Below are 57,671 nucleotides of genomic sequence, written 5' to 3'. Positions count from 1 at the left end.
TGTGCTTGGCAATTTTTCGGAACAAGATCTTCAGAACACTCGCTCTATTGCAGGACAAGTCCTTCCTTTTTTAAGCCCGGCTTACGGTGACCAAAAAACCGCAGTTGAGGAACTTCTTTCTCTGATCCATTTTGAAGAAGAGGAGAAGGAGAAAAAGGAAAAAGAAGAAAAGAAGGCCAAACTTTCCGAGTTACTGGACTATATTAAATCCGCGAATCGATTGGTGGATCTGAATTATCTTCGTTTCCGCGGAGAGCCTATTGAAGAAGAAGTCAAAAATCTGATCATCAATCATGATATGATCTTGAACTCTGATTTTGCGGATAAGAAGGGTCTTTATGTTTTTGTTCTTCATAAAGATTGTATCTCCGGAGCAGTCGAGACTGCCAAAAGGGTTTTTACCGCTACGGGGAACGATAGCGAGATCCGTGTTTTAGCAAAAATGAATATTCGGGACATGATGGAGTCCAAAGAGGCGAGTTCTCAATTTGAGAAATTGGAATATTCTTCTCTGTTTAAATATCTTCCTTTTATCACCAGATTTTTCAGATCTCTTTTCGGGAATAATGTAGTTCATAGATTCGAAGCAGAAGAGATCCGAGCAAGACTTGCTGCAGAGCAGAACAAAAAGATCTTAGAAGCGAGGACCAAAGTTGCTCAGGAAGAAAAGGTAAGACTTGCCGAGAGACGAGTAAAAGACAGAGAAGCAGCCGAATCGACCGCAAAGGCGAGAGCTGTGGCAGCGGTTGCAAATTCGGAATCGAGCGCTCCTGCAAAAAGTTCCGGATTAAGCTCCGAGCAAGAGGCAGAGGTCAAACGAAATCTTTCGGCGGTTCTGGACATTCTGGACCATGCTTGGAGTCATGATGAGCTCCCTGACAGGGAATATCTCTTACAAGGTTTAGGTGGGGATATGGACGAAAATACTCTGATCAACTTTCTGAAAAAGAATGCAAAAAAGGAAATCCATTCCTTTATGGTTAGAAATCAGGAAGAGCAGTATTCTTTTCCGATCCTTATCTCGAGAAGGTTCCTAAAAAAGAACGGAAAAGCCCTGCTGGATAAGGCGAAGAGGATCGTAGACGAGCAGAAAAATGCGGGCATGCCGGAACAGGACAAGTTCGATTTTTATATTTCTTTCGAAGATTTTCTGAATAGAACCCTTCCTAAAATCTGAGCTCGGATCATTAGGGCAATTTTAATAAAACCGAATATACATGAAAAATGAATTAGTTAATTTCAGAAAAACTAAAATTATCTGCACGATCGGCCCTGCGACCTCCGACAAAAAAATGATCCAATCTCTTGCCGAAGCAGGGATGAATATCGCCAGATTGAACATGTCCCACGGAAATCACGACTTTCATAGATCCGTGATCCGTGCTATTAAGTCTTTGAACAAAGACGTACTAAAACATCCGATCGCTATTTTATTGGATACACAAGGTCCAGAGATCCGCACAGGGGATCTGCAAGTGGATCATTTGGATCTCAAAGTGGGAGAATCTTTTACCTTCCATATCATTCCGGGAGAAGAATCCGAGGAACAATCCGTTTTCGTAAATTATCGGGATATCGTAAAAGACCTAAAGATCGGAGATAGGGTTACCGTAGATAACGGATTGATCAATCTTGTTGTTGAAGAGATCCAAGAAACCGCTCTGAAATGTAAAGTAGTAGACGGTGGTAAATTAGGTTCTCGTAAACATATCAATCTTCCAGGGATCCGCGTAAACTTACCTTCTATAACTCAAAAAGACCAAAAGGATATTCTTTTCGGTTTGGAAGAGGATGTAGATTTTATTGCACTTTCATTCGTTCGTTCTGCGGAAGATATCCATCAACTTCGTAAGATCATAGAAGAAAATAATGGCCATACTGATATCATTGCTAAGATAGAAGACCAAGAAGCAGTGAAAAATATGGTCGAGATCGTGGATGCTGCTGACGGCGTAATGGTTGCAAGGGGAGACCTTGGAGTAGAGCTTCCGATTGAGGAACTTCCTTTGATACAACGCGCTATTATTCGAGAATGTGCGATTAAGGGCAAAAGAGTGATTGTCGCAACCCACCTTTTGGAATCTATGATCAATAATCCTTCGCCTACTCGTGCGGAAGTTACAGACGTTGCGAACGCAGTTTTTGAAGAAGCAGACGCAATTATGTTATCCGGTGAAACTGCTGCAGGAAAATTTCCGGTTCGTTGTGTGGACATGCTTCACAAGATCTCGGAAAGAGTGGAGAAGGCGCCGGGACTTGGCTATGTTTTGGAAAGAGTTCCTTCCAACAAGAAGGAAGAAATGGCGAGATCGGCGGCTATGCTTTCCGATTCCATCAAATCACCGGCAATTATCGTGATTACCAGGAGAGGAACAACTGCTCTGAATGTGGCTTCCTTCCATCCTAGGTTTCCACTCATCTATGCTTTTACCAATATGACTACTGTCAGACGCAAACTTTGGTTAACCCGAAGTGTGATTCCGTACCGAATCGATTTTTCCAGTGACCCTGAGAAGACGATAAAATTGGCGATTGAGACCTTGAAGTCGAGTGGTCGAGTGAAGGACGGGGACCAGGTAGTGATTTTGTCGGATATTATTGCTGGTGCAGACCGGGTGGAGACGATCCAGATCCGAGAGGTGAAGTAAAGGGTGGTAGGAACTCCAGCTACTCTGAAGTATCCTCGACCTCTTGGTTTAGCAATTTTAGAACCCAATCTTGAAGTCCCAGGCTTTGGAAGGCCTCAATGATCATTCCAGTGTAACTAATGGAGGATTGTAGTCTTTCAAAACTCAGTCGAACCTGCAATTTTTTGATCTGCAGGTAGAGTTGGAGTTCTTCTTTACTCATTTTGGAAGGGTCTTTCCAGGGAGTGTAGTCTTCTCCCGCGAGAGGATTCAGGGAGAAGATGCGGGCTTCCTTGGTCTTTGTCTTATTCATGGGCGGGAGTTCCTTCCACTCTTATGCTTTAAGTTTCCGAATAAGAGCAAAAACACCAATTAAAGAAATAAAAAGGCAGAGCCCTCCAGTTCCTAACGCTGCAGGTAAGGGATCTCCTTCAAATTGCCTCTGCAAAAAAAGGAAAAAAGCGGCTAGAAAAAATAATACGCTTAAACTTATAAAGAAAAGAGCAATTCGGAAGAATATATAGGCCTGGATGCCTAATACAATCTTTTCAGTTGCGATTTTTTTTGCGTAGAGAAGAAGAGTTTCGAAATATTCTGCGATGGAATTAATGAAAGCGAGCAGGTGTTCCTTCAATTCGAAACTTGAAAATGAAGTCCCCTCCTGCTTTTCGCCATTTTCGTAAGGAATTTCTTCTGAATCCGTTGTTTTAGCGGCCAATTGATACTTTCCGACTTATTTTCTTCGACCGATAAGCATTCCAATAATTACGCCTATCCCGACTCCAACTCCTAAGCCGATCAAAGTTGCTTTTTGCGGGTTTTCTTTGATATAAGTTCCCGTTTGATCGATGATTTGTTTGGCCTTTTCGCTAGTCTCACCAGTAACTTGTTTTAATTTTTCCTTTAGATCGGATACGTGTTCCAAGTATTCCTCCCGGGCCTTACCTGTAATTTGTTTGGCCTTATCTTTTAAAATTTGGAGTTCTTCGCTTAGATTATCACCTTTAGACATAAGAACGCCCTCCAGATACTTTTATGTTAGTATAGCTCATCAATTTCAAGAATTTTACATCTTGAAATCATTCAATCGTAAAAATTAAGGACTTTAAATTTGACCGTAGGGATAAATAAGTCGATATATTAGGTCTAACCGGCAAACGGATAGAAATTGAAGCGAAAACCATTCCAGTCTATGCAAGGTAAAAAGGGGATGGCATATGAATTTAATATTTAAAATAGCAAAGATAAGAAGAACTCAAAGACAAAGAATATACAATAGAGCTTATCGCCAAGCTCTGAAACATTTGAAGCGAGAATTCAAGGCAGAAGCGGACCGTCACGCGCAAGCTGAGAAAGAATTAGAGAAATATTATCGTAAAGATGTAGACAGCGAAGCCAAAAAGACGCGCAAGAAAATCCAAGAGTTAGAGAACTATAAACTTCTTCTTGAAAGAAAGGAAATGGAAATCGAATCTAAGCTTGCTTTTCTAAATGATCAATTGCACAAAATCGAAGAGTTGAAGGCCAGAATGGATGGGGCTGTTAATTTAATGGCACGTGCAGGATCTCTTTCAAACGGAGCGATCGACGATGCTGAGAAGATCAAACAGGCTTTGAAAAAAGTGCTTTAATTCAGAGATTTTATGGGTAACTCTCCAGTTCCGCATTCAGTAGAGCAAATTAGGAAGGAACTCCCGCCTACTTGGAAAATAACTACGGTAGATGCAGTTTCGAAAATTGTTAGAGTATATAAGCTATCTCAATATTTAGACGGAATTAAAGTAATAACAGTCCTAGCGAACTTGGCAAATGATATGGATCACCATCCAGAAATTCTTCTTTCGTATAGTTCTGTTAGAGTAGAAGTTTATACCCATAGTTTGAAAGGCTTGTCCAGCTTTGATTTGCAATTCGCTCTCTCAGCCGAAAATCTTTTAAGCGATCTCTAATTTAAAACTGAATTGGTAATTAATAATTTATATCGTTACGCAATTTTTGGTCGGTGACCATCTTTTCTTTTTACTCTAAAATTTGATTTCGCTATTTTATATTCTAAGATCCATAGCTCTCGGAAGAATATCTTTGAATCGAAGTTCGCATGTATCGCAGCCTTTACTTGCCAAATTACTTTTTCTGTGTCCGAGAATCCTTTGGATTTATACTCTTCCAAAAGTAGCACAAATAAATAGCACATTGAAACTCCGTGACTAACGGCGAGACTTCTAAGTTGAGTCCAATCTTCTGGCTTTGGCCTAAAGTTGAATTTTATATATCTATTTTCTTTTGATCTTCCCAGAATGCTTTGGTATTTTGTATAAGTGGATTCAGCATTAAAACGTTTATTCGAATAAAAATTTCTTTGTTGGCTTGTGAGAGCTTTTCTTAGCAAACAGTTGATTCCATGTTTACGAACGTATTTTGCCAAGTGCGGGGGAATTAGAAGAGTAGAGACTTTGCGTTTTTTTCTAATTATATTTCCTAAAGATATGTTTTGGGAAAAGGAGCGGTGAAAAGTGGGTTTTAATTTTTCCATAAAAGAGACGGGTCTTGAAATGGAAAAAGAGAATGAATTTTTTGCAGGGATTACGATTTATATGCAAGATGGCATCTATTTTGAGAAGGAACTCCTCAAAGGAATCCGTTCTTAAAATGTTAAAGAACGGATTCTCAATAATGGGAAGATGAAAGATCTAATCTAAAATTACGATTCCTTCATAGTTGTCGGTAAACCTATAGCCGATCCCCCAGATTGTTTCGATCCATTCCGGTTGAGCTGAATTCTTCTCTAACTTGGAGCGAATTCTTTTAATATGGGAGTCGATCATTCTTTCAAATCCATCCCATTCCATACCCCAGACTGCTTCTAAGATCATTTCTCTTGAGAAAACTTTACCGGGAGAAGTCGCCATTAGCTGTAAAATATCAAATTCTTTTCTGGAAATGTTGATCACCTGGTCTTTCAAGGTTACCCTACGACGAACTGGATCGATTTTCAGAGACCCTCTGATGATTTCGCCGCCGCTTCCGATATTCGGTTTGATTCCGGCTTTTTTGTCCCATCTGCGGAAGAATACATCTACTCTGGTCTTTAATTCTCTTACGGAGAAAGGCTTTGTGATATAGTCATCTGCGCCTAACTCGAGTCCCATTATTCTATCTATTTCTTCATTTCGAGCAGTAACAATAAAAATAGGCGTATTCTCGTCAGATCTTCGGACTGTTCGACACACATCCATTCCGTCAATATCCGGCAAGGAAAGATCTAAAATTAAGAGGTCAGGGTGATTTGCCTTATAGTATTTAAGGCCCTCTTCGCCAGAAGTTTGAATTGTGGTCCGGTAATGAGCTGAATCCAATGACTTTCGTATTAAATTCCCGATGTCCGGATCATCTTCAATTACCAGAATGTTCTTCATAAGCGCCTCAGATGTATTGGATGTTAAATTTAACCTCATTACAACATATTATTCCCACCAAAATTGTAACATAGCAAAAAATGGGATTTTAAATGTATTGATTGGAAAACAAAAATTCGGAAAATGCTAAATGTTTGGCGTTTTTGAAGGTTTTGCTGTTTATCTTTAATGGCATTTTTAAAGAATTCTTATTTCTTAATGTGAAAAGTCTGGTTTTGGGCAGTTTATGAAATATAGTAACCCTTCTTTTCCTCGGAGTTGGGCCCTTATTGCGGTTTCGGAACCCGGATTGGATGTTCACGAAGTAACTAGAACCCTTGGGGTCCGACCGGACTTGTCGGTAAATAAAGGAGTTCCTGCCATCTCAGGAAAATCGGTTACTTCTTCCTTATGGCAAATCCATTCGAAAAGAGACGCGAGTTCCCCGTTAGAAGATCATATTCAAGAGTTATTGGAACGAATCGCTCCTCGTCGCAAAGAATTTCAAAGTTTTTGCGAAAAACATAATGTCGTACTATATTGTTCCGTTGAATTTAATAACGGTAGTTTAGAAGAAACCGTGCTGAGCGCTCGGACTCTTTTGTTGCTCGGAAATCTTGGGTTGAAATTGATCTTTCATGCGTGGAATGTTCCGGAAAGAAGGAGAAGGTCAGAGGATCAGAATTAATTCTTCTAACGAAAATGTTTTAATGTATTTTCGAATCGGAGGTCTCGGTTTGGAGAGAATTAATACTCGGTTTTTTTCTCGCAAATCCAAGGCGTATTTGATCAATTTTTCTATTACTGGAAATGGCAAAGTATCGAATTTTGATATTTCTAATTTTACATGCCGATTTGTTTCATAAAAAGCCATCGCTAAGACTGAGTTCAACTCGTTCAATACTTGGTCGTTCACTTCAGGAAGGAGAGGTTCAATCTCTACAGCTTTGGCCTTTTTTCTTATTTCGAAGTAACTGTATTTTCGGATATACTCCACAATCGGTTCCCTTTCTAAAGGATTTGTTTACTATTTTGAACAATCAAATTCAAAGATGAAGCTGAATAACTTAGAAATATTGTCATTTCGATCCAGATTTTTACATGCTACGAGAACTTTTTTTCATGAAAAAGGATTCCTCGAGGTTGATACACCATCCTTGAAGAAAATTCCTGGAATGGAGCCGTATTTAGATCCATTTGTGGTAGGATCTCCTTCCGGAGAAGAGAAGGGGTATCTGATTACTTCCCCGGAATATTCTCTCAAACAAGCTCTATCTTTAGGTGCAGAGAAAGCGTACGAGATTGCCCATACTTTTCGTTCAGGGGAGAAGGGGAGTTCCTACCATACCGCGGAATTTCTGATGCTGGAATTTTATCAAGTAGGCACTGATTTGCACCAAGCAATGGACCTTCTTGAGGAATTAATTCGATGGGTCACTAATAAGCTGAGTCTTCCCTTTCCGGAAAAACCATTTCAAAGAAAATCAGTGAAGGAACTCCTCTCCAAGTTGGCAGGTATAGATTGGGATAGAGATTCATTAGAACGAAAAATAACCGAATTGTCTCTCACGAATCTCTCTTTCAATTCCATGGAATATGAAGACTGCTTTTTTTTAATATTTTTAAACTTATTGGAGCCGAATTTCGCTTCGGAATTCCAATTCATCTATGACTATCCTCCAGAGATGGCTGCCCTTTCTAGAATTGAACTTGGGGCAGCGAAAAGGTTCGAATTGTATTTCGGAAAAATAGAATTAGCTAATGCATTTTACGAGCTTTTGGACCCGATAGAACAGAGAGCTCGTTTTGAAAAAGAACAAGAGTTGAGAAGAAAGTTAGGGAAGGAAGTTTTTCCAGTTCATGAGGAGTTCCTTCAGGCTTTGGAGAGAGGCATCCCCGAATGTTCAGGAATTTCGATCGGATTGGATCGTCTTCTAATGGTACTTTTGGGAAGGAACTCCCTCTCGGATATTAGCCCATATTGGCGAGAAATTTGAAAACGGTGGATTTTATTCTTCTCTGACTTCATTTAGAATTAAGAAAGCATCATGGATGGTTCGATAATGAATATAGGCCTCGCAAAACTTTTGTTGCACGGATTGTCGATCAAATTAACTTAAGATTCGATTTGCCCTAAAAAGGGTTCTTCGAATGAAAAGACCCCTGGCCTTTAGTGCGGACGGAGAATATGACTAAGAAGCAGAATTATTACGTCACTATAAAAGGCAAAAAATATGATCGAGGCTTGATTGAGTTGGCGGAAAAGGCCACCTCGGGTAAAAAAGACGGCCGTATTTCAATCGCAGATGCAAAGAAACTTCTCAACGCAGTGAAGGATAACAATACTTATACGGACGTTGAAAAGAAAACCATGGAATATGTCCGTGAGAATTTTCAATTTACTGCAAAAGCAGACGAGTGGTTTCGTACTGAAATCCGCAAATGGGCTGCTGAAAAATCTTCTCATCCTAAATCTTCCCCACAAGAGGAATATACTTCCCACGATGAAGCGATTAGTCTCATGAGTTCTCAACACTCAGACGCACCTTATAGAGGATATATCCCGACCCCTTCTGCAGGCCAGGCGAAAAAGCAGAATCGTATTCCCGTTCTGGTCCTTTCTCTCATTATTCTCGCGGGCTTTGGAATAGGGATCTACTATGCATTCCGAAACGGCGGAAAGAAGGCCGTTAGTCATACTGAAGAAATTAAAGAAAGCAAACCTAAACAAGTAGAGGAGAAGAAGGAAACTTCTTCCTCATCGGAAAAAGAAAGTATTTTCGGCTTCTTCTCTCAGAAACACGAACCCGCAAATCTTTCCGGGAAAGACGGGGAGCTTGCTTCTAAAATCCAATCTTCTCCGATCCTTTTCGATAAAAATGATATAAAAGTTCCTAAGTCCCAAAGAAGGATCCTGGATTCTCTTACCTTTCTTCTCAAAAAACATTCGGATATTAAGGTAGTTCTGATCGGTCATGCTTCATCCGAAGGAACCGAAGAGGTAAATCTGAAAGTTTCCCAACTCAGGGCCGAGATGGTCAGGGATTATTTATTGGGGAATGGTTTAGAAACTTCTCGTTTCATTTTAGAAGCGAAAGGTTCTCAGATAGTTTCCTCTCCCGAGGGGAAGGGACAAAGTCAGGAAAAAAACAGGCGAGTAGATATCCAAATCGTCAAGTGAAAGGGGAGTGATTTCCCTTTTCTTCTCTCTTCCAATTTCTGGTAGGAACTCCAGACACTTCTCCACATTCTCAGTCTAATCAAATAGTAAACGGATATTCCGTATTCTTAAAATTGTCCATTTGGCGGAAAAATCCTATACAAGCACCCCGACCCTAAGAGACGATGAAACCATCATCGGAGATGACAATGGCATTTGATATAGATATGATTCGTGCCCGGTATGAAAAACTCGGGACCCTGGTTAAAAAAGCCAGAGAAGTGGTCGGCAGACCTCTCACTCTGACCGAAAAAATTCTTTATTCTCACCTTTGGGAAGGAACTCCTTCCTCTAATTTCGAAAGAGGAAAATCTTACGTTGATTTTGCTCCGGACCGAGTTGCAATGCAGGACGCAACCGCGCAGATGGCCTTATTACAATTCATGTCCGCAGGTAGAAGTAAGGTTGCAGTTCCTTCCACCGTACACTGCGACCACTTGATCACTGCGAAAATCGGTTCCTCTGAGGACTTAGCGACCGCCTCAACCGAAAACAAAGAGGTTTACGACTTTCTTTCTTCTGTTTCCAATAAATACGGGATCGGATTCTGGAAGCCCGGAGCAGGAATTATCCACCAAGTAGTTTTAGAAAATTATGCATTCCCTGGAGGAATGATGATCGGGACCGACTCTCACACGGTGAACGCCGGAGGTTTGGGAATGGTTGCGATCGGAGTTGGAGGAGCAGATGCTTGCGACGTAATGGCTGGCCTTCCTTGGGAGCTCAAATGGCCTAAATTGATCGGGGTGAAACTGACTGGGAAACTGAACGGTTGGACTTCTTCAAAAGATGTTATCTTAAAAGTGGCAGGAATTCTTACCGTAAAAGGTGGAACAGGAGCAATCGTAGAATACTTCGGTGAAGGAGCTTCTTCTCTCTCTTGTACCGGAAAAGGAACCATCTGTAATATGGGAGCGGAAATCGGAGCAACTACTTCCACTTTTGCTTACGATGAATCCATGGAAAGATACCTTCGTTCTACTAGCAGAGGGGATATCGCCGATTTAGCGAACGGGGTGAAGGAACACCTCACCGCTGATCCGGAAGTATACGCAAACCCTGATAAATTCTTCGACCAAGTGATCGAGATCAACCTTTCCGATTTGGAACCTCACTTGAACGGACCCTTCACTCCGGACTTGGCTACCCCTATTTCTAAAATGAAAGAAGAAGCTAAGAAGAACGGATGGCCTACAAAAGTAGAAGTAGGGCTAATCGGTTCCTGCACAAACTCTTCCTATGAGGACATTTCTCGTGCAGCTTCTCTTGCAAACCAAGCCGCGGAAAAATTCTTAAAACCTAAGGCAGAGTTTACGATCACTCCTGGTTCGGAGTTGGTTCGGTTTACGATAGAAAGAGACGGGTATATTAAAGTTTTCGAAAAGATCGGAGCGAAAGTTTTTGCGAACGCTTGCGGTCCTTGTATCGGAATGTGGTCCAGAGTAGGAGCGGATAAAAAGGAGAAGAACACGATCGTTCACTCTTTCAACCGGAACTTCCAATCTAGGAACGATGGGAACCCGAACACATACGCATTTGTAGCTTCTCCTGAACTTGTAACTGCTTTGGCAATCGCGGGAGATCTTACTTTCGATCCGAATAATGACACTCTTACGAATGAAAAAGGGGAGAAGGTTAAATTAGATCCTCCGAACGGAGATGAACTTCCTAAAAGAGGATTCGATGTAAACGATCCTGGTTACCAAGCCCCTGCTGCAGACGGTTCTAATATTCAAGTGGTAGTGGATCCTAAATCCACCCGACTCCAATTGCTTGCTCCTTTCATTAAGTGGGAAGGCACGGATCTAAAAGGATTAAACCTTCTGATCAAAGTAAAAGGAAAATGTACGACCGACCATATCTCTATGGCGGGCCCTTGGTTGAAGTTCAGAGGGCATTTGGATAATATTTCCAATAACCTTTTGATCGGAGCTACGAATATCTTCAACGAGAAGATCAATAGCGTGAAGAACCAATTAGACGGATCTTACGACGAAGTTCCTAAAGTACAACGCCAATACAAAGCAAAAGGGATCGGTTCTATAGTGATCGGAGACGAGAACTACGGAGAAGGTTCTTCCAGAGAACACGCTGCTATGGAGCCAAGATTCTTAGGAGTAAGAGCGGTTCTTGTAAAATCATTTGCTCGTATCCACGAGACAAACTTGAAAAAACAAGGGATGCTTGCTTTGACATTTGCAGATAAGGCGGATTACGATAAGATCCAAGAAGACGATAAGATAGATATTATCGGACTCACCGATTTTAAAGAAGGAACTCCTCTTACTTTAGCTTTACATCATAAAGATGGAAGTAAGGACGAATTTAAAGTAAACCACACTTATAATGCTCAGCAGATTGAATGGTTTAAAGCGGGAAGCGCTTTGAATTTGATTGGCGGCAAAAAGTAAAACTTTTCCGAAGAGAGCCGGGGCTAGCTTTTAGCAGTCTCGGCTTTTTTATTTGGATTCCGGTTTTAGACCTTTCTGCAAGATCCTCACCATTTCTTTAATAGTAGCTTTGATTTCCGATTCTGGAATTTTATAAACCACCTGGGCCATAAATCCTAACGCGAAAGTTAAAGAAGAAATCCCGAATGCAACCGATTTCAGATCTGCTTTTGGATCGATCTCTCCTCGCTTCTTAAATTTTTCCAACTCTTGGATCATTTCCGGCAGAGCCTTGGTATAAATTTTGGTTTGGATAATTCTACTAACATCGGGATCTAAGATAATCCTACTGACTGCAACTTTCATGAAGTCGGAGTAATGTTTGAAATCGGAACATCTTTCCGTAATGGACTCAACCAATGCCTCGTCCAAATGAAGTTCCGGCTTGGTCTCTATTTCTTTTTTTCCTGTAGCTGAATCGCCTAGATCGTCTGTTCGAGTTAGGATTGCTTCTAAGAGACCCTTCTTCCCGCCGAAATAACGCATGATCAGAGCCTCGTTCGCTCCTGCAGACTTGGCGATATCCTTCGTGGTAGCTGCGTCATATCCTTTTTTGGCAAAAACTTGTATCCCAGCCTTCATCAAAGCGGTTTCAGTTGCCTTTCGGTCTCTTTTTTTAGGGCCCTTATGAGAGCCGTGAGCAGCCGCTTTGGATGCCTTAGTTTTTTTGACCTTCTTTTTAGGGGTTCGAACCATCTAACTGCCTATATGGGATGTATCCCGACCTTCGACTAATCAGCCAAGCGCATTTTTACTTTTTAGATCCACTTTACTCTTGCCTGTTCCGTTTATTTTCACAATATGGTGATAAGTAAGTGAATGATTACATGTGGATTTCTTGATCCACTTTGATCTGAAACTCCGAAAAAAGGGAACTTTCTTCAAATTTATGGTTTGGAATTCGTTTTTTAAAAAAAGCTTAAGTGGAGATAAGATATTTGTTTCTCTGCTCATTTTGTTAAACGCATTCCTTCTTCTTCCAGGATCCGGAGGAAACACAATCTTAACACAAGGGGACGAAGCGATGCATATCGCTACGATCCGAGAAAGTTTAGCCTCTTCTTCCTATCTTTTTCCTAAATTCGAAGGTGTTTTAAATCTCTACAAGCCGCCTGCACTGTTTTGGCTCGGAATTTTGTCGGATAGTCTCTTCGGTGTCAGCTTTTTTGCGGAAAGATTTCCTTCCTTTTTACTTTTTTTTGGGTCCTCTGTTCTAATTTACGCAGGCATTAGAAGGGCAGGTGGGAGTTCTAAACTAGCGTTCACAATTTCTTTTGCTTACACTTTGACCTTGGGAGTATTTAAATTCTCTAGATTAGTGATGATGGAGTCCTTACTGACTTTTTTTATCATCTTGGTTTCAGTTACGATCTTAGAATTCAGGCTCTCTAAGAATCGTATCTGGTTATTTCTCGGGGGCTTCTTCTCCGGAATCGCAATTCTAGTGAAAGGACCTGTTTTCCAGGTATATAGCGGGGTCATCTTAGGATCTTATTCAGTTATTGGGATTTTCCTTCTTCACTCAAATGGGGGATGGGCAGGTAAAAAAAGAATATGGAAGGAACTCCTCTCTCACATCATCTTCCATTCTTCTTCTTTGGTCGTTCCGGTAATTTGGATCTTGGTCCTCCTTTCCTATTCAGAGTTAGGAAAAGAATTCCTAACGATCTTTCTATTCACAGAAAATCTCGGTAAATTCTCAGCGGCGACCGCCAACCAGTCTGAATGGATTATCCCAATTGGATTTTTGCTTTATAGTTTTCCTTTCAGTCTGGCGGTTTTCTTTGGATTCTATTCCAAATTATTCACCAAGCCCAAGTCTTTGAGAGAAGTGGTCGGGAGTTCCTACCTCTGGGCAATTCTTGCCATCTGCTTGGTTCACCTGGCTCCGAACCGTAAGGACTTTTATTACCTTCTTCCTTTGATCCCCTTGGCTTTTTTGGGAATCGGATTATTCTTCATTCGAAAAAAGGAATATCAATTCTCAAGATTATTGTCTTTGAACTATTTCTTCTGTTTCGGGATCAGCGCCTTGGTCTTGGCTGGAATGTGGGGTTTTGGAATTCTTCTGGGCCAAAGTATCTTGGCGGAATTGGTTTTCACGGCATTCTTACTTTTGATTTTCTTATGGGGAAGAAGGATCCGAGACCAGAGGGCAGGAGTTCCTTCCTCCACTACCTTGAACCTCGTTCTCGCGGCAGGTTTACTCTCTTATATCCAATTTTCCATTCTTCCTAGAGTGAACCTTAGCGAAGTTCCGGAGAATGGACCATTCACAAACACAAAACAGATTTGTATCGTTTCTGAAAATCCTTGGACCGCTCTTACTTTTAGGAATGCACTTCCTGGCGCAGAAATCATTCATTCCGTTCCGGGTGCGGATCGAAATTGTGTGGATGGAACTAGGTACCTGGTCTTTTTCCAAGAGCCGATCCCTATTCCATCCGGATACCAACTTCTCCAGACACAAACTGTGTGGAAAAGAGATGTTACCCTGAAGGAACTCCTGAGTCCAACTCAAGGAAAAGAATACGTATATTTTTATATGCCTTCTCGGAATAAGAATTCCGAATCGGAGACTCGATGAGCCCAATCTCTTTCAGAAAAATTTTCCCTTATCTCCCCATTTTCGTTTTGGGTCTTGCTGTCGGCACATTTATAGCTTTCAAATATTCCAGAGGCTCTGCGGTACAGTCCGGCATGGAATGGGAAGGGAAAGAGATTTGTCTAGATTATTGTGATAATCTTGCGAAATGTACTAAGAAAGAATACCCCCAAACTTCGGAAGACCAATTGTATAAGGTGGAAAACGCCTGCTTAAGAGGTTGTAGAAAACATTTCGATAAGATGCAAGTATGTCTTCAGCCGGAGAAAATGGCAAGTTGTTCCGAATTGACTTCCTGTCTATTCGGAGAATTAAAAAAGTATTATTAAAACTTTCTTAATACTCTCCCTTCCAGAAACGATTCACTTTTTTTACGTAATCTTTCGTTTCCTTATAAGGAGGGATCCCGTCGTATTTTTGGACTGCCCCTGGTCCGGCGTTATAAGCCGCGATTGCCTTATCAGGATTTCCGAACTTCTTCATCATATCCGCGAGAAACTTAGTCCCACCTGCGATATTTTCTTCCGGATCGAAAGGATTTTCCACGCCTAAAATATCCGCGGTGCCAGGCATGAGCTGCATCAGACCGATCGCTCCTTTGGAGGAAACCGCATTCGGTTTAAAATTGGATTCCGCCTTGATCACAGATTTGACTAGGTTCGGATCCAAATGATTTTTATAAGATTCCCTTTCTATAATGCTAGTTAAGTCCTTTGGAGTCGGATCGTTCTCCTGGGAGAAAATTCCCTTCATTTTAGAGTCCAACTCTTGGGAAAATTCCGATTCGATCTTTTTTAGTGTAGGATCTCCTTCCTCGGCAGGAGGTTTCGGTTGAAATCTCTCTGTGATTCCCTGTATTTCTTCCATTCTGGAGACAATTCTACGATAAGATTCTAGGTCATCTAACTTCATACGCGCCTCTGGAGTTCCTACCTAAGCCGAAATGGCTAATCTTCACATCCTTATTATGTCTCTCGGCCGAAAATCCGGAACTCGTGAGTCTTTTTTGCAGGTTTTAGAAAGGAAATCCAAGGGTTTCTTGAAAAAACCCGGCGCCTAAGAACGATAGACGGCGTGATAGAAATAGAGATAGTCACAACACCAAGGCTCACAGCTTTTCCGGTATTTCTCGCTTTCAGTCGGGGATACTTTGAAGAAGAAGACGTACTCGTTAGAGTTCGCGCGCTCAAAAGTTACGAGGCGGTTCTTGCTCACTTAAGAGAAGGTAGGGCAGAAGCTGGAGAAATTCCCTTCACTGCATGGGCTCACCAACAACTCAAAAAGACTTCTCCTCATTGGACTTTTTATCGAGGGGTTATTTTATCCTGTTTGGTACATGGATTTTATTCCGCATCTTATATGGAAGCGGAGTCTATCCGAGATTCGTATCATAGTTTTTTACCGATATTACATCCTTATTCCTTGGACAGGTTCGTAGCAGAGGAATTTTTCCGTTCAGAAAATTATCATCGTCGAAAACCTGTACCTTATCTTACTACAAGACCTACGTTACTCGCTCATGAATTCATTCGTGCGGAGTGTTTGGGTGCGGCTGCCTCTTTACAAGAGTATCCATTTTTTGGGGAGAAGGGTTACTGTCTCACTGTGGAAAACGAGATCCCACCATATTATTTACCCACAAATATGCTCGTATTCACAGGAAGGTTCGCTTCTAAATTTCCGGAAGAAGCAAACAGAGTTTCAAGAGCGATCAAAAAGGCAATGGAGGATCTGGCGAATCACGTTGCATACGAAGGAGATTCTTTCGTAGCAGATTGGGTAGGACCTTGCCCTTGGAAGCCAGGAGAACTGGACGGATTCTACAGAAGGTCAGTACCTGAACTTGGAAAAATTTTATCCGGAATGCCTTCCTTCGAAGATGTACGTTTTGTGATGGAAATGTACGGAAAAACCTTCCCGAGTTTGGACGGGGGCAAAAAGATTTTGGAGAATTTGGCCCATTCGGTCGCTGATAATCCTTTTCCTAAATTTCCTACTTCGATTACTCAAACTAATTCCAAACTCTATCATGGTTATTATTCAAACGGAAAGAGTAAATTCGGGAATATCGTAAAAGATATCTCTCCACTCAGAAGTTTGGTCTCCGAAATGAAAGAATTGGCACTTTCTCTCTTTTTAGGAAGAAGAGAAGTTTCCTTAGATACCCAACTTCCCAAAAGCCCATTCCTTTTCATACGTTCCACAGTAAATGCAATATTAGATTATTTGAATCAAGAAATCCGGGATATAGAAGAAAAGAACAAAAGGTTATCCGAAGACAATTACCTCTTGGAAACCAGACTAGATATAAGCGATCTAAAACGCCAGACCACGGAAGAAAGATACCGTTATATGTTCGAATTCGCTACCGATGCGATGATCATAGTAAACGCAGACACAAGAATGATCGTGGATGCAAACAGAAGGTTTAGAGAAGTATCCGGATATCAAACCTCAGAGATCAAAAATATTAGACTAGCAAGAGTTCTTCCTGATATTTTGGAACAAACTGAACTGAAATCCCCCGGAGGAAAGGACCAAAACATGACTTTCATCCCGGAAGCAGGTTTGATCCTAAAAGACGGTACCAAATTTTCTGTGGGTCTGAGTGTAACAGGTTTCAGTGCAGAGACAAAAAGATTTTACCAGATCCAAGTAAACGATAACGCATTAATCCTCGAATCCGAGAAGATCAAACACGAGTTCATTTCCAATATATCTCATGAACTTAGATCTCCTATGACGAATATCCAAGGATATTTCGATCTTCTATTTTCAAATGATCAACTTTCTTTGGACAAGGATCAGAAGGAAATGACGGACGTGATCCGCAAAAATGTGAGAAGGTTGAATTTTCTGATAGATAACCTTCTACAATTGGAAAAGAAGGATTCACAAACATCCGAAGAGATGTACGAGATTTTTGATCCGTTAACAGTGATCGAAGAAGTACTTTATATAAATTCTCCTTCTGCATCCGAAAGCGGACTGACAGTCACCACTAATCTTTCCGAAGGGTTGAAACTAAAAGGAGTAAGATTCGAGTTCTCTCAGATCATCACGAATTTTTTCGTGAACGCGATAAAATACACCGAAAAAGGTGGGATAGATGTCTCACTTAAAAAACTCTCGGATAAAAAAGTAGAGGTTCGATTTACGGACACCGGGATCGGAATAGATCCTAAATACAAAGAACTGATCTTCGAGAGATTTTTTAGGATCCCTGACCAAAGGAATAGAACTGTGGGCGGTACTGGACTCGGACTTTCTATCAGTCGTACCTTAATCAATAAAATGGGAGGAGAAGTCATCGTAGAGCCAAACCAAAAAGGTGGCAGCATTTTTAAGGTGATTTTACCTTTGTATTCTGAATGAATCAAAAAAGAACGTATCTAATCTTATCCATACTCATCGTTTCCTTGATCGGAATTTTTTATCTTCTATTTCCGGGAACTTCTACGAAAGAAAGTACTAGTTACCAAGGAGGACTCTCGGAAGAAACCTTGACTCAAAAAGAAAACTCCTTATTCGAAGGAGGGACTTTCTTAGACTTTTCAGGGCATGTAGAAGAGACAGTATCCGGTCCAGTCGCAGTCGTTACGGAACCCGGTTCTAAGCCCACCAAAACGAAATCATATCTAGAAAGTTTAAGTCCGGAAGAAAGAGCCAAATTATACGATCAACTTTATGAAAAGTTTAAACCTCTTAGCGAAAAATTCCCGAACAATTCTCTCATTCCTAAAAAACTTTCGGAAGAAGAGATCGCTAAAAAGAAAGAGAATGAAGATCATTACTATAGAGTCCAAAGAGAAATTTTAGAAAGAAAGGATGTCCCGAAGGAAGAAATGTCCTTTTATCTAAATACAAAACTGAAACGATCCGACGATATGTTGGAGATCCTGAAATATGGAATGGAGAATTACCAAAAATTAGTGGGAGAAAATCCTAAAAATTCCAATCCAGAATATGAGAAACTTCTAAAGGAAAGATTGGATGGGCTTTCTAAGAGCAGGGAAGAAGTGATCTCTGCCCAAAAAGGGAAATTAAACTTATAAACTTTTACGTTTTCTTTTAGAAGTTCTTTTGTTTTGGGGAACTTTTACTTTTTTTGCGGCCGGTTTTCTGACGGAAGGTAATTTCATTTTATTTAATGTGCGGATGAGCTGCACTAGTTCTTCCGGATTCAAAACGGAAAGGATGGAAATTACCTTTTGAAACCCTACCTGTTGCAAAAGACTTACCGCGTTTTTAGTTCCTAAACCCTTCAATAAAGCCGGGATCTCTGAGATGGATCTTTTACGGATCCACTCCGCACATTCTTGCGGAGTTAAAGCCTTGGTCAAAGGAACAAAATCTTTTACAGGCAGAGTCTTGGTCAGCTCCAAAAAAGAATCTATGCCTATAGAATTCAAATACTCTACTGCAGAATCCGGTCCGATATTCGTTAAGATCTCCACGATCGTTTTAGAACCTATCGTGCTGTTTATCCTAGAAACGTTTAATGGTGAGATGGATTCCGCTAGAAATTTCAGATCCTTGAGACCTAGATGTTTTACGTAATAAACCAGATCGGATGGAACCGTGTTTTGGATCAGATCCACTAGGGTGGATTCTTGGATGGATTGTAAAAGAGTAACGATCTCTTGTTCGCTCAGATTTTGGCTTAAGTATAAAAGTTTTTTATGATCCACCTTTTCTGAGATGGAAAACAACGCCTCGTAACCTAGATTACGGAATAACTGGAAGGATTTTTGAGGTCCTAATTTATCCAGATATTCTAATGCGTTTTGAATGGTGGAGATTACCTTCTTCATCCCAAAATATCCGTTAGTAAGTCCAAAACCAAAGGAGAAAGAGATCTTTTAGAATGGACCTTTCTAATATTAGACGCCAAATCTTCGGAGATTTTGCCGATCCATAGATCCAATTCAGGTTCGGAAAGCCCTATAAACTCTTTCAAAGTTTCTTTTCTATAATGATTCAGTAATGTATCTCGGCTGACCGAGTATAAATTTTCCATGGCTCCGCGGACTTTTTCGTCGCTCGCAATCGCTCTTCTGATCCGATCCGTTCCGGCGCCGAATCTAGAAGTTTCCAATCTTCCCAGATCGCTAAAGCCTGTTTGGAAAAGGATTTTTAAAGTATTTCGGATCACTCCTTGGATCTCTTGTGTTCCTGAACCTATGGAAACAAACTCAGCAATCCTTTCCGTAAAAGTAGGCAATAGAGAAGATAAAAATTGAGAAATCTGTTTTTCCAAACCTGCCGCTTGGAAAACTCCATGCAAAGGATTTATCTTTTTATGAAATTCGTTTAGCACCTTCTCCAATCCTTGGGAAAAGATCGCCTGAACTTCGGGTTGATTCAAAATTCCTAGGATCAGATTTTTAGAGGGAGCAGCCTGTGTTCCCGCGATAAATTCTACGATAGAATTCATGGATTCTTCCGAAAGGAATTCATCTGCAGAAGAGTAGGGGAATGCTTTCTCTACCGGAAATTCTTCGGCTAAAACTTTTAGTTTTTCTTCCGGAAGACGAACGAGGCCCAAAACTGAAGGAGAGATTGAGAGATCTTCCGGAAAAATCTCTTCTAGGCTGGATCTAAATAAAAAATGTAAACTTTTACGTACGCTGTTTTCCAGAACTCCTGGTTTAGTGATCCAGTTCTCTACCCTGGTTTTACGGGAAACAAATCTTTTCCAAAATGCCAAAAGTTACTCCTCAGGCGCTGATCGTGGACCAAACCGTATCAAGTTTAGGAAGATGGTACGTGAGTTGGTTTCTATGGTATAAGACCAGATTTTTCTTCTTTAAATTATGAAGATCTTTCGGGATCTGAAATAATTTTTCCAAGAAAACTATATCGTTTCCTTCTAATTTCAAGAACCCTCCTTTTTTGGCTTTCTCTAAAAAAGAATCGAATGCATGTTTTAGTGCGTCCGTTTTGAATTTTTCGGAAATATAAATTTCAGGATGAGCATTTTTGATTTTCTCCGCTAAGGAAGTAAGGATTGAGAATAATTTCTCCTTACTCTCTTTAGCTTTTCCTTCGAATTTTAGGACCATATAAGAAGCCAAATTTCCTGCAGTGATCGTGTATCCGCTTCCTAATCTTTCTTTTACTATGCTGGAAACCTGGTCTGCATCCGCATTTTCCGGAATAGGGAATTGTTCTCCGTAACCTATATGAAGTTCCGATTTTTTAGAAGAGAAATAATCGTAGGTCAAAGTAAAAGATGTAAAATTCAAATTTTTGAATTTAGATCTAAGAAAATAGACTCCCTTTTTAACCTGAGCCATGTACCCGTCTTGATTAAAAACACCTTCCGGAAAAAGGAAAAGGTTTCTTCCTTCGGAAATTCGATCGGAAAGATAACCCCATTCTTGGTCCACCATATCTCTCAAAAGTCCTTTTTTCAAAAGTTCTCTTGCGTTATCCCTGAACGGTCTTTTGATCGGAACACAACCTATATAATCCAAATATTTTGGGATCATCCCTGATTTATCTACTAACAAGAAAAAGAGTTTCAGAAGTCCTTTCGGTTTGAACTCTTTCACTAAAAAATCTTTTCCTAATATATCTTCTCTAGCCGGGATCGCGAATTTAATCGAAGGGTGGATATGAGGGTATACCGCCGCAAGAGCAGGAACATCTCCTTCCCAAACATGGTTGGCCATTAGAATAGAAGGATAGGGAGCTTCTAAAATTTTTTTTGGATTACTCGCAGGGAAATGTTCTTCGAAACCATCGAATAGGATCCTTCTTGCCTTGAATACGATCCTGATCAAAAAACTATAAGTCTTAGTAGTATATACAGGCTGAACTTGTTTTGAGGTTTCGTTTTCAGTAATCGAAGTCATTGCAGTTCCTCTTCTCTTTTTACTCTGCTATTTTTTTGGGGACCGACTCGCTGATCCGAGTGGTAACTTCATAATTAATTGTATAAGTCCAGTTGGCATGATCGTCTGCGGAAATTTCTTCTTCTCCTTCTTTACCTAAGATCGTGACCACGTCCCCGATCTCGGCTCCCGGAATATGTGTGATATCCAACATGGTCATGTTCATACAGATCCTTCCCAGGATCTTTGCTCTTTTTCCTTTTACGAGCATGACCCCGTTATTGGAAAGTTTTCTGTCCAGTCCTTCGTAATAACCTACCGGAACAACTGCGATACGAGTTGCTGCGCTTGTTTGGTAAGTAGAACCGTAGCCCACAAAACTATCTTCCGGAACGGTTTTGATATGAACAATTCGGGTCTTCCAAGAAAGAACAGGGGAAAGATTAAAATCTTTTTTGCCGCTTAAATGCAAAGAAAGTCTAGTTTGCAAACTCGGCCAAAGACCGTAGAGGGATATTCCGACCCGAACTAGATCGTAATGAGCTTCCGGAAACAACATGGTAGAAGCGGAAGCACAAGCATGTTTGATTAAATTTTTGAATCCGAATTTTTCTGCGAGAAGGATCGCTTCCGAAAAAGATCTCATCTGCTCTTTGGAATACTTCTGCTCTAAAACATCTTCCGTACTTGCAAAATGGGTGGCGATCCCATCTATCTTCAGTCCTTCCGATTTGATCTCTGAAAGTGTTCTCTCCAGGTCGACTCCGAAAAACCCCAGGCGAGCCATTCCGGTATCCACCTTCAGATGGATCCCTGGAGAAGGTTTACAATTTGTTAAAATTCTTACTTCTTCCGTTCGTGATACTATAATCCAAAAATTCGGGTCCGATACTTCTGATGTTCTTTCTGCGAGGCTGGGGATTTCTCCCATGATCAGGATCTTGAACTCGGGATATTTTTGGCGGAGAAGTTTTGCTTCTTCCAAAGAATTTACCCCGAAAAGATCTGCTCCAGCTTGGTAGGCGAGCTCTGCAGTTTCTAAAAGTCCGTGACCGTACGCGTTGGATTTGATAACTGCAGTCAGTAAGGTCTTAGGGGAAAGAAGGGCGCGAAAGTTTTTCAGGTTCGCTGAGATCGCCGCTCTGGAAAGTTCTATCCAAGTTCTGTCTTTCATTCTTTGAAATTAGCGCAGGATCTCCAGTCATGAGCCTCTTTTACGGCCTGTCTGTCATTCGGATTTTTCCTTTCGACCGAGAGGAAAAAAGGGTTTCCCGAGCGGGGAAATACAAACAGACTGCCCGAGAAACGGCTAATCAAATTCCTCAGGAACCCCGGATGAAACAATATAAAGTAGTACAAACTTTCCCAGTTCCCCTCCAAGATCTACTCAGAGCGAGAGAAGATAGATACAAATATTTAGATAAATTCCCCGAATTGAAAAACGTGGAATTATTGGAGGAAAGAAAAGAGGGAAACAAAGTTTACCAAAAAAGAAAGGTAAAGTTAGCCGAATCCCTGCCAAAGGTGCTTGCTGCACTTCTTTCAGATCCTTCTCTCTTGGAAGATTCCGTATTCGATATCTCTACAAATACCCACGAATTTACGATCGCTCCTCCAGGAAATGATTCCATCGTCACCATCAAGGGATTCTCCGTATACAAGGAGATCGGGCCAGGCGAATCGGAGAGAAGTTACGACGTTAAAGTAAGCTCCGGAGTATTCTTAATGGGCTCTGTGATCGAAACAGTGATCGAAGAGATCCATAGACATTCTTTGGAGAAGGACAAGAACTCCATCTCCGAATTCCTGAAAAAGTCAGATTGAATTAAGGAAGAAGCCTCACTGGCTTCTTCTCTATTACAAAATCGTTTCTAGATCCGATTTGCTTGGTAATCCGGGCTTTGTAATCAAAAGCTCTTCTCCCAAATTGAAAACTCCCCAAGCAGGTTTAGATTCCTGTATCGCTGGCAGTATTTCGGAGAATCGATCGTCGGAGAGAACGGTTTCGTAATCTGGATCTTCTTCTTCCAACCTTACAATACTCCAGCCTAAAGAATCTAATTCCTCTAGGAGTGTGGTACTTACGCCACAGTCGCCGCAAGACCTAGGAGTTAAGATAAGTACGATCCCTTTTTTTTCATTCTTCTCCGCGTTAGAGATCGCTTCACGTTTGGAATGAAAAACAAAAGAAGAAGTTTTCCAGAAGCTAAACTTCTCTCTGTTTGTATAAATCAGCGTACCTAAAATAACCCAAAAAAGCCCGAAAAAGCTCAAAAGGACCCATTTTTGAAATCGTGTATTTTTGATGATGATGCTCCTTGTATAATTCGAAGACAAGACTCGTCAGAAAATTCTAATGTAATATGTTTTTAGGATCTTCCGATCTTAGAAAAAGCTACGCAGAAAAAATAAATATAAATTTACGTAGAGAGTTGACAAAAAAACATAGTCATACGCATGCTCGGTTACTAAACCAAAATCGGTTCGGAGGTGTCAGGCAGTAGATGAACGCATTGGGAAAGCACGTAATTGCAGAATTTTATGAGTGTGATTACGAGACCATCAACAATCACGAATTGGTAGAAGATATCATGTTGAAGGCAGTCGACCTCTCCGGTGCCACCACAGTTAAATCTGTTTTTCATAGATTTAGCCCTTTTGGTGTGAGCGGTGTGGTTGTCGTGAGCGAATCCCATTTCGCTATACATACCTGGCCAGAATACGGTTATTGTGCTATCGACGTCTTCACTTGCGGAGACTTAATCGATAATCAGGCAGCTCTGGAATATCTCAAGGAACGCTTCGGCTCAAAGAGCATCTCCGTAGTGGAAATGAAGCGCGGTTTGTTGAAACTTGGCGTAGACCTACCTCACAAACCAGTTGGGAAATAAGTATCTTCTCTCCGGCAGAGCCGGAAACACCCTAATTGATAAAGACGAGTTCCCCTCTCCGGGAGGAAGGGTCGACTTCACTTATTTTCAGACTTTAATGAGGAGAGGTATCAGAGAATGAGCCTAAAGATCCAAGACCAACTTAAAATAGTTAATCGTTTTTCTTATTTAAGAAATAGTATCGAAATCGCAACCACTGATAAGGGAGAAGCTTTCCTTTACACAAAGGAAACTATCTCTGCAGGAGAAGTTGTAGCAGTCTGGGGAGGAAAAGCAGTTCATAAGAATGAACTCGCAGGAATTTCCGGACTTTCATCTCCTCATAGAGTCCATAAGGACTTCTATCTGGTTTCTCCTTTGCATGATGACGGAATTGATTCCGTTCATTATATCCGCCAGTCAGCGGATGCAAATTGCGGTTTTCAGGGAGATATCACTCTGGTTGCACTTCGTGACATCGAAGCAGGCCAAGAGATCACTTATCATCCTGCGATGAAAAACCCTGAACTCGCATGGGCTCGCAACGAAGAGGCAGAAATCGTCCGTAAACGTTTTGACGGAAATTTCCCTACTTATATCCAGTCCAAGATCGAATCCGATCCTGAATTGAAAGTGTATGAACCTTTCAAAGACGGAGCTTGGGGACTTCTTACCTCCATCGATCTGGAAAACTGTGATGCGGCCCTTATTCGTGACGCTGATGCAATTAAACAATACGTTGTGGAACTATGTGATTTGATCGAGATGAAACGTTTCGGTGAAACCCAAGTAGTTTACTTCGGAGAAGACGATCGTGTGGCTGGTTATTCCATGGTGCAGTTGATCGAGACTTCTTGTATCTCCGCTCATTTTGCGAACGATACCAATACTTCTTATATCGATATCTTCTCTTGTAAAGGGTACGATCCTAAAGTTGCGGCTGAGTTTACTCGCAAATTTTTCAAAGGCGCCGCAATGCGTCTTACAGTAACAAACCGCTTCTAAGAGGTACTATTGGAACTTTGGCTGGACGAGACCCTCGAGTTACCTAACGGAAGGGCTCTCAAGATTAGAGTGAAGGAGTTCTTACATTCTCGTAAGACTCCTTTCCAAAAAATAGACGTATTCGAATCCCAAAGTTTTGGCAGAATGTTCACTCTGGACGGAGTGGTCATGATGACCGAAGCGGACGAGTTCGCGTATCATGAAATGATCGCTCACGTTCCTATGATGAGCCATCCGAATCCTGAAAAAGTACTAGTGATCGGTGGTGGGGACGGAGGAACCGTTCGTGAGATCCTAAAACACCCTTCCGTAAAAGAAGTTCATCTTTGTGAGATCGATAAGGGAGTTGTAGACGTTTGTTACGAATACTTCCCAGAGATCGCGAATGCAATGAAAGACCCAAGAGTGGTTCATGCATACGAAGACGGAGCAAAATACGTACAGGATTATAAGGAATATTTCGACGTGATCTGCGTGGATTCTTCCGATCCTGTCGGTCCTGCAGAAGTTCTATTTAAAAGACCTTTCTATGAGACTATGGCTGCTTCCTTAAAACAAGGTGGAATCTGTACAACTCAGGCGGAAAGTTTTTACTATCACGGAAAAGTAATTAAGGAATTATTCCAATTCATTCCTCAGGTATTTGATCACTGCGGATATTACTTTACTGTGGTTCCTACTTATCCTTCGGGAATTATAGGTTTCACTTACTGCTCCAAAGGACCAGATCCTTATAAAGTAGAGCCGGATCCTAAAAGAGTTCCGAAAGGTTTAAAATACTACTCTGCCGAGATCCATAAGGCTGCGTTTACTCTTCCTCCATTTGCGCAAGAGTACATCGTAAGAAAGTAATGGATTTCTATTCCAAATTCGTAAAAAGAAGGGAGAAGTTAAACTCCCTTCTTTGCGTTGGAATCGACCCCGACATTGCTAAGCTCCCTCCTTCCTTAGAAAAAACTCCTGACAAACTTTACGTATTCTCCAGAGAGATAGTAGATGCTACTGCGGAATATGCGGTCGCTTATAAACCGAATATTGCGTTCTTCGAAGCGTTCGGTTCTAAAGGAATTGAACAGTTCGAAAAACTGATCTCTCATATTAAGACAAATTATCCTGAGATCCCTATCGTTGCAGACGCAAAACGGGGAGACTTGGATAATACCGCAAGACAGTACGCTAAGTTCTTTTTCAAAGAGTTGGGAGTGGATTCTCTTACACTTTCTCCCTATATGGGATCGGACACGATCAAACCGTTTATAGAAGACGATTCTAAAATGGTGTTCTTACTTTGTCTGACATCTAATCCTGATTCATCCGAATTGCAGAAAAAAACATTCTCCGAAACAGGCAGGACTTTATACAGAGAAGTCGCCGCACTGAGCGAAAAATTCCCGGTTAAAAATGTGGGACTGGTCGTCGGAGCAACTCATCCAAAGGAATTATTAGAAATTCGTAAAGCTCATCCGGATCGTATTTTTTTGATCCCAGGCTACGGTGCACAAGGTGCTTCTTTAGAAGAAGTGATCTCGGTCTGCGGAAAAAATTCCTTGGTCAATTCTTCCAGAAGTATTATATTTTCTTCTTCCGGCACTGATTTCGCGGAAGGAGCCCGAAAAGCGGCAGCCTCAATTTCCGAGCAGATGAGAAATCTGCTAGGTTAAGATTACAATTCAAACTTCTTCCGATCAGTTTGCAGATCCCTGAGCCCCTTGCGGATCAGATAGGGAAGCAGAAGGATCAGAAAGATAGAAGAAGAAATTAAGATCAAGGCGATGATCGAAACGATGGAATGGATCATCTTGCTGTAAGATTCGTAAGGATAACCTATTTCGTAGATCCTTCCTTCCGAATAAAATGTATACCAGATTATATACACAGGTTTGTTTTCCGGAAGAGATAGTACTCTGTACATTCTTTTTGAGATAGGTCCTATATCGTTTCCATCCGAAGAATCGGAACGAGTGGTGTAACCTTTGTCCGAACTGGAAATTAAATATAATACATCTTTAGGTAGAATATGCCCTCTGCCTAATTTTAGATTTTCTCTTAGATTCTCTATTTCCGTTTTTCTTGCTTCGTCATAATGACTTTCGATCAATACAAAACTGATCCGAGCAACCACACAAAGAAGGATCAATACCGTTGCTAAGGAAACTCCCAGTATCTTGATCATAAAAGAAGAAGGTTCCGGAAAATAATTCAAATACAGCACCGTATACAAGAAAAGTTGTAAGCTTGTGGCAGAAGTCAATATCAGTTGGAAATTGGAAAAAGAAAGATAACCCAATCCGTAAAGAGTATAAGTAAGAGAGAAAAATGCATGAAGTAAGATTGCCAATCCGAAATTACGGGACATTCTGAGGCTTCTTTCCTTCTCTATTCTTGAATTAGTATCGGACTCAAGGGTAAGCTCTTTTCTTAAACTAAGATTCTGTCTTAGGAGCACGATCAAGATCCAAATGAATGTCAGAAAATGGATGGAACCCATAGGCGCCGTAGACTCAGGCTCCTGAAATTCGAACATTTGTATGCTGAAATTATAAGATACTTCCGAGTTAATATTCTTCAATACATAGAACAAAAACCCGAACATCCCCGCTGAGAATATTGTAAGTAATGCGACCCTAGATTCTTTTTTACGGTCTATTCCAAAAAAAGAATATATAAAATATAAAAGTACTAAGTTGGAAAAGGAAGTATATAGCGCGATTAGGAAACAAGCAGGCTTGGATAAGGAAGGTAGAAAGAAAGAAGTCCGGACTAGGAATCCGAAATTCAAGAATAAGACAAACAGCAGATAAGCTATCAAGATCAAAGCATGTCTTGTTTTGCTTTTTAACTTTAGCAAAGAAACTATTAGAAAAACGGTAAAGATGGTCCCGGAAATATAACCGATGGAATGATAGGAAAACTGCAGGATGTCCATACGAAGCAGGCTTTTATTGCTTGCTTCGTATTGTTTTTAGGTCGTCGCCGAGGTAAAACGAAAAATTGCGCTACTATTCTATAAAAAATAAGAAGGAGTCTAGATCGATCTTAACGATTTTCTTCCGGAGTTTTCTCTTCTTCCGATTTAGAAGGAGAAACCTCTTCTTTTTTAGTCTCTTCCTGTTTAGGCGCCGGCTCTTCTTCTTTCTGTTTTATAGGAGAAGTCTCCTTATTGTCGGAAGAAGAAGAGGAACCGAAATAATAACCGAATCCGAAAATTCCGGAACCTTCTCCATAGATATACTTTTCTCCTTGGAAATTGCGGTTGATAGAAGCTCCTTCCAATTCTAAAAATACAAAGCTACGTTCGAAGTTCATGCGGACACCTAGTTTACCGTAGGCTCTTAAAGTGGATTGTTTTGCACCTATGTCTGCGATCCCTAATCCTGCTCCTATGTATGGATCGAATTTGGATCCTGGACGAAAATGGAATGTTGGTCCCAGATCTAAGAATGTTTTGGAGAAGGTTACCTTATCGATCATTGCCGCCGCAGCAAGATAGTATCCAAAATTATCGAAGGATGGAGCCGACAAAATCATTGCGGAGGCCATCTCGGTAGAGCGATCTTGAGGAACGAAATATCCGCTGCGGTTTACACCAAGTTCGAAACCTAAGTTTCTTGGATTGTATTCGAAGCCTGCTCTATAAGTTTCGGATCTGCCCGCAAGACCGTACTGGTATTCTGCCTGTCCCGCTCCAACAGCAAGCTTTGCTGTGAAAGGGGAGATTTGGGTGCCTTCTCCAATTAGGGTAAAAGGTTCTGCGAATAGAGTGGAAGGAAGAAGGGAGAAAATGCAAACTGCAAATAAAGATATTATTTTTTTCAAGGTTAGGCGCTCTTTTGTCAAAATCGTCTTACTTTACATATCCGATCCAAGGCCCGAAGGGGTCATTTGAAATTGGATCTATACTGAAAAAAATCTTGGACTTGGAGAACCCGTTGGAACTTTCAAAATTTTTGTCGGAACTCCTACTGGCCTATGCTGGTCCTGGATTAACTCTGATCTCTTTCGGGGCCGCTACCTTACTTCCTTTCAGTTCCGAGGCAGCGCTTATGGGAGCGATCTGGTCAGGACTTTCTCCGGGAGAGGCAGTGTTTTGGGCTTCTATAGGGAATTGTGCAGCCTGCGCATTCAACTATTCTTTGGGGTACTGGTTCGGAAAAAAAATAGAAGCAAGGATCTCCGAATCCAAAACGTATTCCGGCTGGGCGGAAAGAATGTCCAGATGGGGATATTGGGCCTTGGGATTTTCTTTTCTCCCATTTGTAGGAGATCCAATTACAGTGCTCTCTGGATTTTTCCGCCAAAAGTTTTGGATCTTTGCCTTGGTAGTATTCTCTCTTAGGGTCTTGAGATACCTTGCTCTTGCTTACGGGTTCGGCTTGTAAGTTAAACAAATACAAGAACTTGTAATATTCTTTTTAGGTTTAAAAACAATCGTCTATAGACGGAACCGAATTTGTTTTTACTAAAACTCCTATTTACCTTTTAATGGCCGAGTTTTGGAAAATTTTTTCCAAACCGTTCCTGTGAAAACTAGGTCTATAGAGAAACCTTTTGGATCCTTTCTCGAAGGATTCTCGAACAAGATACAAACAGTAAGGAAGAAGGAAGTTTTTGAAAAAGAATCCTCCCGTCAAAAAAAAAGCTAAACGTATCTCTAACCCAAGGAAAGAAAAACTTGCCATTATAGGTTCAGGTATTGCCGGAATGGGCTGTTCTTATTTTCTAATGGATAATTACGATATTACTGTTTTTGAAAAGGCTGATTATGTTGGAGGTCATACAAACACAGTATTCGTACCGGAAGAAGATAAAAGGATCCCGATCGATACTGGGTTTATAGTATTCAACCATGTTACTTATCCCAACTTAAAACGTTTTTTCGAAGAGTTGAACGTACCCACAAAGAAGACCAGTATGTCTTTCAGCGTGCAGCATGTTCCGGACGATCTGGAATTCTGCGGCTCAGGATTGAACGGTCTATTTGCTCAAAGAAAGAATATATTCAATTTTCGTTTTTTACGTTTGCTCTTAAATATAAATCGATTCAACCAAGAATCTCCTAGGATATTACAAGATCCCAAATACAAAGAGTACTCTTTGCATAGATATATCCAAGAAGAAGGCTATCATCCGGATCTTTTGACATACTATCTGGTGCCTATGAGTTCAGCAGTTTGGTCCACTCCGGAAGATCTGATGTTGGAGTTCCCTGCTCACTCCTTGGTCCGTTTCTTCTTGAATCATGGATTCCTTGGACTGAATACGCAACACCAATGGTACACTGTAGACGGAGGCTCTATAGAATATGTTAAAAGGCTAATAGCACCAGATCGAAATCGATTTCATGTCAACTCACCAGTGTTAGGTGTAGAAATTACTCCAACTGGAAAAGCTAAACTTACATTTAAAGGGAATAAGTCTGAATTATTCGATAAGGTCATACTTGCCTGTCATGCAGACAGTTCCTTATCTATCTTGAAAAAGCCGACATCTTTGCAGAGGGAGTTATTATCTCAGTTCGAATACCAAGAGAATATTGCGACCTTACATACGGATGATTCCGTAATGCCAAAAACAAGATCAACCTGGTCTTCTTGGAATTATAGAATGGACCGGATCCAAGGACAGATACGTCCTCATACGATCTATTGGATGAACAGCTTACAGGGAGTTTCCAAAAAGAAGGATTATTTTCTGTCGATAGGAGATCCCGGACTTGCAGATCCTAAAAAGATCTTGAAAAGGATAAAATACGAACATCCTCTTTTTCACGTCGGCTCTTTAAAAGCGCAAGGAAGATTATCCGAACTGAATAGAAATGGGCCTATCTATTTCTGCGGCAGTTATTTTAGATATGGATTCCATGAGGACGCCTTCTGGTCTGCTAAAGAATTGTCGGAGACCCTGCTGGGAAGGAAGGTATGGGATTAAATTCCAAGATAGTCGAAGCCAGGGTAATGCATGATCGTAAGATCCCTAAACCGAATCGGTTTAATTACGGGATCTTCACATTTCAATTGGACCTGGACGAGCTCGATCTAGTGAACGATCGTTTATGGATGCTTGGAAATAATAAGTTTCGAGTATTTTCTTTTAAGGATAAGGATCATTTAAACTTCGGAAAAGAAGGTATAAAAGAAAATTTTTTAGAGTACTTAAAACAGGAAGGAGTCAAAGAGAAGGTAGAAAAGGTAACGCTAATCACCAACCTGAGGGTATTCGGTTACGTCTTTAATCCGGTATCGTTTTATTTTGCCGAGGATAAGGACGGAAATCCAATATGTGCCGTTGTAGAGGTTGGGAATACGTTCGGGGAGATGAAGTTATACTTCCTTGGAAAAGGGTCCTTTCATCAGAAAGGATTTAAAAAGAAAGAAGGGAAGTTCTTCTATGTATCTCCGTTCGTCGGTTTGGACTCAGAGTTCGAATTTCATTTAGATCCGCCTAAGGGTGGAAGGGTAAACTTAAAGATAGACGCTTTCGAAAATGAAGAAAGAGTCATGGTGACAACTTATACCGGAAAGGTTTTGGATCTGACGGATCTAAATCTAATCTGGATGTTCTTAAAATATCCTTTCGTAACCCTTAGAGTGATCGGACTCATCCATTGGCAGGCCTTACTTCTTTACTTGAAAAAACTTCCTTTCATTCGAAAGAACGAAGGGTTAGACAAACAAAGAGGATTGCATCTTGGAAGGCGATAATATAGTAAAAGGTGAATCGTTACAGGAAACCGTAGGTTCGGAAAGTCGAACTTTAAGTTTTTATGAAAGAATCTTCTTCTCCGCTTTGTCGGGGATGCAAAGAGGATCTTTAAGGATACTCTTTCCGGACGGAGGGCAAAGATATTTAGGAAATCCTAATTCTTCGGATGCTCCGGAGTTTCATCATGCGATCCTGCAAGTGAAAGACAGAAAGTTTTTCAAAAAGTTGGTATTGTACGGAGATCTTGGCCTCGCAGAATCTTATATGGACGGTGATTGGGACACGGACGATATCCGCGCGATCATTTGTTGGTTCTTATTGAATTTAGAAAGTACACCTTCGGTCAGCGGTTCCAATAAGAATTTCATTCATCTTACATTGATGAATTTAGGAAATCGACTGTTACATTTATTCCGGAATAATTCCATTCGAGGAAGTAAAAAAAATATTTCCGAACATTACGATCTAGGAAACGATTTTTATAAAAAATTCTTAGATCCTACTATGACTTATTCCTGCGCTTACTTTGTCGATCCTGGAAAATCTTTGGAAGAAGCGCAACTTGCAAAGATAGAAAATCTTTGTAAAAAATTAAAACTCAAAACTTCCGATCATCTTTTGGAGATTGGAACGGGCTGGGGTGCATTCTCCACTTATGCAGCTAAAAAATACGGATGCAAAGTGACATCTTACACAATCTCGGAAGAACAATACAAATTTGCAAAAGAAAAGATCACAAGCTTGGGACTTGAAGATAAGATAGAAGTCCGACTCGAAGATTATAGAAAAGTACAGGGCACTTACGATAAGATCGTGACTGTGGAAATGTTAGAAGCTGTAGGTCACGAATATTTCGAAGACTTCTTTGCCATGTGTAATCGGGTTTTGAAAAAAGACGGACTTATGGCCCACCAGATCATCACTTGCCCAGATTCCAGATATGAGTCTTTTAGGAAGGGAGTGGATTTTATCCAAAAACATATTTTCCCCGGGTCACTTTTACCTTCTATTGCTAGGATCAATGAAGCGATCAATAAAACAGGAGATATGTTTCTCCATGAATTGGAAGATATTGGGAAATATTACGATAAAACTCTCATGTCTTGGCAGAAGGGATTCGAAGAAAATTTATCGTCAATCCGAAATATGGGTTATGACGAATCCTTTTTACGCAAGTGGAGATATTATTTTTCGTATTGCGCCGCAGCCTTCCATATGAGAAATATCAGCGTGGTGCAGGTAGTGTATACCAGGCCGAATAATCTCGGATTGAATTCTCAGTGACGAAATTAGAAAACCAAGAATCGAAACCTTCTTTTTTAGCTAAGGCAAAAGTAAGGATATTGGAAGAATTAAAGACCGGAACCAGTCCGGAAAAGATCGCCTTATCTCTGGCAATAGGCGGAGCAATAGGTATCTTTCCTTTAATTGGGACCACTATGGCGTTATGCGCCTTCTTAGGTTTTGTTCTGAGGCTGAATCCGGTCTCTATTCAGATCGCAAATTATGCGATGTATCCATTTCAAGTTTTTCTAATTGTGCCTTTTTTAAAATTAGGAGCTTACTTGTATGGTAAGGAACTTGATCTGACTTGGGCCTATCGGCTTGCAGAAGGGGACAGTACTCAGGTTTGGGAAGGTCTTTCTCATTCTGCAGGATATGCGGTCTTGGGTTGGACTTGTTCGGTGCCAATTCCTGCAGGGGTTTCTTATTTTCTATTATTAATCCTGGTTAAAAAAGCAAACCAGATCGTCCGTAAATGAATCCATGTATATCGGAGTAGCTTAATGTACGAAAAAGCCGTTTCTTTGATGTTCAGTGCCTGGGTGGTAGTATTCTTTTTAATGAGCCTTCTATGGCTGATTGGAAAACTGATCAAAAACTATTCGATCGTAGACGTAGGATGGGGACTTTGTATTTCTACGGTTGCAATCGTATATTTTCTGTTAGGTGATGCCTTTTCTGTAAGGAAAGCGATTTTCGCCTTTATGGCTACTGTTTGGGGTTGGAGACTTTCGTATTTTATATTTACCACAAGAGTTCTGACCGGCCATGAAGATGCAAGATACACTGAATTTCGAAAGGATTATGGAGATCAGGTAGATCGAAAGTTTTTCATCAATGTATTTCAGTTTCAAGGAATTCTAGGGACGATCTTAAGCCTTCCATTTCTTTTTCCTGCTCTGAATCCTTCTATCCAAACTCATCCTTTAGAATTGATCGGTCTCTGCGTTTTTATAGTAGGATTATGGGGCGAATCAGTCGCAGATTTCCAATTAGCAGAATTCAAATTGGACCCTGCGAATAAAGGGAAGGTTTGCGATATAGGTCTTTGGAGATATAGCAGGCATCCGAATTATTTTTTTGAATGGGTGATCTGGATTTCTTTCGGTCTGGTTTCTTTGGCCTCTCCTTGGGGATGGATCGGTCTTATTTCTCCACTAGTCATGTTTATTCTTTTAACTAAGATCACTGGGATCCCTTTGAATGAGATCGGACAATTAAGATCCAAAGGGAATCTTTACTTGGAATATAAATCCAGGACCAGTGCATTCTTCCCTTGGTTTCCCAAAAAGTAGATTAAAATTAGGATATAGGATAACTAAAGATGAGTCTGATCTATGCTCTAATGGAAAAAGATGTTTTCCCGGACTGGTTGATCCGATTCAGGATACGCCAACTTTTACGCCTCAGGCTTCGAATGGAAGATAAGGGTAGTTTGGAAAAAAATCAGGAACATCTGATCCAGTATGTAAATTCTTTAAAACAATCTCCTATTGCAATAGATACCAAAGCCGCGAATGAGCAGCACTACGAGGTTCCTTCTTCTTTTTTCAAATTGGTAATGGGAAAATATATGAAGTATAGCTCAGGCTATTGGACTTCTCCCAATGTAAGTATAGATGAATCAGAAAGAACTATGCTGGAACTGACTTGCAAAAGAGCAGAGCTAGAAAACGGGATGAACGTTTTGGACCTAGGTTGCGGTTGGGGCTCACTTTCTCTTTATATAGCGGAGAAGTATCCGAAATGTAAAGTAACAGGAGTTTCCAATTCTAAAAGCCAAAAAAAGTTTATAGATTCAGAGGCAAAGAAAAGAGGTTTAAAGAACCTGAATATCATTACCTCAGATATGAACGTATTTAAGACGAGTCTGAAATACGATAGGATCATCTCCATAGAAATGTTAGAGCATATGAAAAACTACGAAGCCCTATTCGAAAAGCTAGCGAGCTTTCTCAAACCAAAGGGAAAATTTTTCGTACATATATTTACTCATAAAAAATTCGCTTATCCTTTTGAAGTTGTGGATGATACCGATTGGATGGCGAAATATTTTTTTACGGGAGGGCAGATGCCTTCTCATGATCTATTCTTATATTTCCAAAAGGATTTTCAGATTTGCGACCAATGGGTGGTAAACGGAAAAAATTATGCGCTTACTTCCGAAGCTTGGCTTTCCAATATGTATAAGAATAAAAAAGAAATTTTGGAAATTTTAGGAGAAACCTACGGCAAAGAACAAGCTGTGAAATGGTTCGTCTACTGGAAAACTTTCTTCATGGCATGTGCTGAACTTTGGAAATACAAAAACGGAGAGGAATGGATCGTTTCCCATTATCTTTTCGATAAAAGATAGAATAATAATATTCTTATAGACGCTTAGTAGTGGCCATATCGCGAATTATGCTTTTAGTCCAGTATATAAGAATTGGATTAAGTCCTTAGTGATCTTTCTTGCTTGTTTTATATCGATAGCTCGAAACATCATCTGTTGACCTGATAATAATACTGCAACTCCATGAGCCATTGTCCAAGCGGAGGTCGCCGCTTTTTCCGCATTCCCTTCCGGGATCAGCCCTGCTTTTTGGCAATCTTTGATGATCTCCACTATGATCTGAAATGTTTCGTCTTCGGTTTTTATCAAAGAATCGTATTTTAAATGGCTTTCGATCTGATTTCCATACATGATCCGAAATAGATCAGGATTTTCTAATGCGAATTCCACATAAGAAACTCCTGACTCTCTGAACAAAAGTAAAGGTCTCTTTTTATATTTTGCTCTTAGCCTCTTTTGTTTTTCAGCCAACATTCTAAATCCCTCTTCTGCGATGTCTGCATACAAGGATTCCAGGTCCGGATAATGTCTATAAGGGGCAGATTGGCTAACTCCGGCCAGGGTGGCGGCTTTTCTGAGACTTAAGGCCTTATAACCTTCTGCTTTTAAGATCTGTATGGAGGCATCTAATAAGGCTCTTTTTAGGTCTCCATGGTGGTATGAATTTTTTTCTTGGGAATTTTTCATGTTGACATGTATTACATTAAAGGCTTTGATTATAGAACTGAATGTGTTCAGTGTTCACATTGAATGCGAATAAGAGGTTTGTCAATGAATATTGATCAAGTAGGAAACGAATTCGACATTATATTTATAGGTTCCGGAATGGGAAGCCTAACTACCGCCAGTCTTTTGGCCCAATCAGCAGGAAAGAAAGTCCTGGTCCTGGAAAAACATTTTCAACCGGGCGGTTTTACACATGAGTTCCAGAGAAAACAAGGAAAGTATCATTGGGATGTGGGCATTCACTATGTAGGCGATATGCATGAAGGCGGGCTTTGTAAGAAGATCTCGGATAAGATCACTCGTGGACAACTTACCTGGAAAAGAATGCCGGATCCTTTCGAACGTTTGGTTTTCCCTACTCGAAACTTCGATATTTATGGAGATCCGGAAAAGTTCAAATCGGATCTAATTAGTCAATTCCCTGAGGAAGAGGAAGCCATCGAAAGATATTTAAAGGATATTAGAAAAATTTCAGTCCTTTTTGGAAAGGCGATCATGATGAGACTTTCTCCTCCGCCTTTGGATTCTCTCATCGGTATTCTGGGAGAAGGGAACGTAGTAACTCTCAAGGATTATTTCGATAGAAATTTTAAGAGCGAGGATTTGAAGGGAATTTTAGCCGCCCAATGGGGGGATTATGGACTTCCACCTTCTAAAGTTGCTTTTGCGATGCATGCTACATTAGTGCAGCATTACATTAATGGAGGTTATTATCCGGTGGGGGGTGCCGGTAAAATTTTCGATTCGATTGAACCGATCCTAGAAGAGAATGGTGGCGCAGTCTTATCTTCCGTAGAAGCAAAGGAAATCCTGATCAAAGATGGAAAGGTAGTAGGGGTTAAGGCTAAGGCATTGAGAGGAGAAGGGCATGAGAGAGACTTTTTCGCTCCGGTTGTGATCTCATGCGCGGGAGCTTACCCTACTTATACAAAATTGATCCCGGATTCATATCCGATATCTTTCAGAAAGGATCTAAAAGACTTTTATAATAGAGAAAGAATGACTACAAGTATTTGCCTTTATCTTGGTCTTTCCGAGAGTCCTGCAAAATTCGGATTTAAAGGAGAGAACTATTGGATTTTCGCTTCTCCGGATCATGATAAGAATTTTTCAGAAAGGAATGATTGGCTTTCTGAAAGTGATGAAATACCGAATCTATATCTTTCTTTCCCAAGTTTAAAGAACCCGGAAGCCAAGTCTCATACAATGGATGTAATTACATTCACAGATTATTCCAATTTTGCGGAATGGAAAGATGAACCTTGGAAGAAGAGGGGAGAAGATTATAAGGAATTTAAGGAGAAGATCATAAGTCGTATCCTGTCCACATTGGAGCTTAGATTTCCTGGTCTTACTAAACTAGTTGAATTTGCAGAACTTTCCACTCCGATCACGAATGAACATTTTACTTCTCATCCGGATGGCGCTATCTATGGTTTGGCTTGTGTGCCGGAAAGATACAAAAAGGAAAAATGTCCTTGGTTCGACGTAAGAACTCCGGTTGAAGGTCTATACTTGACCGGCGCGGACGCGGCTTCTCCTGGGATTGCTGGTGCGATGATGGGGGGTCTGGCTGCGGCTTTGGCGGTAACTGGCAATGCAAATCTACTGAGAGAATTAAGAAATTAGAAAGTTCTAATGAAAGAGTTCCCATTTTATACTACAAGCCTTCTCTTGTCTCCTTTACTTATATGGCAGGGGTTGAAGGCTCGTAAAACGATCCCACGTTTGCCGGAAGCTTCCGGTCCGGACTCTGGGGAATTTCCAGGTTCTCATCCTTTCCATCTTTTGGTTTTGGGAGAATCTACCGTTGCAGGTGTGGGAATTCCCGATTATAAAAGTTCTTTGACTGGCCAAATTGCTTCCGTTCTACAAAATAAAAGTGGAAGGAAGATATTTTGGAAAGCGATCGGAGAAAGTGGGATCACTTTGAAAGAAGCAAAGGAGAAGTTCGGATCTCGTTTGCCTGAGTCTTTTCCGGATGCGATCGTTCTTGCTTTGGGCGCGAACGATGTAGTGAAATTGAATACTCAGAAAAAGTGGTCTTCTGATCTACAAGATCTGATTGATGTTTGTAGATCCAAGTATCCAAGCACTCCGGTCTTTATTGCTGGAGTTCCTCCTCTTGGGATTTTTCCTTCTTTGCCTAAGACAATGAGATTTGTTTTAGGCTGGAAGGCCAGACTTTTAGATCAGGCTTCTTCTTATCTTTCTTCAAAACTAGAAAATGTATTTCATGTCCCGATGAGAAAGATCGGATCCATTTCTTCGGAAGGGATCTTTTGTTCGGACGGATTTCATCCTTCCGTGAAAGGTTGTTCTATCTGGGGAGAAGAAATTGCAGATTCAATCTTGGCTAAAGCGGTAAACGATTTTTCTAAGAAAGATCTGTAGGAGTTCCTACATACAAAGGATCTCAAACTAATACCTTCCTTAATCAGGAGCGAAAGACCCCGTTTGGACTTGTCCTGCGAATTTGTAATTTGCTATAATGACTCCGCTAGTACTGACTTTGTTCTCTATTAGCTGGAAGGCCGCTGGGATTGTCCCTTCACCAAATAATTTTTTCCCCTTTCCGATGGCCACTGGATAGATTTTGAGCCAGAGTTCATCTATCAAATTATGTTTTAATAATGTTTGGAGTAGGTTCGTACTTCCATGGACTTGGATCTCAGGCCCGTCTTCTTCTTCTGTAGGGTTGCCAGGAGCTTGCATGACCCCATCAAGTGTGAGGAAAGCTAAAGATATTATTTTTCTCATATTCCTGCTCTTTTCATTTTTATGAACGAGCATTTTAGCATAATTGAAAATGTTAGTCTAACTAAGTCTTTGCGATAGGATAAAAATTTTTGTAAATAGTGATCCCGCTTCGTATATTTCGGACTTACTCACTCCCTATGGGTCGTTCGCAAGCCGGCCAAACCTTAATAGTTCAGTTTTAAAATGCGGATCTCTTTTTCTTCGAAGCGGAGAGTTTCTTTGAGTTGGTTGAATCTTTCCACGGAGAAATGGGACTCAGGAGAGCGGAGTTCCTTTTTTAACTTTAGAACTTCTTCATATAGTTCGAGTAGTTCCAAAGTGTTCCCTTTGGCTTCCTTAGAATAAAGCCCGCGGAACATCGGTCCGATCCTGGAAGGGATATCCGAGTTTACGATCTCTGCTATTCCAAGATCTTCGATATGTCGGAACATCCAGTTTTGGAGATAGACTGTTAGAAGTCTTTCCATGCGGACTACATCTTCTTTTGTATTGCGGGGAACGATCCCTTTGTAAAATCTATAACGTTTTCTTAAATATTTGCCTGCGGTGTTTCCGTCGATAGGCTCGGATTTAAGCTTGTCCCATTCTTCTTTAATGATTGGAAAGTATTCGGAACCGAAGTAAGGCTCGCCCAGTTCGCAGATATGGATGGCACCTGGGTCGTAACTTCTCATTCTGGTGCGAAATCCGTCCCAGTCTGCAGCGAGTAAGTTTACCTGTCCCTGGCTTTGGAGCGGTTCCATAGCCCTGTTGATCTCTCGGATAAAATTTCCTTTGAGCTGATCGGAAGGATCTGCGAGCACGAGGAAGTTGAAGTCGGAGGATTCGTCTCCTTCTCCTCTTTGTCTAGAACCGAAAAATATAAGTTCAAATGGTTTTAGGGAGGAGACGCTGGATAGATTTTCTTTAATTCGTTCCATGGCTTAAGAATCGTTTTGGTCTCTACTCTAGGAATATAAGAAGATATTACTATTCGAAAAACAAACGCATCCTGGAAAGGTTTTCCAAAATGGCTTTGTAGGCCCGATCTCTATCTTCCGGATCTCCAAAGGGTAATGATTTTACGTGGTTGAAGTCATGGTAGGTGATCTCTATCGAGTTTGCCGCCACGTTCTTTTTTATGGAGGAGATATAGTCTAGATTAATGACCTCGGTATCCCCCAATTTTAACCACATTTTGTCTTATCCCCGGGATCTCTTCTCCCCGCCGGATAAAATACTTTCTGGATGGAAATCGGTCAAGAAAATACACTTTTAAAAAGCTTTTATTCCCCGGCTTATGAATTCGTGGAATTCTTTTCCTAATTCCGCTGTGCCCAATCCCTTTTTGTTTTCCAATTGGGTTTCGAATACGAATATAAAGGTCTCTTTTTGCCATTCCCAACGAACGTAGCATTTTTCTGCTCCGGATCCTTTGGCGCAGCCTGAAAATACTGTTGCCCTGGAATTTTCCCCCATCGGGAAATATTGGAATTGTCTAGAATTGAATTTTGACTGGTCCGTTTCGGATACCAATTGTCTGAAATCGTTGGAATTGTCTTCAGTATAAGAGGAGGCCCGGAAACTTTCAAAACTGGAATTCGTGTCGGATATTTTACATTCGTAAAATAGACCCCTGGCGAATAATCTTCCTGAGTTCAGTAAAACGGAATGCCCGCCGGTATAATATACTACATCGTAATTGAGTCGAAGTGCCGACGGATTTTCAGGTGTGACCGAGGTCGGATTCTCCTGGTGGCTTTTGCACTCTATAAGGGCCAGGGTGGATATGAGTAAAATGATAACTCTAAAAACCGATCTCATACAGATCTCCTTTATAATTTCGGAATACATAAGAAGAAGTTTTGGTCTCTTCCAGATAGTTCGCAGGCAGAGGGACTTTTCCTCCTCCTCCTGTCAGATCCACCACATATAGGGGCACACTCAGTCCGCTGATACTTCCTCGGATCTGCTTCATAAGCTCCACGCCTTCTTCTATCGGGACCCTAAAATGAGAAGATCCGAATACCTCGTCGCATTGGTGTAGATAATACGGTTTGATCCCTATTTTAGTCAGTCCGTAGAATAATTCTGTCAAAGTTCCTACAGAATTATTGACCCCTTTTAAAAGTACAGCCTGATTCAGAACGGTAACTGCACCTTCTTTCACTAGCATCCCGATCCTTTCTTTTACCAGTTCCGTTAGTTCCTTGGAATGGTTGAAATGTGTGACCAGATAGATCGGAAAATGTTTTTTCAAGACCTGGCAAAGCTCGGGGGTAATCCTCATAGGAAGTGTAACAGGATACCTGGAATGGATACGCACCTGGTTGATATGAGGGATCGATTTTAATTCAGAAAGTAGATAGTCCAGTTTGGAGTCGGAAAGATTCAGCGGATCTCCCCCGGAAAGGATCACTTCTTTGATCTCAGGGTGTTCTCGAAAATAACGTAATGCGTCTTTCCAGTCTTCTGCGCCTGGAGTTCCTGAGGATTGGGAAACCTTTCTTTTTCTAGTGCAGAATCTACAATAGACAGCACATACATGAGAAAGATACCAAAGTGCCCTGTCCGGATAACGATGAGTCACTCCTTTGACAGGCATATAGGATTCTTCCGCTAATGGGTCTTTTCTGTCCCAGGCTCTAGTATGTAGTTCTTCCTTTCTTGGCAAAACTTGTAATCGAATAGGGCAGTTTGGATCTTCAGGATCTGCGAGGCCAAGATAATAGGGAGTAGCGGAGAAGCTGAACACTTCCGAGCAAGCGAGCAATGCTTCTTTTTCTTCCGAACTGATGCGGATATAATTTTCCAGTTCGGATCCGTTTTTGATCCGATTTTGGATCTGCCATTTCCAGTCCAACCATTCAGATCCGGAAACAGTCTTTTGTTTTTGATATGAGGAAACGAGTTCCAAGAAGCCCTCTTACTAATGGATTCTCATGCCTGTGATTCCAGTCAACCGAGTATCCGCATAAAAAAAAGGAAACCAAACCTAGGTTTCCATTCGAGTCGTTTATTTATATAACCTCAAGGAGAATGCCCATCGATTAAAGTTGGAGACTTAGGAGAAGGATGAGCAGGATTTCCCGTTTTCTATTTTTGCCGAAGCGGAATTTTGCCCGAAACCGCATTCATGCTTTTTACGGGGAAAAAGTCCTCCCGAGGACTTACAGAATGAAAGCCGGTCAGACCGGAGGGGGAAGAAAAAGATAACGATATGCTATAGTGTGAAAGTAAAAATTGCGACCTGGATCATTCGGAAGAAGACTACTCTTTAATCCGGAAGCTATCTGGGAGAATTTAGTGAATAGTCCGATGACTGCATCATCTGCACTTGCAGAGAATAAGGAAGGAAGTCCTTGGTCGTTACCGTCTCGGAAGGACTGGGTCCTTGCTTTTTTTTGGAAAGAATAACTTTTAGCGGTACTATAATCCCTGGCCACGACCTCGCTAAAGAGGGCGACTACCATGAATAAGATCAGAGGCAAGAGCCAAAGCCGCTTCATAACTATCTAACCTTAGACGGAACAAAACGGCTTTCGCAACCTTTTTTCGGACAGAACTAGGAATTTATGGTTTGGTGGCTTCTACTTCTACAGTACTTAATGTACTTCTTAAATAGCCGCTTTTCAGCACCATAGCTTGTCCTTCTTCCGAAGTGATATAAGTAATGAACTCATCAATTTTTTTACCTCTATCGGAGAGATAAAATAGGTACAATCCTCTAGAGAGTTTATATTTTCTTTCGGAAACATTTTGGATGTTTGGCTCCACAAAAGGATCCTTTCCTGTTTTGGAATAAGGAACCGCTTTTACTTTTCCTTTGTTCTGGATCTGTGCACTTCCCATTCCCATAAATCCAACCGATGCAATATCTTTCTCGATCAGATCTGCCATCTCATCGTTATCCGCTACCACCTTGGAATCACTTGTGAACTCTTTCTTCTTAGAAGCTTGGTATTCTTTTTCTCCCAAGTCTCTTTGTCTTAAGATATGAGTTTCGAAATAAGCGGCAGTTCCGCTCTTATCGTTTCGTAGAACTACATGAATAGGCCCCGGTTTTCCGCCTAATTGGGACCAATCTTTTATTTCTCCGGAGAATATTTTGGAAATCTGTTCCAAGGTAAGTTTGGAAACAGTATTTGCAGGATTCACTACGATAGCGATCCCATCATAACCGATCAGTACATTCTCGAATCTTCCCTTTCTTTCAAACTGGGTTTGTTCTTCTGGAGTTAATGGTCTGGAAGAAGCGGCTATATCAGTTTTGGATTCGAATAATTTTTCTATCCCTTCAAAGGAACCTCCTCCCTGGACGGTAACTTCTACATTCGGATTCTTCTTAGCGTATCCGGCCGCTACCACGTTCAATAATGTATGCATGGTTTCGGAGCCTGTGATCAGTAAGGGTTCTTTTTTACAATTGGCTACCGATAGCACGGCAGACAGAAGGAGTAAGAGCGTTAATTTTTGTTTCATCGAATCTTTTGGTTCTCCGGAAATCTTTTCCAAAGGGGGATTCTCCTCTTGTAAGGGGAAAAGTCGAACGGATTTTGGCCCTGAAATATTACAATTAACGAAGGTAGCCCGAGTACATCGCTTGACACCCGGCCTTCCCGAAAGGATATAGAAGGAGCGTAATATTTATTTTAGGTCGTTTATGAACTTAGGCATCACTGAAGTTAGAAAGGGAATGGTTCTCAAGGTTGAGGGAGAACTTTATTCCGTTGTAAAAAGCGAATTCGTGAATCCGGGAAAGGGATCCGCCTTTATCCGTACAAAATTAAAGAACTTGGTCCGTAACAGTTCCATCGAAAGGACCTTCAAGGCTGCGGAAAAATTAGAATCCGTGGAATTGGAAAAGAGACAGATGACCATCTGTTACTCCGAGGGCGATGATATTATCTTTATGGACACGAACGACTTCGAACAGCTTCCGGTGTCTAAAGAATACTTAGAGGACATCCTTCCATTCTTAAAGGAAGAGACCGCTATGGAAGTTTCCTTCTACGAAGGTAAACCTATCGGAGTGACTCCTCCAAACTTTGCGATCCTGGAAGTAACTTATGCGGAAGAGGGTCTGAAAGGTGATACCTCCGGAACAGCTCTGAAAAGAGTAACTGTAGAAACCGGTGGAGAGATCAACGTACCTATTTTTATCAAACAAGGAGATTCTATCAGGATCGACTTGAGAGATCTTACCTACGTGGAGAGGGTCAATAAATAAGGTTTTATAAAAGCGGCCTTTATATAGACAAGAGGTCGCGATACGGCTTTAAGGGTGCGGAGCCAAAAAGGGAAACCACCTAAAGGAGGAACAGATGGCGACTATAATCCAAAAACCGGGACTGCCTGAAATCAAAGACAATTCTGAAGTGAAATCTTTTCTGAATAAGAGAGGGATTCAATATGATCATTGGCCGGTTCCTAACAATTCAAATTCTCTTACGGACAAGTTGACTCTTGTAGACGAGGAGAAAGAAGCTCTCCTCAAAAATCTAGACAATCGTTTCGAGACCTTAAAGGAAAAAGAAGGATATCAATCCAGAGATTTGATCGTTCTTCATCCGCAAGTTCCAGGCCTGAACGAGATGTTGGCCAAATTCGATAAAGTGCATTATCATACTGACGACGAAGTTCGTTATATCGTAGATGGTTCCGGGATTTTCGGATTCTCACTCGCCGGCGAAAAGTTTTTAGTAAAAGTGGAGAAGGATGATTTCATCTCTGTTCCTAAGAATACGAACCACTGGTTCACTCTGGACGAGAACAAAAGAATTAAAGCGGTCCGTTATTTCCAAGACATGAGCGGCTGGGTTCCGAATTACGTAGAAGAAACTACGGCCTTAGTCTGAAAAATGTCCCAAAAAAAGATCCTGACCCGCCTTGCGGAGTCGGGAGTTCTATATCATTCTAAAGGATGGATGCCTGGAACTGCGGGCAACCTTTCTATCAAGGACGAAAAAGATCCTAACGTATTCTGGGTAAGCGGAAGCGGTTTGGATAAGAACAAACTGACTCGAAAAGATTTTCTTCCTGTAGAGATACAATCTGGAAAAGTATTAGAAGGTTGGAAAGGCAGAGAAGGTCTCAAACCTTCTGCGGAAACTTCAATACATAGAGCAGTTTATAAAGCCTTTCCTGAAATGGGATGTTCTCTTCATGTTCATACTCCTGAATCTAATCTGATCGAGATCGGAGTTTCCAAGGAGAATCCGATCGAGGATCTTCCACTTCTTCCATTAGAGATCATTAAGGCATTCGGTATCTGGGATGAGAACCCGAATGTTGCCGTTCCGGTTCTATACAATTATCCTAAGGTGCAGGATATCTCGGATCATTTGGAAAAACATCTTACCGAGACAAAACCTAGGGTTCCATTTTGTATTATAGAAAAACATGGGATCACAGTTTGGGGAAAGGATCTGATCCAGGCGAATCGGCATTTAGAAGCTGCGGATTTTTTATTAAAAGTGCGGGCGATGTCCAAGTAAGAATATGGGATCTAAAAATATCCTTGTAGTCGGGGCCGGATCAGGGATCGGCAGATCTTTATTAGAAAAATTGAATGCAAATTCTGAGTATTTCCCGATCGGGGTTTCCAGAAGGGGTAGACCCTTGGAGGAAAGTTTCGAAAGAGGAAAAAATTACTACTGCGATCTTGCGGAACCTGAGCAGATCCTAAAATTCACCTCTTTTCTTTCGGAACGCTGGGAAGAGATCCATGCCATTTATTTCGCTTCCGGTGACGGTCTATTCTTAAAAATAGAAGATCTAGAATGGGAAGATCTGCAAAAACATCTTACCTTGAATTTAAGCGCTCCTATTTTACTGACTTCTAAACTTCTGCCTTCTATGAAAAAGGGATCTCTTCTCTGCTATATTTCTTCCACTGCGGGGAGGCAAGGGTTTCCGGAATCTTCTCCTTATTGTGCATCTAAACATGGCCTTGCCGGTTTTGCAAAAGCAATTCGAGAAGAAGTAAAAGACCGTGGGATAAGAGTTACAACTGTGTACGCCGGAGCAATAGACACTCCGATCTGGGATGGCAGAGAAGGTTTCAAAAAAGAAGATATGGTCCCTGCTTCGGATGCTGCCGTCTTTTTAGAAAGTTTGTATTCTCAACCTGCGAGTTTCAACCAGGACGAGGTCCTTTTTCTTCCGCCTAAGGGTGTGTTATAATTTTTTAGGTTTCTGCCCAGCGTTCTCTGATCTCTAAAAGTTCAGGCATCAAATTCAAAAATATAGGAACAAGACCTGGATCAAAATGAGATCCTGCCCCTTTTCGGATATGGTTGACTGCGTCTTCTACACTCCAGGCTTTTTTATAAGGTCTTTCCGTGGTAAGTGCATCGAATACATCTGCGATCGTTACGATCCTTGCTTCCACCGGAATTGCATCTCCTTTGATCCCGTTTGGATAACCGCTTCCGTCCCATTTTTCGTGGTGGTTCAGCGCGATACTCTTCGCCATTTGTAAGAGCAAAGAATCATGGTCCCCGATAATCTCCGCACCTATGGTGGGATGGGTTTTCATGATCTCCCATTCTTCCGGATCTAGTTTACCAGGTTTTTGTAATATACTATCTGGAATTCCTATCTTGCCGATATCGTGCATGGGAGAAGCATGCAGAATTTTGTCTGCGGTGTCCTGAGAATAGCCCAAGGCCCTAGCAAGAGTTTCCGAATAATGGCTCATTCGGATCACATGAAGCCCTGTCTCATTGTCTTTGTATTCGGCCGCTAAACCCAATCTTTGGATGATCTGGAGCCTAGTCTCTTTTAGTTCGTCATTCCTCACCAAAGAAAGATGTGTTTTTACTCTAGCTTTTACGATAGCAGGACTTACAGGTTTTGTAATATAGTCCACGGCTCCCGCTTCAAAACCGTCCGCCTCGTCTTCTTCTTCCGCCATAGCTGTTACAAATATCACAGGTATCCTGGAAGTAGAGGATTCACTCCTGAGCTTTTTACAGGTTTCATGCCCTGTCATTCCAGGCATCATCACATCCAAAAGGATGAGATTCGGTTTTTCGGAAATCGCAAGCTCAACGGCCTTGATCCCATCCTTTGCAAAAAAAAGTCTATAATCTTCTTGTAATATTTGTTTGAGTACCTGCAGATTTGCAGCTTCATCGTCTACGACTAAAATTTTAGGTCTATCATCGAGTAGATGGCTCATTTTATTTTCCGAGATCCGTATCCAATCCGAGTTGGGTAATGAATTTTTTGAGAAGAATATAAGCTTCTTCGAATTCGAATTGTTCTATTTTAGAACTAAAAAGTTTAAAATCGGAATTTTCCACTTTTGTTCGGATCAGGTCCGAAAATTCTTCCACGTATTCTTCTTCTATCGAACCTCTTTGGAAAGATTCGGATAGTTCCTTAGCAAGCACAGAAGCCCGTTTAGGATCCCATTCCACTTCTTTTCCGGGAGACACGATTTCCGGATCGGCATTCCTTTCGGAATAACCTAATACTCTTGCGATCTCCGCTATTAGCTGGTCCATCTCCACAGGTTTGGAGATGAATCCATCCATCCCGGCCAAACTCGCTGCGTTTTTATCTTCTTCAAAAACGCTGGCGGTCAATGCTAAAATAGGGGTCCTGGAAACGTTTTCTTGGACCTCATGCATTCGGATAACTCTAGTCGCTTGACGACCGTCCAGCACCGGCATCTGTACGTCCATTAGAACCAGATCAAAAGATCCAGTCGTGATTTTTTTTACCGCATCTTCTCCGTTATAGGACGATTCCACCTGATGTCCTAGGTTTTGGAGAAGAAGAGAAATTAGCTCTGTATTTTTTTCCACATCGTCCACGACTAGGATCTTTAAAGCCGGAAGTTTGATCCCTGTTTGGATCTTGGTCTCTTGTTTAGGTTTTCCTTCTTTTAAAGGAAGAAGGACATGGAATGTACTTCCTTTTCCAAGAGAGCTCTCCGCCCAAATTTTGCCGCCCATCAATTCAGTTAATTGTTTGCAGATGGTTGTACCAAGTCCCGTTCCACCATAACGTCTAGTAGTGGAAATATCCGCCTGAGTGAAAGGTTCGAAAATTTTATCCATTCGATCCGGCTGGATCCCGATCCCAGTATCTTGGACAGCAAAGTGGAGTTTTCCTTCTTCCCTAGTCACTTTCAGACTAACTTTTCCTCTATCCGTGAATTTGACTGCGTTACCGATCAAATTCATTAGGATCTGTCTGATTCGCAACGAATCCCCTTTGTAAAATTCAACCAGATCTGGATCTTGGATTACTTCGAATTCTAGATTTTTCTTTCGAGCGCTGATCCCTAAAGTGGATTTTAATTCTGCGACTAATTTGAAAAGGGAGAAGTCCATTTCTTCCAATTCCACCGCTCCTTTTTCCAACTTTGCGGTATTTAAAATATCATTCAAAAGTCTTAATAAAGATTTTGCGGAACTTTTGACCGTTTCCAAATGGGTTCTATGATTTTTTTCTAATTCATCCGAAAGAAGTACTTCAGTAAATCCAAGGATCGCGTTCATCGGAGTACGGATCTCGTGGCTCATATTCGCTAAGAAAGAAGTTTTAGTGATCGCGGCAAGTTCCGCTTTTTCTTTCTCCTTACGTAATGCTTCTTCTATTCTTCTTCTTTCGGTGATATCTAAAATAACTCCGTCTATAAAGATCGCTTCTCCATTTCCACCGTAAGCTCCGCATCCGTTTTCCCAAAGCCATCTGATCTCACCGTTTTGGTGGATGATCCTATATTCCAAAGTGAAGGTCCTCTTTCCGGTAACTGCGACTTCTACTTCGTATTCTACAGACTTGAGATCGTCTGGATGGATAATATCTTTGAAAGAACGTATTGAATTTGCGCTTACAAAATCTTGGACAGGGTAGCCGGTGATGGATTCGGAAGCATCGCTCATGAATAACATCTTCCAGTCATTATTGGGAAGACATCTGTAAGTGATTCCGGGGATATTTTCGATCAAGGAACGCACTTGTTGTTCACTTTGTTTTAATGCGTTTTCGATCATTTTTCTTTCGCTGATATCTGTCACAAAACCTACGAATAGATCTTCTCCTGCAAGTTTTCCATGTCCTATCGCTAAACGTACCGGAAAATCGGAGCCGTCTTTTCTGATACCAATGACCTCTCTACTGCTTCCTATAATTTTAGCAAAGCCGGCGCTCAGCATTGTTTCAGAATTTTTGTCTCTTCCGTTATAGTATGGATCGGGCATCAGTTCTCTGATATTTTTTCCGATCACTTCTTTGTTTTCATAACCGAAGATTACTTCTGCTGAATGATTGAATTCTCTGATCCTACCTTGCGAGTCCATGGTAATTACACCGTCCACAGCAGTGGTGATGATCGTTCTAAGTCTGGATTCGCTGACTTTTAAATTATTCACTAGATCGCGATATCTCAAGAACCAGTTGACTGCGAATGCAAATAGGGTGAAAGCGATCGTGATCAAAGAAACGGAAAGCGCAAGAAAGGTAGAATCAGCAGTTTGAGGGACTAGAGATTTATCTTCTTCTCCGATAAATCTTGCGGCTGCCATACCGGTATAATGCATTCCGGAAATCGCGGATCCCATGGTGATGGCTGAAATTAGAGAAGGCCATAGAGTGCCTAATTTCAAATTTTCCAAACCGAATCTTACCCAAAGAGAGAGTATCGCAAGAACCACTGCAACTATGATGGACAGCGCGAAGAACCAAGGATCATAACGTAAGTAGGGAGCTGTTTCTACGGCTCCCATGCCGGTATAATGCATAGCTCCTATTCCGGAACCTACAAGTAATCCACCTATCACCAGTTCTCTGCCCGAAATTTTGGGTCTGTTTACGAATGACAGAGCGATCGTAGAAGCAAGAAGACTTGGAAAGATAGATAAGATCGTTAGACTTTTATCGTATTGAACGGTAGTGCATAACTCGAATGAAAGCATTCCGATAAAATGCATGGACCAGACGCCGCAGCCCAAGGCCAAGCTAGCCGCCGCAGAAATTAGATATTTTGTAATGGGCGGAGAAGATTCTGGAACCTTCTGTCCTACGATCTGAAGAGCGATATAAGATGCAAATATCGCCATCAAAACGGAAAGAACAACCAACCAAGGATTGTACGTAGCCGTAAGAAGTTTAGAAGAAGAATTATAAATGAAAAAATTATCTAAAAATGCGATCACAAAAAATCAGACCTCGAAAGGAAGCCCCACATAAAATATAGTATTCCCAGGAGAAGAATCAAACCAGATCCTTCCCTTATGTTTTTCTACAATCCGCTTTGCTATGTCCAAACCTAAACCGGAACCTTCACCTAAAGGTTTGGTTGTGAAGAATGCATCGAATACTTGATCCTTCACTTCTGCAGGGATCCCGGGCCCTTTGTCTTGAATGGAAACTATTACCTCATTTCCCTGCAAGGAAGCGCTGATCCCAATGGAACCTTTATACGACATTGCTTGGACAGAATTCATGATCAAATTTGTCCATAAATGCATTAAATCATCCGGAAAACCGAAAAACTCCGGGACCCCATCCAGGTTAGTGGAAACTTCTACACCATGTTTGAACAGATTTTGGTATAATGTTAGAACAGTATCTATATTTTCTTTTAAGGAAAATTTTCTCTTTTTATGAGAGGATTCGAAATGTGCAAAACTTCTGAGTGCATATACAATTTTTGCGGAACGATCCACTGCGGTTTTGATTGTATCTACACATTGTTCCGGGCCCAAAAGGTTCAAAAAGAAGGGGAGGAGTTCCCTTGCATTCTGATTTTTTAATATACTCTCGAAGTTTTTCCAAGAAGAAGCGATCCCGTAATCCACAAAATATTCGGCGGTTTCTTCCGGGAAAAGGATATTCGCGGATTTCATTTCCGTTTTGATCTCTGCAAGTACTCTTCTTCTTTCCAAGCCGATCAGGATTTCCTTGGAAGACAGTCCTAAGGAGATGAGTTCATTGTAGGAGTTCCAATCTTCATCGGATAAAGAAGAGAGAAGGGGAAGAATGGAACGTAATTCCTTTCTGACCTTTTCAAGATAGGAAAGAATATTAAAACCTGCCGCCTGTATGGCGCCTATAGGATTATTAATCTCATGGGCTATTCCCGCCGCTAACTGACCTAGATCAGCTAGTTTGGAGGCCTGTATCAATTTTGCCTGGGTTCTTGTTAGATTTTGGAGTGCATCTTCCAGATCTGACTTTTGGGACTCAATGATCGCTTTTTGAGCTAAGATCTCATGATTCGCTCTTTGTAATGTAAGGATCCGGAATTCAGCTTCTTCTAAACCTGTAGCGTCAGTTCCTGTAGAGATAACGTATTGCAGATGACCGTTTCTGTCTCGGACTTCTTTATGCTCCCAAAGAGTCCTTCTGGATTTTCCATCTTTTGTTCTCAGAAGTACGCTTGTATGTTTCGGGAACTTCTTCTTTGCGAAACGATGCTCGAAAACTTTTGCGATCGCATTTTTTTCGTCTGCAAATAATTCGGTTTCCCAAAAAACTCTTCCTTCCAACTCCATAAGGTCGAAACCTGTGGTCTGCAAGCAGGCTCTATTCAATAAAATTAATTTACCATCTCCGTCCAAAACTAGGAACAAAATACTAGTGGAGTCTAAAATACTCTGTAGAATGTCCCTTCTTTCCGAAAGTTTTCTCTCTGAGATTGCCCTTTGGGTCACATCTCTAAGTACGACAATTTTGAATTGGGAACCTTCTGCTTTTTGGGAACGAACCGAAACATCGTAATATTTTCCGTTGTTCGTTTTCCACTCTGTGTTGGCCTTTTTATGAATATTGCATTCTTCCACAAGAGCATCCAGGTCCGGAAGGAAATCGGAGAGTTTCGAATCTTGTCTTAGCCTTGCTATTCCTAACAAATTTAGCGCGGAAACATTACAATCCAGAAGGAAGCCGGAAGAATTCATTACAAAAACTGCATCTTGTATGTATTCGAACACCTGGTTTCTCGCCAGAGGGATCAGGTTTAAGATCCTAAAATAAAAAAGCCCGTACATCCAAATGAGCAGAGCAAAACCGGCGGCCAAAGGGAAAATATCCAACTTAGGATGGATGAACGGGATAAAACCTCCGGCCGTCATGATCTGACTTCCGAAAGGAAGACAGATCCCGATCAGGAATACCAAACATCTGATCCTATGGAATGCTCTTTGGGTCCAGATACCATATAATAAAATAATAATACAGATCGAAAATACTGAAATGGAATTAATCACATAGATCTGCATCCAAGGCCCGTATTCATAGATCAAAGCCAGCCAAGGTGCGGAGGTATCGAAGCGTAGGGAAGGGCGGATCAATTCTTCTTGCCCGAACCAAACCACGAATTCTGTAGTGATTGGGATAAAAGAAAGAAGAAGAATGCTAACCGGATGAATGAACTTGCTTAGATTTGATACTCTTAAGCAAAGAAAGAAAAGAGATACGATCAGAAGGTCTGGGCCGATAAATTGGAAATTGTCCCAGAAAATAATACTTTCCGGTCTGGTACTGACTATCTCCCAAAAATAACCGAAGCTATACAGAGCTATTCCGAGACATACCAGAATGAATTCTGGAGCTCCGGAAGTTTGTCTATTTTTGAAACCTAAACGAAAAGTAAGGATAGAAAGAAGGAGACTAAATAAGGGAAGGATCGCGTAAGAAGTCCATTTAAACCAAGATAAAGATTGGACTTCCATTCCCATGCAAACTAATTTTGAACGCTACCCCTTCGGCTCAAGGAGAAAGTTTCTAAGCTTAAAATATAAGACGTTTTCGCCTGATAGATCCAGTCTTTGGAAATTAAATTTATCTCTTAAGTAAAGAAATTATAGAGTTAACAGAATATTCAGTTATTAAAACCGACCGCGGTTCCGGCTTTTTCTCCCAGGGTAAAGAAGAAGGATGCGCCTTCTCCAGGTTTACCTTCTGCCCAGACCGAACCCTTGTATCTGGTGACGATTCTCTGCACGATAGCAAGGCCTACACCGGTGCCTTCGAATTCGTCCTGTCTATGCAACCTTTGGAAAACTCCGAAGAGCCTATTATAATATTTCATGTCAAAACCGGCACCATTGTCTTTTACGAAGAATGCTTTGCCTTTTTCCGTATTTGTAACACCTATCTCCACTTTAGGTTTTTCCTTCTTAGCGGAATATTTTACAGCATTAGAAATTAAATTCTGGAACACGTAAGACATCATGTCTCGATCGGTGGTCACTTTTTCGAGAGGGTGGACTATAATTTCTGCGTTATGATCTGTTTGGTCCTTGATCTGGCTTGCGACGGTTTGGGCAACTTCGGTTAGATCGAAAGTGGAATCTTTGAGTTCTTTTTTCCCTACTTTAGAGAATTCTAATAAATTATCGATCAGGTTCTCCATTCTTTTTGTTGATTCTATGAGCACATTCAGGAATCGGACCCCTTCCTCGTTCAAAACGGAACTATGATCTTCTATGATCATTTGAGTATAACCTTGAATGGCTCTCAAAGGCGCCCTTAAATCGTGAGAAACGGAATAGGAAAATGCTTCCAATTCCGCATTTGCAAACTCCAGTTCGAAATTTTTTTGCTCCAACGCTTCTAAATTCTTTTTTCTATCTTCCGCAATGGCAAGAAGCGACTTCACTCTTACGATCAATTCTTCAGGATGAAAGGGTTTACATAAATACTCGTCCGCTTTCGCTTCCCAACCTTTCAGCATAGCTTCTCTATGAGTTAAAGCCGTAAGAAGTACAACGATGGTCTTTGAAATTTTAGGGTCCGCTTTTATCTCTTGGCAAAGTTGAACTCCGTCCATTTCGGGCATCATCACATCAGAAAGGACCAGATCCGGCTCCCAGAAATAGACTAATTTCAGTCCTTCTTTCCCGTTCTTAGCGGACTTAACCTGGTATAAAGGAGAGAGAAGCGAATAAATATAACTGGAAAGATCCTCGTTGTCCTCACAGATCAAAACTTTAGGTTTATTCGAAACGTCAGTATCTTCTTTATTAGAGATCTCTAAACTAGAATATTGAGGAGAATGGGAGAAAATATTCGAAGTAGGGTCCTTCTCCCCTGAATCGACTTTCTGAGCTGGGATTTTGACGCTAAATTTGCTTCCGGAATCCAGCTTGCTGGAAACTTCTACAGAACCGCCTAGAAGTTCCGAAAAATCTTTTACCATGGCAAGGCCTAGTCCTGTCCCTCCGAACCTTCTGGTAGAAGAACCTTCTGCTTGCTGGAACTTCTTAAAGATGATCTTTTGGTCTGCTTCTGAGATCCCAATCCCGGAGTCCTGAACGGAAAGAAGAAGTTGATCTTCCGAATGAGTTATGATAACGGAGATATTCCCATTCTTAGGAGTGAATTTTAAAGCGTTAGAAAGAAGATTAAAGAAAATCCTTTCGAATAAATAGCGGTCGATCAAAATATACAGATCGGAAGCAGGTATCTCCTTTCGGATCAGTATATTCTTCTCCAAAGCGCTCGGCTCGAAATCTTTCAAAATAGCCTGGATCAAGTTACTGATATTCGTGGATTCGAGTTCCACCTTCATCTTCCCGGCTTCAAATTTAGAAAAATCTAATAGACTATTCACCATCTGGAGAAGTCTGACTGAATTATTATGGACCGTTTCCAACATTTGGATATTGTTGGAAGAAAGACCGGATCCTTTATCTATAAGAATCGATTCAACCGGAGCTAGGATCAAACTAAGAGGTGTCCTAAGCTCGTGGGAAACATTCGCAAAAAATTCGTTTTTGATCTTTTCAGTTTCTCTTAGACTTTTATTTGCTGACTGCAATTCCTGAGAACGACGGATGATCTCCGTTTCCATCTCTTCCGTACGGGAACGAAGTACTTCAGTCATCTCAGATTGTTTTTCCCCTCTTTCTTTTAGGAGAACAAACTCTGTAACATCTTCCGCCTTATGGATGATGTATTCTACCTTTCCCTTTTTGTTTAGGACAGGAGTGTTTAAAGGGCTCCAATATTTGGCGGTAAAACCGCCACCTTCTTCTTCCGGAAGTTGGATATCATATTTTTGGACAGCCATCGTGTCTGGAACTTTTGTTTCCAAAACGCGAAGAAGGGAACTATGAAGATTGCTTACACCAGTCGCTTCCGGATCGTCTGGATTATCCGGAAAGACCTCGAAAATTCCTCTGCCTAAAATTTTATCTCTCTCAGTCAGAGTGGCCTTGAGGTAGGCGTTGCTCACTGCTAGAATTTTGAGCTCTGGAGAAAGAACCAGATACAAACCTGGGACGGATTCGAAAAGAAGCCGAAAATCGGGGCCTGAAGAGGAAGAATGATCCATCTGGTTTGCCTAATATAGAAATGCAATAGGTCCGAAAATAAACGAATTCATTTCAAATTTAAAGAATGCGGAAAAAATAGAATATCTAATTTCCCTAAAAGGTCTATTAGAATCATTCCGTTTTTATAGGATCCTGCCGGTTTTGTCATTCAACAATTATCCTTTGAGTGATGGAGTTCTATAGTATACATTCAAAAATTCTCCGACAAAGCATATTAAGTGCCGCTAATGCCTGTTAGACCTCCTACAAAATTTTTCTCCAAACGGATCAATAAATTTGTCCTAAAGAGACGCATAACGGATATTTCTTAGGTAACGTTCCGGAAATTTCGGAATTTGCTGGCAATAAGTCGAAACGCGAATAAAAAAGGCAAAACTCTACCAGAAACGTCAAATGAGGTCCGGCGATTTCTTTTCTAAAGGATTTTTTTTGTTTCAGTGTGACTGAAGGGGCGGAGCTATATTCTAAAATCCAAATAATTTACTATACATATATTTAGTATATTTCTATTTTCTCCTTATGCCCGCTTCGCTTAAAATTCGAATCGTTTGGGAGAATGGAAAATGTTTCTCAGTAATTTCGTTTCCGTATGACACGAATTTATATCAAAGAATAAGAAAAGTCCCGAATTCTCGTTGGGATAATGTTCAAAAAGTCTGGAAAATTCCATTTTCCGAATCTTTTCTTTCCAATTTCATTTCGGATTATGGGGATAGAATTGATGCTGATCCTGAAATTTTATTAATCCCCCTTAAAACGGAACTACTCAGAAGAAACTACAGTAGGAAAACTTTAAGATCCTATTTTTTTTACAACAGGGCTTTATTAAAGTCCTTAGGCAAAAACCCATATATAGTAACCGAATCGGATTTAAAATCTTATTTGGACCGGATTTTATATGAAAAGAACTTAGCCTCCAATTCAATTAAATCCATTCTACAATCTCTTAAGTTTTATTATAATATCGTAATAGGTAAGAAATATTTAAAAACTTATCCATATCCAAAACGGGAGAAACGAATTCCAGAATCTTTATCGAGATCCGAAGTTGCGAGAATGATTGAATCTACATCGAACCTTAAACATCGCCTTCTTCTTCGACTTTGCTATGGAGCAGGCCTTCGCGTGAGTGAACTTGTGAAATTAAGAGGAGATGACTTAGATTGGGAGCGAAAGTCAATTCGTATCCGTCAAGGGAAGGGGCAAAAGGATCGATTCACTCTTCTCCCCAATAGTTGCAAAAATGAATTGTTGGATGTACTTCACAAGCAAGGAATGAGATCTTGGATCTTTCGAGGCCAAATCCCTGAAAAAAATCTAAGTGTTAGAAGCGCGGAAAAAATTTTCACTCAGGCAAGAATAAAAGCAGGAATTACTAAAGATGTCTCGATCCACGATCTGCGTCATGCATTCGCGATTCACCTCCTGGAATCCGGAACTTCTATCAAGCTAATCCAAAGATTGCTTGGCCACGTTTCCGTCAAAACCACTGAAATTTATGCTCGCATTGTCGACCCAATGGTTTCTAAGATAAAAAGTCCACTGGACGAGCTATGATTTACGCACCTTCGCCCATGCTCTGTTTTTGGGCCGGATGGACGAATTAGCAGAAAGTCAGAGTTAAGCGCCATACGAACGAAAATAATCTTTATGAAAAAATTTATAATTATATTACTTATAACTCCTTTCTACCTTTGGGCGGAGTCGGATGAAGATTTAGATAAGAATCTTTCTGGCTTATGCAAAGAGAATTCGAATGAAGCATTTTGTTCTGTGATAGAGAAATTTAAGCGCGGAACTGTTCCTAAATTTAATAAAGATTCATGTATTATAGTTGGATATGGACAAAAATATTCTCTCAATAAAAATTCTCAGGTGGTACCCAGAGATTATTATGCTTTACTTATTAAGCAATCAACGTCCAAACCAAGTATAAGTTTTATAAAGATAATTCCGGAAAATGATACAGAGGTGGCTGAGGTAAAAGAGTTACTGGAATCAACAGAAACAGGAAACTCCATTGGTCAAAATGGTTTCTTATCGTTTTTGCAAAATCAATTTGATAATCAAGCTTTTGATGAAATAATTATTAGTGAACGAAGTATCAAATTGAAAAATCCCACCGGTCCATTTGGAATACTGAGGCAATTTGAGGAGAGGCTATTTCTGTTTCAGATGGTTTTGGGAACCCACAGAAGACCAAGTATCTTTATTTTTTCAGCTGGAGTTAAACAATGCTTTCCAGTTTCACGTTCGAACGGCGCTTAACTGCGTCGCTCCACTGCGCTTCGACACTCACTTCGTTCGGTCTCGCTTGGGCTCCGCCAAATCGCCTCGGTAACTCGAATTGCAGAGCAATTCTTGTTCCCGTCTTCGCTATCGCTCAGCACGGCGACTTCGGAGCGACTAGTTCGTTATACGCCATTTTCGAAATATAAAGAATCAAAGAAATGTTTTAAATTACTTGAATCTATTCATTGAAATAAAAAATTTTGATTAAATATTAATATGAACCTTGAGGTATTATACAATGCAAAAGAGTATGCGCTTACGCATTTTCTTATTGCACTTTT

The 57,671-nt window shown here is 40.9% G+C and carries 58 protein-coding genes and 1 pseudogene (1 of these 59 running past the window's edge); 32 read left to right on the top strand and 27 right to left on the bottom strand.

Going from position 1 to position 57,671, the window contains the following annotated elements:
- Together LPTSP_RS17415 and pyk are read left to right on the top strand one after the other, a co-directional pair.
- A protein-coding gene (locus LPTSP_RS17415; RefSeq protein WP_108930024.1) for a hypothetical protein crosses the window boundary here: on the top strand, positions 1–1,177 show its 3' portion. Its footprint begins 794 nt before the window's first position; only the last 1,177 of its 1,971 coding nucleotides appear in the window; its start codon lies beyond the left edge, outside the window; it ends in the stop codon at positions 1,175–1,177.
- Positions 1,178–1,217: 40 nt separating this feature from the next.
- Positions 1,218–2,648: a pyruvate kinase gene (pyk, locus tag LPTSP_RS17410; protein ID WP_108930023.1), complete on the top strand. Its 1,431-nt coding sequence runs from the start codon at positions 1,218–1,220 to the stop codon at positions 2,646–2,648.
- A gap of 19 nt (positions 2,649–2,667) precedes the next feature.
- Here pyk and LPTSP_RS17405 read toward each other — a convergent pair whose 3' ends face one another.
- From LPTSP_RS17405 to LPTSP_RS17395, 3 genes are read right to left on the bottom strand one after another with little or no spacing between them, the layout of a single operon-like run.
- Positions 2,668–2,940 carry a hypothetical protein gene (locus LPTSP_RS17405; protein ID WP_108930022.1) on the bottom strand — a complete coding sequence of 91 codons (273 nt, stop codon included), beginning with the start codon at positions 2,938–2,940 and terminating at the stop codon, positions 2,668–2,670.
- 21 nt (positions 2,941–2,961) lie between these two features.
- Entirely contained in the window at positions 2,962–3,345 is a 384-nt protein-coding gene (locus LPTSP_RS19300; RefSeq protein WP_108930021.1) for an LBF_4227 family protein, read from the bottom strand.
- 15 nt (positions 3,346–3,360) lie between these two features.
- Positions 3,361–3,639 (bottom strand): DUF883 family protein, encoded by a 279-nt coding sequence (locus LPTSP_RS17395; RefSeq protein ID WP_100769225.1) that lies wholly within the window; start codon positions 3,637–3,639, stop codon positions 3,361–3,363.
- 205 nt (positions 3,640–3,844) lie between these two features.
- Between LPTSP_RS17395 and LPTSP_RS17390 the strand changes: the two genes are divergently transcribed.
- Both LPTSP_RS17390 and LPTSP_RS19365 read left to right on the top strand, forming a co-directional pair.
- Positions 3,845–4,258: a TraB/GumN family protein gene (locus LPTSP_RS17390; RefSeq protein ID WP_108930020.1), complete on the top strand. Its 414-nt coding sequence runs from the start codon at positions 3,845–3,847 to the stop codon at positions 4,256–4,258.
- Positions 4,259–4,270: 12 nt separating this feature from the next.
- Complete coding sequence (locus LPTSP_RS19365; RefSeq protein WP_108930019.1) at positions 4,271–4,576, top strand: 4a-hydroxytetrahydrobiopterin dehydratase; 306 nt, start codon at positions 4,271–4,273, stop codon at positions 4,574–4,576.
- Positions 4,577–4,611: 35 nt separating this feature from the next.
- Here the strand turns inward: LPTSP_RS19365 and LPTSP_RS17380 are convergent, their stop codons facing one another.
- Positions 4,612–5,160 (bottom strand): DUF1564 family protein, encoded by a 549-nt coding sequence (locus LPTSP_RS17380; RefSeq protein ID WP_108930018.1) that lies wholly within the window; start codon positions 5,158–5,160, stop codon positions 4,612–4,614.
- A 157-nt stretch (positions 5,161–5,317) separates the two neighbouring features.
- A complete protein-coding gene (locus LPTSP_RS17375) occupies positions 5,318–6,043 on the bottom strand; it encodes a response regulator transcription factor (RefSeq protein ID WP_100769228.1) in 726 nt (241 codons plus the stop codon).
- Between the two features lie 226 nt (positions 6,044–6,269).
- On the opposite strand from LPTSP_RS17375, the gene LPTSP_RS17365 reads away from it, so the two are divergent.
- Positions 6,270–6,710 carry a DUF4279 domain-containing protein gene (locus LPTSP_RS17365; protein ID WP_108930016.1) on the top strand — a complete coding sequence of 147 codons (441 nt, stop codon included), beginning with the start codon at positions 6,270–6,272 and terminating at the stop codon, positions 6,708–6,710.
- Here LPTSP_RS17365 and LPTSP_RS17360 read toward each other — a convergent pair.
- Entirely contained in the window at positions 6,693–7,019 is a 327-nt protein-coding gene (locus tag LPTSP_RS17360; protein ID WP_108930015.1) for an STAS domain protein, read from the bottom strand. The genes LPTSP_RS17365 and LPTSP_RS17360 overlap by 18 nt on opposite strands.
- A 55-nt stretch (positions 7,020–7,074) precedes the next feature.
- On the opposite strand from LPTSP_RS17360, the gene epmA reads away from it, so the two are divergent.
- From epmA to LPTSP_RS17340, 3 genes are all read left to right on the top strand, one after another.
- On the top strand, positions 7,075–8,019 hold the full coding sequence (gene epmA / locus LPTSP_RS17355; RefSeq protein ID WP_108930014.1) for an EF-P lysine aminoacylase EpmA: 945 nt from the start codon (positions 7,075–7,077) through the stop codon (positions 8,017–8,019).
- Between the two features lie 191 nt (positions 8,020–8,210).
- Complete coding sequence (locus LPTSP_RS17350; protein ID WP_108930013.1) at positions 8,211–9,203, top strand: OmpA family protein; 993 nt, start codon at positions 8,211–8,213, stop codon at positions 9,201–9,203.
- 188 nt (positions 9,204–9,391) lie between these two features.
- Complete coding sequence (locus tag LPTSP_RS17340) at positions 9,392–11,653, top strand: aconitate hydratase (protein WP_108930012.1); 2,262 nt, start codon at positions 9,392–9,394, stop codon at positions 11,651–11,653.
- A gap of 48 nt (positions 11,654–11,701) precedes the next feature.
- On the opposite strand, the gene LPTSP_RS17335 is transcribed toward LPTSP_RS17340, so the two are convergent.
- Positions 11,702–12,388, bottom strand: a complete 687-nt coding sequence (locus LPTSP_RS17335) for a TetR/AcrR family transcriptional regulator (RefSeq protein WP_108930011.1) — start codon at positions 12,386–12,388, stop codon at positions 11,702–11,704.
- 193 nt (positions 12,389–12,581) lie between these two features.
- On the opposite strand from LPTSP_RS17335, the gene LPTSP_RS17330 reads away from it, so the two are divergent.
- Together LPTSP_RS17330 and LPTSP_RS17325 are read left to right on the top strand one after the other, a co-directional pair.
- Complete coding sequence (locus tag LPTSP_RS17330; RefSeq protein WP_108930230.1) at positions 12,582–14,279, top strand: ArnT family glycosyltransferase; 1,698 nt, start codon at positions 12,582–12,584, stop codon at positions 14,277–14,279.
- The gene (locus LPTSP_RS17325) at positions 14,276–14,626 is read left to right on the top strand and encodes a Cys-rich protein (protein WP_108930010.1); all 351 of its coding nucleotides are present in this window, start codon (positions 14,276–14,278) and stop codon (positions 14,624–14,626) included. The genes LPTSP_RS17330 and LPTSP_RS17325 overlap by 4 nt, the downstream gene beginning before the upstream one ends.
- Positions 14,627–14,633: 7 nt before the next feature.
- Here the strand turns inward: LPTSP_RS17325 and LPTSP_RS17320 are convergent, their stop codons facing one another.
- Entirely contained in the window at positions 14,634–15,209 is a 576-nt protein-coding gene (locus LPTSP_RS17320; protein ID WP_108930009.1) for a lytic transglycosylase domain-containing protein, read from the bottom strand.
- Between the two features lie 162 nt (positions 15,210–15,371).
- Between LPTSP_RS17320 and LPTSP_RS17315 the strand changes: the two genes are divergently transcribed.
- Positions 15,372–17,672, top strand: a complete 2,301-nt coding sequence (locus LPTSP_RS17315) for a sensor histidine kinase (RefSeq protein WP_108930008.1) — start codon at positions 15,372–15,374, stop codon at positions 17,670–17,672.
- Positions 17,669–18,352: an LIC_20245 family lipoprotein gene (locus tag LPTSP_RS17310; RefSeq protein WP_108930007.1), complete on the top strand. Its 684-nt coding sequence runs from the start codon at positions 17,669–17,671 to the stop codon at positions 18,350–18,352. The genes LPTSP_RS17315 and LPTSP_RS17310 overlap by 4 nt, the downstream gene beginning before the upstream one ends.
- Here the strand turns inward: LPTSP_RS17310 and LPTSP_RS17305 are convergent.
- The 4 genes from LPTSP_RS17305 to alr are packed head-to-tail and all read right to left on the bottom strand — an operon-like array spanning position 18,347 to position 22,310.
- Entirely contained in the window at positions 18,347–19,111 is a 765-nt protein-coding gene (locus LPTSP_RS17305) for a hypothetical protein (RefSeq protein WP_108930006.1), read from the bottom strand. The two genes, LPTSP_RS17310 and LPTSP_RS17305, sit on opposite strands and share 6 nt — an antisense overlap.
- Positions 19,108–20,007 carry a hypothetical protein gene (locus LPTSP_RS17300; protein ID WP_108930005.1) on the bottom strand — a complete coding sequence of 300 codons (900 nt, stop codon included), beginning with the start codon at positions 20,005–20,007 and terminating at the stop codon, positions 19,108–19,110. Before LPTSP_RS17300 ends, LPTSP_RS17305 begins: the two co-directional genes overlap by 4 nt.
- A 10-nt stretch (positions 20,008–20,017) precedes the next feature.
- Positions 20,018–21,157, bottom strand: a complete 1,140-nt coding sequence (locus LPTSP_RS17295; protein ID WP_108930004.1) for a 1-acyl-sn-glycerol-3-phosphate acyltransferase — start codon at positions 21,155–21,157, stop codon at positions 20,018–20,020.
- A gap of 19 nt (positions 21,158–21,176) precedes the next feature.
- Positions 21,177–22,310: an alanine racemase gene (alr, locus tag LPTSP_RS17290; RefSeq protein ID WP_108930003.1), complete on the bottom strand. Its 1,134-nt coding sequence runs from the start codon at positions 22,308–22,310 to the stop codon at positions 21,177–21,179.
- A gap of 161 nt (positions 22,311–22,471) precedes the next feature.
- Here alr and LPTSP_RS17285 point away from each other — a divergent pair, with 161 nt between their 5' ends.
- Entirely contained in the window at positions 22,472–22,960 is a 489-nt protein-coding gene (locus LPTSP_RS17285; protein ID WP_108930229.1) for a DUF2505 family protein, read from the top strand.
- A gap of 33 nt (positions 22,961–22,993) precedes the next feature.
- Here the strand turns inward: LPTSP_RS17285 and LPTSP_RS17280 are convergent, their stop codons facing one another.
- Positions 22,994–23,410, bottom strand: a complete 417-nt coding sequence (locus LPTSP_RS17280) for a hypothetical protein (RefSeq protein ID WP_108930228.1) — start codon at positions 23,408–23,410, stop codon at positions 22,994–22,996.
- Positions 23,411–23,640: 230 nt separating this feature from the next.
- Here LPTSP_RS17280 and speD point away from each other — a divergent pair, with 230 nt between their 5' ends.
- From speD to pyrF, 4 genes are all read left to right on the top strand, one after another.
- Positions 23,641–24,027 (top strand): adenosylmethionine decarboxylase, encoded by a 387-nt coding sequence (gene speD, locus LPTSP_RS17275; protein ID WP_008596834.1) that lies wholly within the window; start codon positions 23,641–23,643, stop codon positions 24,025–24,027.
- A 117-nt stretch (positions 24,028–24,144) separates the two neighbouring features.
- On the top strand, positions 24,145–25,011 hold the full coding sequence (locus tag LPTSP_RS17270; RefSeq protein WP_108930002.1) for an S-adenosylmethionine decarboxylase: 867 nt from the start codon (positions 24,145–24,147) through the stop codon (positions 25,009–25,011).
- 9 nt (positions 25,012–25,020) lie between these two features.
- Positions 25,021–25,863 carry a polyamine aminopropyltransferase gene (gene speE, locus LPTSP_RS17265; RefSeq protein ID WP_108930001.1) on the top strand — a complete coding sequence of 281 codons (843 nt, stop codon included), beginning with the start codon at positions 25,021–25,023 and terminating at the stop codon, positions 25,861–25,863.
- Entirely contained in the window at positions 25,863–26,672 is an 810-nt protein-coding gene (pyrF, locus tag LPTSP_RS17260; RefSeq protein WP_108930000.1) for an orotidine-5'-phosphate decarboxylase, read from the top strand. The genes speE and pyrF overlap by 1 nt, the downstream gene beginning before the upstream one ends.
- Positions 26,673–26,674: 2 nt before the next feature.
- On the opposite strand, the gene LPTSP_RS17255 is transcribed toward pyrF, so the two are convergent.
- The gene (locus LPTSP_RS17255) at positions 26,675–27,937 is read right to left on the bottom strand and encodes a HAMP domain-containing protein (protein WP_108929999.1); all 1,263 of its coding nucleotides are present in this window, start codon (positions 27,935–27,937) and stop codon (positions 26,675–26,677) included.
- A gap of 110 nt (positions 27,938–28,047) precedes the next feature.
- Positions 28,048–28,827 carry a porin family protein gene (locus tag LPTSP_RS17250; RefSeq protein WP_108929998.1) on the bottom strand — a complete coding sequence of 260 codons (780 nt, stop codon included), beginning with the start codon at positions 28,825–28,827 and terminating at the stop codon, positions 28,048–28,050.
- Between the two features lie 113 nt (positions 28,828–28,940).
- Here LPTSP_RS17250 and LPTSP_RS17245 point away from each other — a divergent pair, with 113 nt between their 5' ends.
- From LPTSP_RS17245 to LPTSP_RS17215, 7 genes are all read left to right on the top strand, one after another.
- Positions 28,941–29,390 (top strand): YqaA family protein, encoded by a 450-nt coding sequence (locus LPTSP_RS17245; RefSeq protein ID WP_108929997.1) that lies wholly within the window; start codon positions 28,941–28,943, stop codon positions 29,388–29,390.
- A 229-nt stretch (positions 29,391–29,619) separates the two neighbouring features.
- Complete coding sequence (locus tag LPTSP_RS17240) at positions 29,620–30,939, top strand: NAD(P)/FAD-dependent oxidoreductase (protein ID WP_108929996.1); 1,320 nt, start codon at positions 29,620–29,622, stop codon at positions 30,937–30,939.
- Positions 30,930–31,712: a DUF1365 domain-containing protein gene (locus LPTSP_RS17235; protein ID WP_108929995.1), complete on the top strand. Its 783-nt coding sequence runs from the start codon at positions 30,930–30,932 to the stop codon at positions 31,710–31,712. The genes LPTSP_RS17240 and LPTSP_RS17235 overlap by 10 nt, the downstream gene beginning before the upstream one ends.
- Entirely contained in the window at positions 31,699–32,997 is a 1,299-nt protein-coding gene (locus LPTSP_RS17230; RefSeq protein WP_108929994.1) for an SAM-dependent methyltransferase, read from the top strand. The genes LPTSP_RS17235 and LPTSP_RS17230 overlap by 14 nt, the downstream gene beginning before the upstream one ends.
- Positions 32,994–33,476, top strand: coding sequence for a DUF2062 domain-containing protein (locus LPTSP_RS17225; protein WP_108929993.1), 483 nt, complete (start codon positions 32,994–32,996; stop codon positions 33,474–33,476). The genes LPTSP_RS17230 and LPTSP_RS17225 overlap by 4 nt, the downstream gene beginning before the upstream one ends.
- A gap of 24 nt (positions 33,477–33,500) precedes the next feature.
- A complete protein-coding gene (locus LPTSP_RS17220; RefSeq protein WP_108929992.1) occupies positions 33,501–34,292 on the top strand; it encodes a DUF1295 domain-containing protein in 792 nt (263 codons plus the stop codon).
- A gap of 29 nt (positions 34,293–34,321) precedes the next feature.
- Positions 34,322–35,353 carry an SAM-dependent methyltransferase gene (locus LPTSP_RS17215; protein WP_108929991.1) on the top strand — a complete coding sequence of 344 codons (1,032 nt, stop codon included), beginning with the start codon at positions 34,322–34,324 and terminating at the stop codon, positions 35,351–35,353.
- Between the two features lie 45 nt (positions 35,354–35,398).
- Here the strand turns inward: LPTSP_RS17215 and LPTSP_RS17210 are convergent, their stop codons facing one another.
- The gene (locus LPTSP_RS17210; protein WP_108929990.1) at positions 35,399–36,019 is read right to left on the bottom strand and encodes a TetR/AcrR family transcriptional regulator; all 621 of its coding nucleotides are present in this window, start codon (positions 36,017–36,019) and stop codon (positions 35,399–35,401) included.
- 84 nt (positions 36,020–36,103) lie between these two features.
- On the opposite strand from LPTSP_RS17210, the gene LPTSP_RS17205 reads away from it, so the two are divergent.
- Positions 36,104–37,687, top strand: coding sequence for a phytoene desaturase family protein (locus LPTSP_RS17205; RefSeq protein ID WP_108929989.1), 1,584 nt, complete (start codon positions 36,104–36,106; stop codon positions 37,685–37,687).
- Positions 37,688–37,696: 9 nt separating this feature from the next.
- Positions 37,697–38,452, top strand: coding sequence for an SGNH/GDSL hydrolase family protein (locus LPTSP_RS17200; RefSeq protein ID WP_108929988.1), 756 nt, complete (start codon positions 37,697–37,699; stop codon positions 38,450–38,452).
- A gap of 39 nt (positions 38,453–38,491) precedes the next feature.
- On the opposite strand, the pseudogene LPTSP_RS17195 reads toward LPTSP_RS17200, so the two are convergent.
- From LPTSP_RS17195 to LPTSP_RS17160, 7 genes and pseudogenes are all read right to left on the bottom strand, one after another.
- A pseudogene (locus LPTSP_RS17195) lies at positions 38,492–38,737 on the bottom strand (dihydrofolate reductase family protein); the annotation flags it as partial.
- A 245-nt stretch (positions 38,738–38,982) separates the two neighbouring features.
- Entirely contained in the window at positions 38,983–39,738 is a 756-nt protein-coding gene (locus LPTSP_RS17190; RefSeq protein ID WP_108929987.1) for a hypothetical protein, read from the bottom strand.
- A gap of 49 nt (positions 39,739–39,787) precedes the next feature.
- Complete coding sequence (locus tag LPTSP_RS17185; protein ID WP_100769261.1) at positions 39,788–39,994, bottom strand: hypothetical protein; 207 nt, start codon at positions 39,992–39,994, stop codon at positions 39,788–39,790.
- A gap of 78 nt (positions 39,995–40,072) precedes the next feature.
- Positions 40,073–40,621: a hypothetical protein gene (locus LPTSP_RS17180; protein WP_108929986.1), complete on the bottom strand. Its 549-nt coding sequence runs from the start codon at positions 40,619–40,621 to the stop codon at positions 40,073–40,075.
- A complete protein-coding gene (locus LPTSP_RS17175; RefSeq protein ID WP_108929985.1) occupies positions 40,605–41,714 on the bottom strand; it encodes a KamA family radical SAM protein in 1,110 nt (369 codons plus the stop codon). Before LPTSP_RS17175 ends, LPTSP_RS17180 begins: the two co-directional genes overlap by 17 nt.
- Positions 41,715–41,985: 271 nt before the next feature.
- Positions 41,986–42,306, bottom strand: coding sequence for a hypothetical protein (locus LPTSP_RS17165; RefSeq protein WP_108929984.1), 321 nt, complete (start codon positions 42,304–42,306; stop codon positions 41,986–41,988).
- A 64-nt stretch (positions 42,307–42,370) separates the two neighbouring features.
- Positions 42,371–43,279: a phosphate ABC transporter substrate-binding protein gene (locus LPTSP_RS17160; protein WP_108930226.1), complete on the bottom strand. Its 909-nt coding sequence runs from the start codon at positions 43,277–43,279 to the stop codon at positions 42,371–42,373.
- A gap of 181 nt (positions 43,280–43,460) precedes the next feature.
- Between LPTSP_RS17160 and efp the strand changes: the two genes are divergently transcribed.
- The 4 genes from efp to LPTSP_RS17140 all read left to right on the top strand — a co-directional run bounded on the left by efp (position 43,461) and on the right by LPTSP_RS17140 (position 45,982).
- Complete coding sequence (gene efp, locus LPTSP_RS17155) at positions 43,461–44,027, top strand: elongation factor P (protein ID WP_108929983.1); 567 nt, start codon at positions 43,461–43,463, stop codon at positions 44,025–44,027.
- A 94-nt stretch (positions 44,028–44,121) separates the two neighbouring features.
- Positions 44,122–44,655, top strand: coding sequence for a 1,2-dihydroxy-3-keto-5-methylthiopentene dioxygenase (locus LPTSP_RS17150; RefSeq protein ID WP_108929982.1), 534 nt, complete (start codon positions 44,122–44,124; stop codon positions 44,653–44,655).
- A 3-nt stretch (positions 44,656–44,658) separates the two neighbouring features.
- Positions 44,659–45,294 carry a methylthioribulose 1-phosphate dehydratase gene (gene mtnB / locus LPTSP_RS17145; RefSeq protein WP_108929981.1) on the top strand — a complete coding sequence of 212 codons (636 nt, stop codon included), beginning with the start codon at positions 44,659–44,661 and terminating at the stop codon, positions 45,292–45,294.
- Positions 45,295–45,298: 4 nt separating this feature from the next.
- Positions 45,299–45,982, top strand: a complete 684-nt coding sequence (locus LPTSP_RS17140; RefSeq protein ID WP_108929980.1) for an SDR family NAD(P)-dependent oxidoreductase — start codon at positions 45,299–45,301, stop codon at positions 45,980–45,982.
- Positions 45,983–45,986: 4 nt separating this feature from the next.
- Here LPTSP_RS17140 and LPTSP_RS17135 read toward each other — a convergent pair whose 3' ends face one another.
- The 4 genes from LPTSP_RS17135 to LPTSP_RS17120 all read right to left on the bottom strand — a co-directional run bounded on the left by LPTSP_RS17135 (position 45,987) and on the right by LPTSP_RS17120 (position 55,097).
- Positions 45,987–46,982 carry a response regulator gene (locus LPTSP_RS17135; protein ID WP_108929979.1) on the bottom strand — a complete coding sequence of 332 codons (996 nt, stop codon included), beginning with the start codon at positions 46,980–46,982 and terminating at the stop codon, positions 45,987–45,989.
- 1 nt (position 46,983) lies between these two features.
- Entirely contained in the window at positions 46,984–49,971 is a 2,988-nt protein-coding gene (locus LPTSP_RS17130; protein ID WP_108929978.1) for an MHYT domain-containing protein, read from the bottom strand.
- A gap of 6 nt (positions 49,972–49,977) precedes the next feature.
- On the bottom strand, positions 49,978–52,491 hold the full coding sequence (locus LPTSP_RS17125) for a histidine kinase N-terminal 7TM domain-containing protein (protein ID WP_245915628.1): 2,514 nt from the start codon (positions 52,489–52,491) through the stop codon (positions 49,978–49,980).
- A 149-nt stretch (positions 52,492–52,640) separates the two neighbouring features.
- Positions 52,641–55,097: a hybrid sensor histidine kinase/response regulator gene (locus LPTSP_RS17120; RefSeq protein ID WP_108929976.1), complete on the bottom strand. Its 2,457-nt coding sequence runs from the start codon at positions 55,095–55,097 to the stop codon at positions 52,641–52,643.
- 520 nt (positions 55,098–55,617) lie between these two features.
- Between LPTSP_RS17120 and LPTSP_RS17115 the strand changes: the two genes are divergently transcribed.
- The gene (locus tag LPTSP_RS17115; RefSeq protein ID WP_108929975.1) at positions 55,618–56,655 is read left to right on the top strand and encodes a tyrosine-type recombinase/integrase; all 1,038 of its coding nucleotides are present in this window, start codon (positions 55,618–55,620) and stop codon (positions 56,653–56,655) included.
- 93 nt (positions 56,656–56,748) lie between these two features.
- Complete coding sequence (locus LPTSP_RS17110; protein ID WP_108929974.1) at positions 56,749–57,366, top strand: hypothetical protein; 618 nt, start codon at positions 56,749–56,751, stop codon at positions 57,364–57,366.
- The last annotated feature ends 305 nt before the right edge of the window (positions 57,367–57,671 follow it).

Origin of the sequence: Leptospira johnsonii (assembly GCF_003112675.1) — a bacterium.
In the GTDB taxonomy this organism is placed as follows: domain Bacteria; phylum Spirochaetota; class Leptospiria; order Leptospirales; family Leptospiraceae; genus Leptospira_B; species Leptospira_B johnsonii.
This window is presented reverse-complemented; position numbering and strand designations above follow the sequence as displayed.

Coding starts and splice junctions, on each gene's coding strand:
- pyk (WP_108930023.1), top strand. CDS start 1,218: ATGAAAAATGAATTAGTTAATTTCAGAAAAACTAAAATTATCTGCACG.
- LPTSP_RS17405 (WP_108930022.1), bottom strand. CDS start 2,940: ATGAATAAGACAAAGACCAAGGAAGCCCGCATCTTCTCCCTGAATCCT.
- LPTSP_RS17395 (WP_100769225.1), bottom strand. CDS start 3,639: ATGTCTAAAGGTGATAATCTAAGCGAAGAACTCCAAATTTTAAAAGAT.
- LPTSP_RS17390 (WP_108930020.1), top strand. CDS start 3,845: ATGAATTTAATATTTAAAATAGCAAAGATAAGAAGAACTCAAAGACAA.
- LPTSP_RS19365 (WP_108930019.1), top strand. CDS start 4,271: ATGGGTAACTCTCCAGTTCCGCATTCAGTAGAGCAAATTAGGAAGGAA.
- LPTSP_RS17380 (WP_108930018.1), bottom strand. CDS start 5,160: ATGGAAAAATTAAAACCCACTTTTCACCGCTCCTTTTCCCAAAACATA.
- LPTSP_RS17375 (WP_100769228.1), bottom strand. CDS start 6,043: ATGAAGAACATTCTGGTAATTGAAGATGATCCGGACATCGGGAATTTA.
- LPTSP_RS17365 (WP_108930016.1), top strand. CDS start 6,270: ATGAAATATAGTAACCCTTCTTTTCCTCGGAGTTGGGCCCTTATTGCG.
- epmA (WP_108930014.1), top strand. CDS start 7,075: ATGAAGCTGAATAACTTAGAAATATTGTCATTTCGATCCAGATTTTTA.
- LPTSP_RS17350 (WP_108930013.1), top strand. CDS start 8,211: ATGACTAAGAAGCAGAATTATTACGTCACTATAAAAGGCAAAAAATAT.
- LPTSP_RS17340 (WP_108930012.1), top strand. CDS start 9,392: ATGGCATTTGATATAGATATGATTCGTGCCCGGTATGAAAAACTCGGG.
- LPTSP_RS17335 (WP_108930011.1), bottom strand. CDS start 12,388: ATGGTTCGAACCCCTAAAAAGAAGGTCAAAAAAACTAAGGCATCCAAA.
- LPTSP_RS17330 (WP_108930230.1), top strand. CDS start 12,582: ATGGTTTGGAATTCGTTTTTTAAAAAAAGCTTAAGTGGAGATAAGATA.
- LPTSP_RS17325 (WP_108930010.1), top strand. CDS start 14,276: ATGAGCCCAATCTCTTTCAGAAAAATTTTCCCTTATCTCCCCATTTTC.
- LPTSP_RS17320 (WP_108930009.1), bottom strand. CDS start 15,209: ATGAAGTTAGATGACCTAGAATCTTATCGTAGAATTGTCTCCAGAATG.
- LPTSP_RS17310 (WP_108930007.1), top strand. CDS start 17,669: ATGAATCAAAAAAGAACGTATCTAATCTTATCCATACTCATCGTTTCC.
- LPTSP_RS17305 (WP_108930006.1), bottom strand. CDS start 19,111: ATGAAGAAGGTAATCTCCACCATTCAAAACGCATTAGAATATCTGGAT.
- LPTSP_RS17295 (WP_108930004.1), bottom strand. CDS start 21,157: ATGACTTCGATTACTGAAAACGAAACCTCAAAACAAGTTCAGCCTGTA.
- alr (WP_108930003.1), bottom strand. CDS start 22,310: ATGAAAGACAGAACTTGGATAGAACTTTCCAGAGCGGCGATCTCAGCG.
- LPTSP_RS17285 (WP_108930229.1), top strand. CDS start 22,472: ATGAAACAATATAAAGTAGTACAAACTTTCCCAGTTCCCCTCCAAGAT.
- speD (WP_008596834.1), top strand. CDS start 23,641: ATGAACGCATTGGGAAAGCACGTAATTGCAGAATTTTATGAGTGTGAT.
- LPTSP_RS17270 (WP_108930002.1), top strand. CDS start 24,145: ATGAGCCTAAAGATCCAAGACCAACTTAAAATAGTTAATCGTTTTTCT.
- pyrF (WP_108930000.1), top strand. CDS start 25,863: ATGGATTTCTATTCCAAATTCGTAAAAAGAAGGGAGAAGTTAAACTCC.
- LPTSP_RS17255 (WP_108929999.1), bottom strand. CDS start 27,937: ATGGACATCCTGCAGTTTTCCTATCATTCCATCGGTTATATTTCCGGG.
- LPTSP_RS17235 (WP_108929995.1), top strand. CDS start 30,930: ATGGGATTAAATTCCAAGATAGTCGAAGCCAGGGTAATGCATGATCGT.
- LPTSP_RS17220 (WP_108929992.1), top strand. CDS start 33,501: ATGTACGAAAAAGCCGTTTCTTTGATGTTCAGTGCCTGGGTGGTAGTA.
- LPTSP_RS17215 (WP_108929991.1), top strand. CDS start 34,322: ATGAGTCTGATCTATGCTCTAATGGAAAAAGATGTTTTCCCGGACTGG.
- LPTSP_RS17210 (WP_108929990.1), bottom strand. CDS start 36,019: ATGAAAAATTCCCAAGAAAAAAATTCATACCACCATGGAGACCTAAAA.
- LPTSP_RS17205 (WP_108929989.1), top strand. CDS start 36,104: ATGAATATTGATCAAGTAGGAAACGAATTCGACATTATATTTATAGGT.
- LPTSP_RS17200 (WP_108929988.1), top strand. CDS start 37,697: ATGAAAGAGTTCCCATTTTATACTACAAGCCTTCTCTTGTCTCCTTTA.
- LPTSP_RS17190 (WP_108929987.1), bottom strand. CDS start 39,738: ATGGAACGAATTAAAGAAAATCTATCCAGCGTCTCCTCCCTAAAACCA.
- LPTSP_RS17185 (WP_100769261.1), bottom strand. CDS start 39,994: ATGTGGTTAAAATTGGGGGATACCGAGGTCATTAATCTAGACTATATC.
- LPTSP_RS17180 (WP_108929986.1), bottom strand. CDS start 40,621: ATGAGATCGGTTTTTAGAGTTATCATTTTACTCATATCCACCCTGGCC.
- LPTSP_RS17165 (WP_108929984.1), bottom strand. CDS start 42,306: ATGAAGCGGCTTTGGCTCTTGCCTCTGATCTTATTCATGGTAGTCGCC.
- LPTSP_RS17160 (WP_108930226.1), bottom strand. CDS start 43,279: ATGAAACAAAAATTAACGCTCTTACTCCTTCTGTCTGCCGTGCTATCG.
- efp (WP_108929983.1), top strand. CDS start 43,461: ATGAACTTAGGCATCACTGAAGTTAGAAAGGGAATGGTTCTCAAGGTT.
- LPTSP_RS17150 (WP_108929982.1), top strand. CDS start 44,122: ATGGCGACTATAATCCAAAAACCGGGACTGCCTGAAATCAAAGACAAT.
- mtnB (WP_108929981.1), top strand. CDS start 44,659: ATGTCCCAAAAAAAGATCCTGACCCGCCTTGCGGAGTCGGGAGTTCTA.
- LPTSP_RS17140 (WP_108929980.1), top strand. CDS start 45,299: ATGGGATCTAAAAATATCCTTGTAGTCGGGGCCGGATCAGGGATCGGC.
- LPTSP_RS17135 (WP_108929979.1), bottom strand. CDS start 46,982: ATGAGCCATCTACTCGATGATAGACCTAAAATTTTAGTCGTAGACGAT.
- LPTSP_RS17125 (WP_245915628.1), bottom strand. CDS start 52,491: ATGGAAGTCCAATCTTTATCTTGGTTTAAATGGACTTCTTACGCGATC.
- LPTSP_RS17120 (WP_108929976.1), bottom strand. CDS start 55,097: ATGGATCATTCTTCCTCTTCAGGCCCCGATTTTCGGCTTCTTTTCGAA.
- LPTSP_RS17115 (WP_108929975.1), top strand. CDS start 55,618: ATGCCCGCTTCGCTTAAAATTCGAATCGTTTGGGAGAATGGAAAATGT.
- LPTSP_RS17110 (WP_108929974.1), top strand. CDS start 56,749: ATGAAAAAATTTATAATTATATTACTTATAACTCCTTTCTACCTTTGG.